51 protein-coding genes (1 of these 51 running past the window's edge) are annotated in these 57,671 nt (G+C 52.3%); 33 read left to right on the top strand and 18 right to left on the bottom strand.

Going from position 1 to position 57,671, the window contains the following annotated elements; genetic code table 11:
* Both glyQ and glyS read left to right on the top strand, forming a co-directional pair.
* Positions 1 to 302, top strand: partial view of a glycine--tRNA ligase subunit alpha gene (glyQ, locus tag EA58_RS08145; RefSeq protein ID WP_036751243.1) — the final stretch only. 610 nt of this gene lie to the left of the window's left edge; 302 of the gene's 912 nt are visible here — the last part of the coding sequence; its start codon lies off the left edge, out of view; its stop codon occupies positions 300 to 302.
* Between the two features lie 9 nt (positions 303 to 311).
* Positions 312 to 2,384 carry a glycine--tRNA ligase subunit beta gene (gene glyS / locus EA58_RS08140; RefSeq protein WP_036751241.1) on the top strand — a complete coding sequence of 691 codons (2,073 nt, stop codon included), beginning with the start codon at positions 312 to 314 and terminating at the stop codon, positions 2,382 to 2,384.
* 297 nt (positions 2,385 to 2,681) lie between these two features.
* Here glyS and EA58_RS08135 read toward each other — a convergent pair whose 3' ends face one another.
* Entirely contained in the window at positions 2,682 to 3,968 is a 1,287-nt protein-coding gene (locus tag EA58_RS08135) for a DUF1835 domain-containing protein (protein WP_036751271.1), read from the bottom strand.
* Positions 3,969 to 4,026: 58 nt separating this feature from the next.
* On the opposite strand from EA58_RS08135, the gene EA58_RS21540 reads away from it, so the two are divergent.
* Together EA58_RS21540 and EA58_RS08130 are read left to right on the top strand one after the other, a co-directional pair.
* Positions 4,027 to 4,353 carry a hypothetical protein gene (locus EA58_RS21540; RefSeq protein WP_152547965.1) on the top strand — a complete coding sequence of 109 codons (327 nt, stop codon included), beginning with the start codon at positions 4,027 to 4,029 and terminating at the stop codon, positions 4,351 to 4,353.
* 51 nt (positions 4,354 to 4,404) lie between these two features.
* Positions 4,405 to 5,655 (top strand): valine--pyruvate transaminase, encoded by a 1,251-nt coding sequence (locus tag EA58_RS08130; protein WP_036751239.1) that lies wholly within the window; start codon positions 4,405 to 4,407, stop codon positions 5,653 to 5,655.
* Between the two features lie 176 nt (positions 5,656 to 5,831).
* Here the strand turns inward: EA58_RS08130 and EA58_RS08125 are convergent, their stop codons facing one another.
* The 3 genes from EA58_RS08125 to EA58_RS08115 all read right to left on the bottom strand — a co-directional run bounded on the left by EA58_RS08125 (position 5,832) and on the right by EA58_RS08115 (position 8,336).
* Positions 5,832 to 6,395 (bottom strand): GNAT family N-acetyltransferase, encoded by a 564-nt coding sequence (locus EA58_RS08125; RefSeq protein ID WP_081819587.1) that lies wholly within the window; start codon positions 6,393 to 6,395, stop codon positions 5,832 to 5,834.
* 226 nt (positions 6,396 to 6,621) lie between these two features.
* Positions 6,622 to 7,089: a small heat shock chaperone IbpA gene (gene ibpA / locus EA58_RS08120; RefSeq protein WP_051641953.1), complete on the bottom strand. Its 468-nt coding sequence runs from the start codon at positions 7,087 to 7,089 to the stop codon at positions 6,622 to 6,624.
* 206 nt (positions 7,090 to 7,295) lie between these two features.
* Positions 7,296 to 8,336 (bottom strand): AraC family transcriptional regulator, encoded by a 1,041-nt coding sequence (locus EA58_RS08115; protein WP_036751237.1) that lies wholly within the window; start codon positions 8,334 to 8,336, stop codon positions 7,296 to 7,298.
* A gap of 196 nt (positions 8,337 to 8,532) precedes the next feature.
* Between EA58_RS08115 and EA58_RS08110 the strand changes: the two genes are divergently transcribed.
* Positions 8,533 to 10,197: an acyl-CoA dehydrogenase family protein gene (locus EA58_RS08110; RefSeq protein WP_036751235.1), complete on the top strand. Its 1,665-nt coding sequence runs from the start codon at positions 8,533 to 8,535 to the stop codon at positions 10,195 to 10,197.
* Between the two features lie 98 nt (positions 10,198 to 10,295).
* Here the strand turns inward: EA58_RS08110 and gyrB are convergent, their stop codons facing one another.
* The 4 genes from gyrB to dnaA are packed head-to-tail and all read right to left on the bottom strand — an operon-like array spanning position 10,296 to position 16,305.
* Complete coding sequence (gyrB, locus tag EA58_RS08105; protein ID WP_036751233.1) at positions 10,296 to 12,707, bottom strand: DNA topoisomerase (ATP-hydrolyzing) subunit B; 2,412 nt, start codon at positions 12,705 to 12,707, stop codon at positions 10,296 to 10,298.
* A gap of 19 nt (positions 12,708 to 12,726) precedes the next feature.
* On the bottom strand, positions 12,727 to 13,806 hold the full coding sequence (gene recF, locus EA58_RS08100; protein WP_036751231.1) for a DNA replication/repair protein RecF: 1,080 nt from the start codon (positions 13,804 to 13,806) through the stop codon (positions 12,727 to 12,729).
* 2 nt (positions 13,807 to 13,808) lie between these two features.
* Positions 13,809 to 14,909: a DNA polymerase III subunit beta gene (dnaN, locus tag EA58_RS08095; RefSeq protein ID WP_036751228.1), complete on the bottom strand. Its 1,101-nt coding sequence runs from the start codon at positions 14,907 to 14,909 to the stop codon at positions 13,809 to 13,811.
* Position 14,910: 1 nt separating this feature from the next.
* Entirely contained in the window at positions 14,911 to 16,305 is a 1,395-nt protein-coding gene (gene dnaA / locus EA58_RS08090) for a chromosomal replication initiator protein DnaA (protein WP_036751225.1), read from the bottom strand.
* A 348-nt stretch (positions 16,306 to 16,653) separates the two neighbouring features.
* Here dnaA and EA58_RS08085 point away from each other — a divergent pair, with 348 nt between their 5' ends.
* The 8 genes from EA58_RS08085 (at position 16,654) to mnmE (ending at position 23,038) form a co-directional block, all read left to right on the top strand.
* Positions 16,654 to 17,409: an amino acid ABC transporter substrate-binding protein gene (locus tag EA58_RS08085; RefSeq protein ID WP_036751223.1), complete on the top strand. Its 756-nt coding sequence runs from the start codon at positions 16,654 to 16,656 to the stop codon at positions 17,407 to 17,409.
* Between the two features lie 122 nt (positions 17,410 to 17,531).
* Positions 17,532 to 18,203, top strand: a complete 672-nt coding sequence (locus EA58_RS08080) for an amino acid ABC transporter permease (protein ID WP_036751221.1) — start codon at positions 17,532 to 17,534, stop codon at positions 18,201 to 18,203.
* Positions 18,200 to 18,937 (top strand): amino acid ABC transporter ATP-binding protein, encoded by a 738-nt coding sequence (locus EA58_RS08075; protein WP_036751219.1) that lies wholly within the window; start codon positions 18,200 to 18,202, stop codon positions 18,935 to 18,937. Before EA58_RS08080 ends, EA58_RS08075 begins: the two co-directional genes overlap by 4 nt.
* A 224-nt stretch (positions 18,938 to 19,161) precedes the next feature.
* The gene (gene rpmH / locus EA58_RS21320; protein WP_081669218.1) at positions 19,162 to 19,296 is read left to right on the top strand and encodes a 50S ribosomal protein L34; all 135 of its coding nucleotides are present in this window, start codon (positions 19,162 to 19,164) and stop codon (positions 19,294 to 19,296) included.
* Between the two features lie 14 nt (positions 19,297 to 19,310).
* Positions 19,311 to 19,667 carry a ribonuclease P protein component gene (rnpA, locus tag EA58_RS08070; protein WP_036751217.1) on the top strand — a complete coding sequence of 119 codons (357 nt, stop codon included), beginning with the start codon at positions 19,311 to 19,313 and terminating at the stop codon, positions 19,665 to 19,667.
* Complete coding sequence (yidD, locus tag EA58_RS21315; protein WP_081819586.1) at positions 19,634 to 19,891, top strand: membrane protein insertion efficiency factor YidD; 258 nt, start codon at positions 19,634 to 19,636, stop codon at positions 19,889 to 19,891. The genes rnpA and yidD overlap by 34 nt, the downstream gene beginning before the upstream one ends.
* 2 nt (positions 19,892 to 19,893) lie before the next feature.
* The gene (gene yidC / locus EA58_RS08065; RefSeq protein WP_036751215.1) at positions 19,894 to 21,531 is read left to right on the top strand and encodes a membrane protein insertase YidC; all 1,638 of its coding nucleotides are present in this window, start codon (positions 19,894 to 19,896) and stop codon (positions 21,529 to 21,531) included.
* A gap of 139 nt (positions 21,532 to 21,670) precedes the next feature.
* On the top strand, positions 21,671 to 23,038 hold the full coding sequence (gene mnmE, locus EA58_RS08060; protein WP_036751265.1) for a tRNA uridine-5-carboxymethylaminomethyl(34) synthesis GTPase MnmE: 1,368 nt from the start codon (positions 21,671 to 21,673) through the stop codon (positions 23,036 to 23,038).
* Between the two features lie 67 nt (positions 23,039 to 23,105).
* Here mnmE and ileS read toward each other — a convergent pair whose 3' ends face one another.
* From ileS to EA58_RS08035, 5 genes are all read right to left on the bottom strand, one after another.
* Entirely contained in the window at positions 23,106 to 26,282 is a 3,177-nt protein-coding gene (gene ileS, locus EA58_RS08055; RefSeq protein WP_051641951.1) for an isoleucine--tRNA ligase, read from the bottom strand.
* Positions 26,283 to 26,694: 412 nt separating this feature from the next.
* Positions 26,695 to 27,885: an MFS transporter gene (locus EA58_RS08050; protein WP_036751213.1), complete on the bottom strand. Its 1,191-nt coding sequence runs from the start codon at positions 27,883 to 27,885 to the stop codon at positions 26,695 to 26,697.
* Positions 27,886 to 27,922: 37 nt separating this feature from the next.
* A complete protein-coding gene (locus EA58_RS08045; protein WP_051641949.1) occupies positions 27,923 to 28,990 on the bottom strand; it encodes a YqcI/YcgG family protein in 1,068 nt (355 codons plus the stop codon).
* A gap of 20 nt (positions 28,991 to 29,010) precedes the next feature.
* A complete protein-coding gene (locus EA58_RS08040) occupies positions 29,011 to 29,658 on the bottom strand; it encodes an HAD family hydrolase (RefSeq protein WP_036751211.1) in 648 nt (215 codons plus the stop codon).
* Entirely contained in the window at positions 29,633 to 30,613 is a 981-nt protein-coding gene (locus EA58_RS08035; RefSeq protein ID WP_036751209.1) for an HD domain-containing protein, read from the bottom strand. Before EA58_RS08035 ends, EA58_RS08040 begins: the two co-directional genes overlap by 26 nt.
* A 556-nt stretch (positions 30,614 to 31,169) precedes the next feature.
* On the opposite strand from EA58_RS08035, the gene mioC reads away from it, so the two are divergent.
* The 19 genes from mioC to EA58_RS07940 all read left to right on the top strand — a co-directional run bounded on the left by mioC (position 31,170) and on the right by EA58_RS07940 (position 49,921).
* Complete coding sequence (gene mioC, locus EA58_RS08030) at positions 31,170 to 31,610, top strand: FMN-binding protein MioC (protein WP_036751208.1); 441 nt, start codon at positions 31,170 to 31,172, stop codon at positions 31,608 to 31,610.
* A gap of 431 nt (positions 31,611 to 32,041) precedes the next feature.
* A complete protein-coding gene (gene mnmG, locus EA58_RS08025) occupies positions 32,042 to 33,946 on the top strand; it encodes a tRNA uridine-5-carboxymethylaminomethyl(34) synthesis enzyme MnmG (RefSeq protein WP_036751206.1) in 1,905 nt (634 codons plus the stop codon).
* A complete protein-coding gene (gene rsmG / locus EA58_RS08020; protein WP_036751204.1) occupies positions 33,943 to 34,566 on the top strand; it encodes a 16S rRNA (guanine(527)-N(7))-methyltransferase RsmG in 624 nt (207 codons plus the stop codon). The genes mnmG and rsmG overlap by 4 nt, the downstream gene beginning before the upstream one ends.
* A 17-nt stretch (positions 34,567 to 34,583) precedes the next feature.
* Positions 34,584 to 35,378: a ParA family protein gene (locus EA58_RS08015; RefSeq protein ID WP_036751202.1), complete on the top strand. Its 795-nt coding sequence runs from the start codon at positions 34,584 to 34,586 to the stop codon at positions 35,376 to 35,378.
* A 12-nt stretch (positions 35,379 to 35,390) separates the two neighbouring features.
* The gene (locus EA58_RS08010) at positions 35,391 to 36,287 is read left to right on the top strand and encodes a ParB/RepB/Spo0J family partition protein (RefSeq protein WP_036751200.1); all 897 of its coding nucleotides are present in this window, start codon (positions 35,391 to 35,393) and stop codon (positions 36,285 to 36,287) included.
* Between the two features lie 177 nt (positions 36,288 to 36,464).
* The gene (locus EA58_RS08005; RefSeq protein ID WP_036751198.1) at positions 36,465 to 36,854 is read left to right on the top strand and encodes a F0F1 ATP synthase subunit I; all 390 of its coding nucleotides are present in this window, start codon (positions 36,465 to 36,467) and stop codon (positions 36,852 to 36,854) included.
* A gap of 8 nt (positions 36,855 to 36,862) precedes the next feature.
* On the top strand, positions 36,863 to 37,669 hold the full coding sequence (gene atpB, locus EA58_RS08000) for a F0F1 ATP synthase subunit A (protein WP_036751196.1): 807 nt from the start codon (positions 36,863 to 36,865) through the stop codon (positions 37,667 to 37,669).
* Positions 37,670 to 37,737: 68 nt separating this feature from the next.
* Positions 37,738 to 37,995: a F0F1 ATP synthase subunit C gene (atpE, locus tag EA58_RS07995; protein ID WP_005302247.1), complete on the top strand. Its 258-nt coding sequence runs from the start codon at positions 37,738 to 37,740 to the stop codon at positions 37,993 to 37,995.
* A gap of 48 nt (positions 37,996 to 38,043) precedes the next feature.
* Complete coding sequence (atpF, locus tag EA58_RS07990; protein ID WP_036751192.1) at positions 38,044 to 38,514, top strand: F0F1 ATP synthase subunit B; 471 nt, start codon at positions 38,044 to 38,046, stop codon at positions 38,512 to 38,514.
* A 17-nt stretch (positions 38,515 to 38,531) separates the two neighbouring features.
* A complete protein-coding gene (gene atpH, locus EA58_RS07985) occupies positions 38,532 to 39,065 on the top strand; it encodes a F0F1 ATP synthase subunit delta (protein WP_036751190.1) in 534 nt (177 codons plus the stop codon).
* Positions 39,066 to 39,081: 16 nt separating this feature from the next.
* A complete protein-coding gene (gene atpA, locus EA58_RS07980) occupies positions 39,082 to 40,623 on the top strand; it encodes a F0F1 ATP synthase subunit alpha (protein WP_036751189.1) in 1,542 nt (513 codons plus the stop codon).
* Positions 40,624 to 40,667: 44 nt separating this feature from the next.
* A complete protein-coding gene (atpG, locus tag EA58_RS07975; RefSeq protein ID WP_036751187.1) occupies positions 40,668 to 41,534 on the top strand; it encodes a F0F1 ATP synthase subunit gamma in 867 nt (288 codons plus the stop codon).
* A gap of 32 nt (positions 41,535 to 41,566) precedes the next feature.
* Positions 41,567 to 42,973, top strand: coding sequence for a F0F1 ATP synthase subunit beta (gene atpD / locus EA58_RS07970; RefSeq protein ID WP_036751185.1), 1,407 nt, complete (start codon positions 41,567 to 41,569; stop codon positions 42,971 to 42,973).
* 17 nt (positions 42,974 to 42,990) lie between these two features.
* Positions 42,991 to 43,413: a F0F1 ATP synthase subunit epsilon gene (locus EA58_RS07965; RefSeq protein ID WP_036751183.1), complete on the top strand. Its 423-nt coding sequence runs from the start codon at positions 42,991 to 42,993 to the stop codon at positions 43,411 to 43,413.
* Positions 43,414 to 43,624: 211 nt separating this feature from the next.
* Entirely contained in the window at positions 43,625 to 44,986 is a 1,362-nt protein-coding gene (glmU, locus tag EA58_RS07960) for a bifunctional UDP-N-acetylglucosamine diphosphorylase/glucosamine-1-phosphate N-acetyltransferase GlmU (protein WP_036751181.1), read from the top strand.
* 169 nt (positions 44,987 to 45,155) lie between these two features.
* Positions 45,156 to 45,929, top strand: a complete 774-nt coding sequence (locus EA58_RS07955; protein ID WP_036751179.1) for a DeoR/GlpR family DNA-binding transcription regulator — start codon at positions 45,156 to 45,158, stop codon at positions 45,927 to 45,929.
* 27 nt (positions 45,930 to 45,956) lie between these two features.
* The gene (gene glmS, locus EA58_RS07950; RefSeq protein WP_036751178.1) at positions 45,957 to 47,792 is read left to right on the top strand and encodes a glutamine--fructose-6-phosphate transaminase (isomerizing); all 1,836 of its coding nucleotides are present in this window, start codon (positions 45,957 to 45,959) and stop codon (positions 47,790 to 47,792) included.
* A 229-nt stretch (positions 47,793 to 48,021) separates the two neighbouring features.
* A complete protein-coding gene (locus EA58_RS07945; protein ID WP_200872170.1) occupies positions 48,022 to 49,245 on the top strand; it encodes an MFS transporter in 1,224 nt (407 codons plus the stop codon).
* A gap of 295 nt (positions 49,246 to 49,540) precedes the next feature.
* Complete coding sequence (locus EA58_RS07940) at positions 49,541 to 49,921, top strand: helix-turn-helix transcriptional regulator (protein WP_036751176.1); 381 nt, start codon at positions 49,541 to 49,543, stop codon at positions 49,919 to 49,921.
* Positions 49,922 to 49,996: 75 nt separating this feature from the next.
* On the opposite strand, the gene ilvA is transcribed toward EA58_RS07940, so the two are convergent.
* The 5 genes from ilvA to ilvG all read right to left on the bottom strand — a co-directional run bounded on the left by ilvA (position 49,997) and on the right by ilvG (position 56,332).
* Positions 49,997 to 51,550 (bottom strand): threonine ammonia-lyase, biosynthetic, encoded by a 1,554-nt coding sequence (gene ilvA / locus EA58_RS07935; RefSeq protein WP_036751174.1) that lies wholly within the window; start codon positions 51,548 to 51,550, stop codon positions 49,997 to 49,999.
* A gap of 5 nt (positions 51,551 to 51,555) precedes the next feature.
* Entirely contained in the window at positions 51,556 to 53,397 is a 1,842-nt protein-coding gene (ilvD, locus tag EA58_RS07930) for a dihydroxy-acid dehydratase (RefSeq protein ID WP_036751172.1), read from the bottom strand.
* Positions 53,398 to 53,474: 77 nt separating this feature from the next.
* A complete protein-coding gene (locus EA58_RS07925; protein ID WP_200872171.1) occupies positions 53,475 to 54,413 on the bottom strand; it encodes a branched-chain amino acid transaminase in 939 nt (312 codons plus the stop codon).
* Between the two features lie 12 nt (positions 54,414 to 54,425).
* The gene (gene ilvM / locus EA58_RS07920) at positions 54,426 to 54,686 is read right to left on the bottom strand and encodes an acetolactate synthase 2 small subunit (protein ID WP_036751168.1); all 261 of its coding nucleotides are present in this window, start codon (positions 54,684 to 54,686) and stop codon (positions 54,426 to 54,428) included.
* Positions 54,683 to 56,332 (bottom strand): acetolactate synthase 2 catalytic subunit, encoded by a 1,650-nt coding sequence (gene ilvG, locus EA58_RS07915; protein ID WP_036751166.1) that lies wholly within the window; start codon positions 56,330 to 56,332, stop codon positions 54,683 to 54,685. The genes ilvM and ilvG overlap by 4 nt, the downstream gene beginning before the upstream one ends.
* A gap of 417 nt (positions 56,333 to 56,749) precedes the next feature.
* On the opposite strand from ilvG, the gene EA58_RS07910 reads away from it, so the two are divergent.
* On the top strand, positions 56,750 to 57,671 hold a 922-nt coding region (locus tag EA58_RS07910; protein ID WP_036751257.1), incomplete at its 3' end, for a YifB family Mg chelatase-like AAA ATPase.

The following is a 57,671-nucleotide window of genomic DNA, read 5'->3' as shown; positions in this document are numbered from 1 at the left end:
TGGAACAGTCCACCTACAACTTCGAATACGCTGATGTCGACTTCCTGTTTACTTTCTTTGATCAGTGCGAGAAAGAATGTCAATCACTGCTGGAACTGGAACAGCCCCTGCCGCTGCCAGCCTACGAGCGTATTCTGAAAGCCGGTCATGCATTTAACCTGCTGGATGCCCGCAAAGCGATCTCCGTCACCGAGCGTCAACGCTATATCCTGCGTATTCGTAACCTGACCAAACAAGTCGCTGAAGCCTACTATGCCTCTCGTGAAGCGCTGGGCTTCCCGATGTGTAAAAAAGACAAGTAAGGATCCCGCATGGCTGACAAGAATTTTCTGATTGAACTGGGTACTGAAGAGCTACCACCAAAAGCCCTGCGTACGCTGGCGGAAGCTTTCGCCGATAACTTTGCGGCTGAACTGAATGCAGCAGAACTGGCCTTCGGGAACATTGAATGGTTTGCTGCACCCCGCCGTCTGGCCCTGAAAGTCACTGCGCTGGCTGAAGGTCAGGCTGACAAAGTGGTTGAGAAACGTGGTCCTGCCGTCAGCGTAGCATTTGACGCTGATGGAAACCCGACCAAAGCAGCCGAAGGCTGGGCGCGTGGGAATGGAATTACCGTTGATCAGGCCGAACGTCTGAAAACCGACAAAGGTGAATGGCTGCTGTTCAAAGAAGCCGTCAAAGGTAAGCAAGCAACCGAACTTTTGTGTGAACTGGCTGCAGCCGCGCTGGCAAAATTACCGATTCCGAAACCAATGCGCTGGGGTGACAAAGAGACGCAGTTCATCCGCCCAGTCAAAACTCTGGTCATGCTGCTGAACGACGCGCTGATCCCGGGCACCATTCTGGGTGTGGAATCTGCACGTACCATTCGCGGTCACCGCTTCATGGGTGAATCGGAATTCAGCATCGAACATGCCGATCAGTACCCAGCAATTCTGGAAGAGCGCGGTAAAGTCATCGCTGATTACGAAACCCGGAAAGCACAGATCATTGCCGGTGCCAAAGAAGCGGCCATTGCCGTTGGCGGTATTGCCGATCTGGAAGACGAGCTGGTTGAAGAAGTGACCTCTCTGGTTGAATGGCCAGTCGTGCTGACTGCATCCTTCGAAGAAGAGTTCCTGAACGTTCCGGCTGAAGCGCTGGTTTACACCATGAAAGGTGACCAGAAATACTTCCCGGTTTATGACGCAAACGGCAAACTGCTGCCGAAGTTCATCTTCGTTTCCAACATCGAATCGAAAGAACCGCGTCATATTATCGAAGGGAACGAGAAGGTTGTCCGCCCTCGCCTGGCCGACGCCGAGTTCTTCTTCAATACCGACCGCAAGCGTCCGCTGGTTGACCGTCTGCACGAACTGGACAGCGTCCTGTTCCAGAAACAGCTGGGCACACTGCGTGACAAAACCGATCGCATCACTTCAATGTCTGGCTACATTGCCCAGCTCATCGGTGCCAATGTGGAACACGCTGAGCGCGCAGGTTTGCTGTCGAAGTGTGACCTGATGACCTCCATGGTGTTCGAGTTCACTGATACTCAGGGTGTCATGGGCATGCACTACGCGCGTCTGGATGGCGAACATGAAGATGTTGCCGTTGCCCTGAACGAGCAATACATGCCACGCTTTGCCGGTGATGAACTGCCAGGTTCTGACGTTGCTGCGGCAGTCGCACTGGCAGATAAAATGGATACGCTGGTCGGTATCTTCGGCATTGGTCAGCATCCGAAAGGTGCCAACGACCCGTTCGCCCTTCGCCGTGCAGCTCTGGGTGCCCTGCGCATCATGGTCGAGAAAGGCTATCAGCTGGATCTGGTTGACCTGATCCGCAAAGCCAAAGAACTGTTTGGTCACAAGCTGACAAACCACAATGTTGAAGCCGATGTGATTGATTTCATGCTGGGCCGTTTCCGCGCCTGGTATCAGGACGAAGGCCACACGGTCGATGTGATTCAGGCTGTGCTGGCACGCCGCCCGACTTCACCTTCCGACTTCGACAAGCGTGTCAAAGCGGTCAGCCATTTCCGTTCGCTGGATGCTGCTGAATCTCTGGCCGCAGCCAACAAGCGTGTCGGAAACATTCTGGCAAAATTTGACGGTCAGCTGTCTGCATCCATTGACAGCAACCTGCTGGTAGAAGACGCAGAGAAAGCACTGGCAAATAATGTTGAATCAGTCACGGCGAAACTGACACCAATCTTTGCCGCCGGTGATTACCAGCAAGCCCTGTCTGAGCTGGCAACCCTGCGGGAATCAGTCGATGCCTTCTTCGACAACGTGATGGTCATGGCCGATGACGAAGCATTGAAAGTGAACCGTCTGACCATGCTGAACCAGCTGCGCAATGAATTCCTGAAAGTTGCAGATATTTCCCTGCTGCAAAACTAACAGTCAGCTCGTTGACAGCAAAACATGCAAGAACGCAAAAGCCCGCACAAGCGGGCTTTTTTCAATCTGAACATCCGTCATACCCAGCAGAGCCACCGATGTTTCACGTGAAACTTTTTTGCCCTGCCTGTCTTCCCTTGAGCGAGCAACAAGCGACTCGCCTGAATCCATTCATCAAACCCAACTCAGCCGTATTCACTCACTCGATTCAAGCACTCAGAAGCAATCTATCTGTCAACCGATATCCTGTCAGCCGATATTGTTCCACGTGAAACACGACCCACCTCAAATCGCTTACTATCGGGCATCCATAAAATGGAGTGTGCTCAGTGACAGGTGATCCCAGGTCCAGTATTGTTCAGGCCGACTCACAATCCCGCCAACCCAATAGACAGGACATTCAGCCCTCACCTGCTGTGCCAAACAGCGACGGCCATGAGCTGTGATGACCAACTCTTGATTGAACCAGCCCTTGGGTTCACCGCGTGACGTAACAGTCATCAAGGGTGCTGTTCCCAAAGTCAGCGATTTGATTAACGCCCAGAACATCAAGTCGCCCAAAAATGGCAACGGCTCAACTGATTGATAAGCTGAAAACAGATCCGAAAAAGCCAATGGCTGATCAGCCTGCTGCAAGACCTTGAGTGCCAGTGTTTGGGTGAGACTCAAACCCGAGTTACAGTGCGGTAGCTCCTGCAAATGTCTGATGATGACGTTCCTGAGATTCGGAAATCCGGCAAGCTCAGTTGCATGCAATAAAGCCACAAGTGGCTGCGGCGTCGGCGCACAAAACGCCTGCCAGATCAGACGGGCCTGACATAACTTAGACTGGCTGATATTTTGGCGTTGCTGCCAGAGGGATCGAAGCCCTTCTGCGGGGAGCTGACCCAAACCAATAAAGCGATCATGCCCGGGAAAACAATCAACCTCAATCAGTTCAATCCGTCGTTGTGTGGATGTCGGTACATCAGCCAAAAATGCCAACAGTCGGATCAGCATCAATTGATCATAGTTGTCATGTTCAACCCAAAAGACCAAACGCTGATAACGCTCACTTCGGATCTGACTCAGCTTGGATTGTGTCTCCTTCACAAGTTGCTCAGCCGCCGGGCACTCACCTGTCTCACTCAATAAAGTATGGCGAATGAAGTCAGCACGGCGCATCTCAAAATCAGTGCTTGAAGTTAAAGGGCCGATACAATACGGAGCGATGAATGGCAGAAAATCCCCTGCGAAACCCGCTTCCCTGAGCCTGTGCTGTATGTCATGACCACATCGTAGATGGAGCGTGGGCATGTCATTATCCAGTGGATTGCTCCCCTGTTCCATCAATCGTCTGTGCTCACTGAGTGAATCAACATGCTGCTTGAGTTGGCTCCAACTGGGAAGCCCTAACTCACGCGCAATCACAAACTGAACATCAGCCAGACGGATCGTTTCTGCACTGAGTTGATGAGGTTTGGGATGATGGCTCTGAACGGTTTGCAACGCCTCAGTACTCCCCTGACGGATAGCTTTGAGTCGTTGCTTCGCCTGAGATTTGAGAGCGCTCAGGTTGAGCGAAAAGGCATTGTGTGGATGCATAACTTCACCATTCTCATGATTTCTGTACTCGCCAAACAGAAGAGAAGGTAAACATAACATGTGGGCTGCCGAAGGCAGCAATACCATTCACCCTGGATCCTATCCTTTCCGCGAGCAGGCAGCGTGGGCGACGCTCGTCAAGCTTACAACAGAAACTGGAGAAAACAAGGGAATATCAGAGCCCGAAGCATCCCACCAAAAACTTTGCGATACAACCGAGAAACATGCAACGCAACCGCATTCATGGCAGTGTGCTTCATCTAAACTTATTCATAACAAGCATGCTTTCTTCGGTGTTTCACGTGAAACCTACCCGAAACACATCGTGAGTTTTGGGTGGCTAAAGTCACTTTCACTGTTCGTATCATTGATGTATGTTGTTTGACTCACCCACAATAAAAATCACAAACAAGACACACGCTGAGGTCGAAGCAAGATGGAGTTTTCTACATTCGGTAACAAGTTTGCCCGCTACTCAGGCATTACCCAATTAATGGATGATTTGAATGATGGCCTGCGCAACCCAGACGCCATTATGTTAGGCGGTGGTAACCCGGCGCAAATTCCGGCCATGGTCGACTATTTTACCCAGCTCAGCCAGCACCTGAATGAAAGTGGCGAACTGGCGGCGGCCATGACCAACTATGACGGCCCGCAAGGTAAGAACACCTTTATCAATGCCCTTGCCGACCTGCTGCGTGAACGATACGGCTGGGAGATCAGCAGCCGTAATATCAGTCTGACCAACGGCAGCCAGAGTGCTTTCTTCAGTCTGTTCAATCTGCTCGCCGGTGATTTCCCAGATGGCAGCCACAAAAAAATCCTGCTCCCCCTCGCCCCCGAGTACATTGGCTATGCTGATGCTGGCGTTAGTCCGGATATGTTTATTTCCTACAGGCCAGAAATCACCCTGCTCGACAACGGCCTGTTCAAATACAACGTCGATTTTAAAGCGCTGAAAGTCGATGACAACGTCGGCGCAATTTGTGCCTCACGGCCAACCAACCCGACCGGCAATGTGCTGACCGATGAAGAAATCCGCCACCTCGATGAGCTGGCTCAGCAACACGGCATTCCACTGATCATCGACAATGCTTATGGCATGCCCTTCCCGGATATCATTTTTGAAGACGTAACGCCATTCTGGAATCACAATACGATTCTGTGTATGAGTCTGTCGAAACTTGGCTTACCCGGTGTGCGCTGTGGCATTGTCATCGCCAGTGAAGAAATCACGACGGCACTGGCCAACATGAATGGCGTTCTCAGCCTGGCACCCGGCAGTGTCGGCCCAGCGATTGCCAATAAAATGATTGAGCAAGGAGATCTACTGCGCCTGAGTGAGGAGGTCATCAAACCGTTTTATCAAGCTAAATCCCAGCAAGCGGTGAAATGGCTACAGGAAGCCATTCCTGATGCACGCTTCCGGGTCCATAAGCCAGAAGGCGCGATGTTCTTATGGCTATGGCTCAAAGATTTGCCTATTACCACCATGGAACTCTACCGACGGCTGAAAGCTCGTGGCGTATTGATCGTTCCTGGCGAATACTTCTTTATCGGACTGGAAGAAGACTGGAGTCATGGCCACGAATGTTTGCGCATGAACTATGTCCAGGAAGATGAAAAGATGCAGCGCGGCATTGCGATCATTGCTGAAGAAGTCGCAAAGGCATATCAGGAAGTTTAACCGCCTCAAGACCACAACACGATTCCGTCACAAACAGGGCAAATCACTGCCCTGTTTTTTTATCGTTTTTCCACCGTGCTGCTCGCTTTCCGATGATGCCAGATTTCAGCCCAGAATTTTCACTGTACTTCAGTGTGACACTGCATAGGAAACACGTCTGAACAAACAACAGCTATCTAGGCAACAGAGAGCGGTTGTCGAATCATGGTGACAAACTGGCTGTCCCGAGATGCTTCCTCAAAACCAAACCGACAGTATAATGCCGCGACAGGATTCCCAACCAAATACTGAAGCTGGCAAGGTAAACCTTCAGCATCGGCCAAAGTCATCACACCAGCCAAAACGGCGCTGCCAATTCCCCGCCCCTGCCATTCAGGCATCAAAAAGAAGCGACTGAAATGCAAAGAACGTTCGACAGCTTCACTCTCCTCAGCAATTACTTCAACACTTTCCAGTAACACACTGCCGATTGCTTTACCCTCGAAAAGAATCAATGAAGGTTTGCAAGCTTGCCACTCCCGAAGATGTAATTGGTACTGCAAGGGTTCGTCCCAGCCAAATATCCGTGTCACCGCTTCCCGTTCCGCCGCCTTTTTCAGCGCAAAGGCGAATGCTTCATGCTGTTCATCTGCTTCTATCAAGACGATCCCTCGCCTGTCACAGCACCTGAAATATGGGTCTTGCTCAGATAAGCAGACACGTGCCCTGTTGATGCTTTGACCCGTCCATTGTTGTTCCATGTTCTCTTCCTTACCACACACAACAAAAACGCAATCCTACCTTGCCACCTTTAGTTATCACAATCACACCTGCGACTATCCCATGGTGTTCCACGTGAAACATTCGAACACAAGCTCCCCTAAAAATAGGGTTTCACGTGAAACATATCCACGCCACTTGTCAGCCGCGAATAAAAAAGGCCAGCCCTCAGGCTGACCTTCCATACATCTTGAAACAAACTCAGATTCAGATATTGTCGTTGACCACGGTCTCTTCACGACCAATCAAACGCTGACCATTAATGGCGATCTTGCGTGGTTTCTCTTCTTCCGGCACTTCACGTTCCAGTTCGATATGAAGCAGACCATTTTCCATCGAGGCACCAATCACTTTGACATGATCGGCCAGTTGGAACTTCCGTTCGAAATCTCGCTCTGCGATACCCTGATACAGATAATGACGCTTATCTTCTGCATCAGCTTCCGCACGTTTACCGGTCACAATCAGTCGATTCTGATGCTGACTGATCTCAATTTGCTCTTCACCAAAACCGGCAACCGCCATTGTAATGCGATAATGGTTTTCGTCTTGCTGTTCAATATTGTATGGAGGATATCCACCATTGCTGTTATTCAGGTTCTGCTCCATCTGATTAAACAGACGGTCAAAACCAATGGCAGAACGATACAGGGGAGAAAAATCTAAGGTACGCATAATCACTATCCTTCTATGAAGCAATACTATTTACGGTGAAAAAACTGAAGCGGGTTTTCCTCTTGGACAAACCATTGAAGGCCCAAACCGATGGCACCTCCTGCTTCACAGATAGATATAAGGTCGTAAAAAAAGCATTCAAGGGGACAATGAAAAAAATTTTAGCGCACCTGTCACGTTCAAATATCGCTTGTAGTCTCCCGGCCTCAAGATGCACGCGGCGACAAGTGCAGGTTCCGGCGATATTGCCCTGGTGACTGACCTGTCCAACGTTTGAAGGCGCGATGGAAATTCGATTCACTGGCAAAGCCAACCAGATAGCTGATCTCACCCAATGCCAAATCCTGACGCTGCACATAATGCAAAGCGAGATGTTTCCGGCTGTTTTCCAAAATGCTTTTATAGCTGGTCTCCAGCTCGCTGAGTTTTCGCTGCAAATTTCGAAGGCTCATCCCCAGCGACGCTGCAACATCTCGCTGTGCCGGAGCGCCCAACGATAAACGTTCCAGAATTTTACACTTCACCTGATGAATCAAGTCATGGCGATCAATACGCGCCAAAAACTCATGGAGGATTTTTTCGTGCTCCTGTCGAATGGTGGCATTTCCTGTCAACAGTTGACGCCGGGCACTCAGTTTGTCGAAAGCAAGCGTGTTGCGCGGCTGCTCAAATTGAACCGGACAACGGAAAAAATCAGTCAGGTAGCCTGCCCCCTGCGGTAGTGCCGTATTCTGAAACGCAACCGCAGCAGGACTATATTCGGCAGCGATGACATCCCGAGCAAAACTGACCACCATCGCGAAAAAAACTTCCAGCTCCTGAGGCCGTAACAACAACTGTGGGTCTTCCCCCGGGGTCCGTAAGCTGACGTCCAGCACCAGTAAATCATCAGTTTCAATTAAACGCAGGTCACTGATATCACACACCACACGATGGTATTCCACCAGCTGTCGCAGTGCATCTTCCAGGGTATCTGCCGACATCATGGCGTAGCCCAGAATATGAAAGACGCCAGGATGGAAATAACGGGCGATCTGAACCGTAAAATCCTGAGCAGGAAAGTGGTGATTACAATAATCAATCAGCGCAGACAACTTCCGGATCGGCACCCGGATGTCCTGATTATGTAACTGATGAAGATCGAGATCGCACGCCGACAGTGCCTTTTCAATATCCAGACCCTGCTGCTGCATGGCTCGGGTCATCGGGATTATCCAGCTGCTAAGCGTTGAGTAATAGCCTTCCATGATGCTGACTCCACCTGACTGTTCGGGCTCACACCCATTTCCGTTCTCTGGCAACTGCTTTGCACGATTCAACAATAAATTGGCATGGGCAGCGATAGAAAAATATCTTAAGCCAGTTAAAGTGCATTGTTAATGCACGGTAACTGCCCGGTCTCACAATTCACGGCAGCAATCATGACGCCAGAGGGAATCAACCATGACTGACCAGCCCACTTCGATACATCATCCAGACACCCATCTCGTTTTCAATCAGCCTGCGCCACTGGAAAACTACAACGCCTACGATACTGATCCTGTGCTGAACTACTGGGTGACACAGTTCTCCGGCAACTGGGCAAATGATCGACTGTCTGAATTTGGTCATCACATCGGCCATGAACTGCTTGAAGCCGGTTTCCTCGCCAATCGGCACCTGCCAGAATTTCAACCGCACAACCGCTTTGGCTACCGGATCGATCAGGTCGATTATCATCCGGCTTATCATCAGCTGATGGCCCATGCGATCGAAGCCGGACATATCAGTCTGCCATGGACCCAGCCGCGGCCCGGCGCTCATGTTGCCCGCGCAGCGATGGCATTTCTGCACAATCAGGCCGATCCCGGCTCAGGTTGTCCGCTCACCATGACATTTGCCTGCGTACCTGCCCTCAGACACCAACCCAACATTGCTGAACAGTGGCTCCCGAAAATCCTCTCGACCCAATACGACGGCAGCAACAAACCTTACTTCGAAAAAGCAGGTGTCACCATTGGCATGGCGATGACAGAAAAACAAGGCGGCTCTGATGTCCGGGCCAACACGACTATCGCCACACCGGTGCAAGAATCCGGACCTGGACAGGTATACAGCTTGGTGGGACACAAATGGTTTTGCTCGGCCCCCATGTGTGATGCTTTTCTGGTGCTGGCAAAAACCGGTGAACAACTCTCCTGTTTTCTGGTGCCCCGCTGGCGGGAAGATGGCAGTAAAAATCCAATTCATATCCAGCGCCTGAAAAACAAACTGGGTAACCGCTCCAACGCCAGTGCTGAGATTGAATTTCGCGGTGCGCACGGCTGGTTACTGGGGGAAGAAGGCCGGGGGATCCGTACGATTATCGACATGGTCGCCCTCACCCGTTACGACTGCATGATCGGCTCCAGCGCCCTGATGGCCCAGGCTGCAAAAGAAGCCATCTGGCATACATCGGGCCGAAGCGTGTTCGGCAAGAACCTGCACGACCAGCCATTGATGATCAATGTGCTGGCTGATCTGGCACTGGAGGCCGAAGCCGCCCTGGCGATTACCCTGCGGATTGCCCATGCCTTGGATCACATTGAAAACCCTCAGCAGGCGGCGCTCATCCGCAGTGCGACGGCCATTGGAAAATACTGGATCTGTAAACGTGCAATTCAACAAACAGCCGAGGCAATGGAATGCATTGGCGGTGTGGGCTATGTCGAAGAAAATATGACCAGCCGCCTGTACCGGGAAGCACCGGTAAACTCAATTTGGGAAGGTTCAGGTAATGTGCAGTGTCTCGACTTACTACGCGTGCTGCATCACGAGCCTGACACCTTCAAGGCATTATTTAGAGAATTCGAAAAAGCTCAAGGAAGACACCCACTCTTTGATCAAAAGCTGGCTGCACTCAAAGCAGACTTTGCCGATCAGCAGGATATTGAAGTGCGGGCAAGAGGGCTGATGGAACAGCTCGCCCTAATCTGGCAGGCTGCCACCCTCTTCACCTATGGCGAACCGCAGATTGCCGAAGCCTTTGCACTGGCACGTCTTTCTAATCATCCGTCCCACCAGTTCGGGACTTTGCCACGAACTATCGATACAAAATTCATTGTCGAACGTGCATTGGTCAGGCTCTGACACCCGAAAAATATTACGGCGTCAGCCTCCCGAGCAACAGCACACATAAAAAAACGCCGCTCATTGAGCGGCGTTTTGTGTTCCGTCATCGGAAAAATTTATACGTCCAGATTCGCGTTCAGGGCGTTCTCTTCAATGAACTGACGACGCGGTTCTACGTGATCACCCATCAGTGTAGTAAACAGCTCATCCGCTGCCACTGCATCATTAATGGTCACCTGCATCATCCGGCGTGATTCCGGATCCATGGTGGTTTCCCACAGCTGATCCGGGTTCATCTCACCCAGACCTTTATAGCGCTGACGGCTCAGACCCCGAGTCGATTCTTTGATCAGCCAATCCAGTGCTTCCTTGAAGCTGGATACCGGCTGCTTACGCTCACCACGCTGGATATACGCAGATTCTTCCAGCAAATCACATAAGGCTTCCGACAGATCCGCCAGTTTCGCGTACTCTTTCGAGTGCAGCAGATCGTAGCTCAGCGGGTACTGGTAATCGACACCATGCGTACGCACAACAATCTTCGGCAACCAGGCGTCATGCTCGCTGTCCTGGAACAGCTCGTAACCGTAGTGACTTTCACCCGACTGTTTGGCATTCAGCGCATCGACGACGCCTTTCACCCAAGCTTCGACCTGTGCCTGATCTGCCAGTTTCTCTTCACCCAGTCGCGGCTGGTATGTCAGTTCATTCAGCAGCAGCGTCGGATAACGACGGCTCATCCGCTCAATCAGTTTCACCACACCGTTATACTGCTTCACCAGATTTTCCAGTGCCAGGCCAGTAATCGCCGGTGTGCTGTCACTGGTAAACAGTGAGGCATTTTCCAGCGCCAGTGCAATCTGGAACTGGTTCATGTCTTCATCATCTTTGATGTACTGCTCTTGCTTGCCTTTTTTCACTTTGTACAAAGGCGGCTGAGCAATATAGATATGACCCCGCTCAATCAGCTCCGGCATTTGACGATAGAAGAAGGTCAGCAGCAGCGTACGGATGTGCGAACCATCAACGTCGGCATCGGTCATGATGATGATGCTGTGATAACGCAGTTTATCCGGGTTGTATTCATCGCGGCCAATCCCGCAACCCATCGCAGTAATCAGCGTCGCGACTTCCTGAGACGACAGCATTTTGTCGAAACGGGCTTTCTCAACGTTCAGGATCTTACCTTTCAGCGGCAGGATTGCCTGGTTCTTCCGGTTTCGGCCTTGCTTGGCAGAACCACCGGCCGAGTCACCCTCCACAATGTAAAGTTCAGACAGCGCTGGATCTTTTTCCTGACAGTCTGCCAGTTTGCCCGGCAGGCCAGCCAGATCCAGTGCGCCTTTACGGCGGGTCATTTCACGGGCACGACGCGCAGCTTCACGGGCACGGGAGGCATCAATGATTTTGGTGCAGACAATCTTGGCGTCACTCGGGTTTTCCAGCAGGAATTCACTCAGCTTCTCACCCATCGCCGATTCAACGGCAGGTTTCACTTCACTGGAAACCAGCTTGTCTTTGGTCTGGCTGGAGAATTTCGGATCCGGCACTTTCACGGAAACCACAGCCGTCAGACCTTCACGGGCATCATCACCCGAAGTCGCGACTTTGGCTTTCTTGGCGTAGCCTTCCGCATCCATGAAGTTATTCAGGGTACGGGTCAGCGCGGCACGGAAACCGGCCAGGTGTGTCCCGCCATCACGCTGCGGAATGTTATTGGTAAAACAATAAATGTTTTCCTGGAAACTATCGTTCCACTGCATTGCGACTTCAACGGAAATCCCGTCTTCACGCTCAAACTCAAAGTGGAATGCTTTCGGATGGATCGGGGTTTTGTTTCGGTTCAGGTGCTCAACGAACGCACGGATACCGCCTTCATACATGAAGTGATCCTGCTTGTTATCGCGCTCATCAATCAGTTTAATCGACACGCCGGAGTTCAGGAACGACAGCTCACGCAGTCTCTTGGCCAGAATCTCGTAATGAAATAACGTGTCGGTGAAAATGGTATCGCTCGGCCAGAAACGGATCCGGGTACCGGTACGTTCTGAATCACCAATGACACCCAGCGGTGTCTGAGGTTCACCCAGATGGTACACCTGCTGGTGAATATGGCCGTGACGATGAATGGTCAGTTCCAGTTTGTCAGACAGGGCGTTCACCACGGAAACACCCACCCCGTGCAGACCGCCGGAGACTTTGTAAGAGTTATCGTCAAACTTACCGCCTGCGTGCAGCACGGTCATGATCACTTCGGCCGCAGACACCCCTTCTTCCGGGTGCATGTCTGTCGGGATCCCCCGACCGTCATCGCTGACTGAAACCGAGCCATCTTCGTGAATCGTCACCACGATATCTTCACAGTGACCAGCAAGAGCTTCATCGATAGAGTTATCGACGACCTCAAAAACCATGTGGTGCAAACCTGTACCGTCATCCGTATCGCCGATGTACATCCCCGGACGCTTACGTACCGCATCAAGACCCTTTAATACCTTGATACTTGATGAATCGTAATTGTTGGACATTGAGTTACTCTCGCTTTATTTATCCTGCGGTTATTTTACCCTGTTCGACATGAAACATCTTGCCCTTTTCGTCCTTCATGTCGCCCAGCTGTTCCTCGCTGATGGCACTGATGACCACCTGTGCCTGCGTATCGCGTAATCCTTTGGCCAGCAAAGCCCGCTTACCACTGTCGAGTTCGGAAGCAAAGTCATCAATCAGGTAGAGACACTGCTTACCTGTGGCCTGTCGTAACTGCTGGCCCTGTGCCAATCTGAGGGCACACATCAACAACTTCAGTTGCCCCCGGGACAGTACATCGTCCACCGGCATCGCCGCCACCTTCAGCCTGAGATCCGCTTTGTGCGGGCCGCTGACGGTATAACCCAGTTGCACATCCCGTTCAAAGCTGGCTGCCAGCAGTTCGCCGTAAGGGGTCGATTTCTCCCAGCCGCGGTAGTATCCGAGCTGAATCTCATATTCCGGCAGAAAGTCGGCACAAAAAGCCGTCGCCTGCGCTCGCAGCGCCGCCACATACTCATGACGCCAACCGTCAATGGTTTCGGCCAATTGGGCCAGTTCCTGATCCCAGTAACTGAGTTCACGGTAGCTACGGGCGGTTTTCAGCAGCGCGTTCCGCTGCTTGGTCAGCCGCTTCACCCGGCTCCAGGCCTGATAAAAACGGGGTTCCACATGGAACACGCCCCAGTCGATGAAGGCACGGCGGAATTTCGGCCCCCCCACCATCAACTCGAACCCTTCCGGAGTGATCAATTGCAGTGGCAGAATTTGTGCCAGCTGTGCGACTTTCTGGCCTGTCTGGCCGGCTATTTTAACCTGTGTCGTCCCGTCGCGCTGCTTCTGGATGCCCAGCGGCCGCTCCAGATCACTTTCCGTCTGTACCCGGCCGTGCAATACCAGCTCAGGCTGACCATGACGGATAATCCGGCTGGTCAGGTGGCTGCGAAAGGAACGGCCGTGGCCAAGGAAATAAATGGCTTCCAGCAGACTGGTTTTGCCGCTGCCATTGGCACCGACCAGAAAATTAAAGCCATCAGACAAGGTGAGATCACAAGCTTCCAGATTTCGGAAGTCTTTGACAATAAATCGCGTCAGCGCCATGGTTACAGCCGGATTGGCATCACCACGTACAGGGCATCACTGTCCGCCACATCTTCAATCAGCGTACTGGCGGTAGCATCAGACATCGAAATCCGGACCTGATCGCACTTCAGGGTATTGAGTACATCCAGGATATAACTGACGTTGAAGCCAATCTCCAGTTCGCCGCCCTGATAATTCACGTCCAGTACTTCTTCCGCTTCTTCCTGTTCCGGATTATTCGCGGTAATGCGCATTTCGTTGTCAGCCAGATTCACCCGCACACCACGGAACTTTTCGTTCGACAAAATGGCTGCCCTGGAAAATGCCTGACGCAGTTCATCACAGCCCGCCTGCAGGATCTTGTTACTGTTTTGTGGTAACACCCGGCGATAATCCGGGAAACGGCCATCCACCAGCTTGGAGGTGAAAATAAAATTGTTCACCACGGCACGCAGGTTCGACTCACCGATCTGAAGGACCACTTCAGCATCCGGGCTGTCAAGCAGGCGCACCAGCTCCATCACCCCTTTGCGTGGCAGGATGATCTGCTTACTTGGCAGCTCGCCTTCCGTATCAACGGTACACACCGCCATCCGGTGACCGTCGGTCGCCACAGAGCGCAGCTGTTTACCATCGGTTTCCAGCAGCATGCCATTCAGATAATACCGGACATCCTGATGGGCCATGGAAAACTGGGTGCTATCGATCAGCTGACGAACCTGCCCCTGAGCCAGATGCAGTTCAACTTCACTCTGCCAGTCTTCAATATTCGGGAAATCACTGGCCGGTAAGGTAGTCAGTGAGTAACGACTCCGGCCGGAGCGCAGCAACAAACGGTCGCCCTGCAGCTCAATCTTCAGTTGAGCACTGTCAGGCAAGCCGCGGCAGATATCCAGAAACTTCCGGGCTGGCACGGTGACTGCGCCGGGTTCCCATTCGCCATCCAACGCCAGTTGCGCTACCAGCTCCACTTCCAGATCGGTGGCTGTCAGGGACAGGCTACCCGCATCAACCTTCAGCAACAGGTTCCCAAGAATAGGCAACGACGGACGGCCACCCAGTGCCCCGTTGACCTGTTGCAGCGGTTTAATGAGATGTTCACGTTCAACGGTAAATTTCATATTACGACGACAGTGTCCTGATCAAGTTGGAGTAATCTTCTTTAATATCGTGGCTTTCTTCACGCAGCTGCTCAATTTTCCGGCAGGCATGCAGCACTGTGGTATGGTCGCGCCCCCCAAAAGCATCACCGATTTCCGGCAGGCTATGGTTGGTCAGCTCTTTCGCCAGTGCCATCGCCATTTGGCGCGGACGGGCGACGGAACGTGAACGACGTTTAGACAGCATATCCGCCATCTTGATTTTGTAGTACTCAGCCACGGTCTTCTGAATATTATCAATGGTGACCAGCTTTTCCTGCAGCGCCAGCAAGTCGCGCAGCGCTTCGCGGACAAAGTCGATGGTGATCGCCCGGCCGGTAAAGTTGGCATTGGCAATCACCCGATTCAACGCCCCTTCCAGCTCACGAACATTCGAGCGCAGGCGCTTGGCAATAAAGAAGGCCACTTCGTCAGCCAGACGAATATGGTGGTCTTCTGCTTTTTTCATCAGAATCGCCACCCGGGTTTCGAGTTCAGGCGGTTCAATCGCAACCGTCAGACCCCAGCCAAAACGGGATTTAAGACGGTCTTCCACCCCGCTGATTTCTCGCGGATAACGGTCAGAAGTCAGAATAATTTGCTGGTTGCCTTCCAGCAACGCATTGAAGGTATGGAAAAACTCTTCCTGCGATCGCTCTTTATTGGCAAAAAACTGAATATCATCGATCAACAATGCATCGACACTGCGGTAGTAACGTTTGAACTCTTCAATCGCGTTATTCTGCAGGGCTTTGACCATGTCCTGCACAAACCGCTCGGAGTGCATGTACACCACTTTGGCATTCGGCTTCCGATCTGCAATCGCATTGCCCACCGCATGCAGCAAGTGCGTTTTACCCAAACCGGTGCCGCCGTATAAAAACAGCGGGTTGTACGCAGCACCCGGATTGTCCGCCACCTGACGGCAAGCCGCCAGCCCCAGCTGGTTCGACTTACCTTCAACGAAATTATTGAAATTATGTTTCGGGTTGACGTTCGAACGGTACCCTTTGGCAGACTCCGGCTGCACCGGCGAGGGGGCAGGTTCCCAGGTGGGTGACGGCGGATCGATTTTATCGTGGGCCGTACCAACCGCAACGGCGGCGGCTGGCTGAGGCGGTGGTGCCGTCACCGGTTTGCTGCCGACTTCAAATCGCAGCATCGGGGCATCTGCCCCGCAAAATTCATTCAGCAGACGATTGATACTATTGAGGTACTTGTCCCGCACCCAGTCCAGCACAAAACGGTTGGGGGCGAACAAGGTCAAGGTGTTGTCGTTTAACTCGGCCTGTAGCGGACGAACCCACATGCTGAATTCCGTGGCAGGGAGTTCTTCCTGAAGGCGTTGAAGGCACTGCAGCCAAAGCGAAGATGACAAGTTCGACTCCACACTGAATAACTAAAAATCGAAAAGGGACGCAATTTTATACCTGCTGGCCGCGGATCTCCAGCAAAGAGATCCCAGATCCGGTGAATAAGATCGAAGTTATTCACACGGATCCCACAATGCCAGCTCAGATCACCACAGTTTAGTCTACCCTTACCCACAGTTGTTTACACATTGTGCAGGATCCTGAGCATCAGCAGCACAATCTTTCACCACCACGCCAAAAACAGCTTCTATAGTTATTAGAAATAACTTTTGGTTATTTAAGCATTGTTCTTATTGACAAGTAGGATGATGAAAACCGCCCGACAAAAACAACATCATCTTAGGAGTAGACAGATGAAAAACTGGGTCAAAGCTTCCTTTACCGCACTGGCACTGAGCCTGACCGTCAGCCAGACTGCATTTGCCGCAACTGATGTGAAAGTTGGTATGTCTGGCCGCTACTTCCCGTTCACGTTCGTGAAGCAGGACCAGCTGCAGGGATTCGAGGTCGATGTCTGGAATGAAATCGGTAAGCGAAACGATTATAAAGTGGAATTCGTGACGGCGAACTTTTCCGGCCTGTTCGGCCTGCTGGAAACCGGCCGCATTGATACCATTTCTAACCAGATCACCATTACCGACGAGCGTAAAGCCAAATACCTGTTCAGCGATCCTTATGTGATTGACGGCGCGCAGCTGGTCGTCCGTAAAGGAAACGACAGCATCAAAGGAACAGATGATCTGAGCGGCAAGACTGTGGGTGTTAACCTGGGTTCCAACTACGAGCAACTGCTGCGTGGTCTGGACAATGCTGACCAGATCAATATCAAGACCTACGAAACCGGCATTGAACACGACGTGGCACTGGGTCGGACCGATGCCTTCGTGATGGATCGCCTGTCTTCTGTTGAGCTGATCAAAAAAGCGGGCCTGCCGCTGCAACTGGCCGGTTCAACGTTCGAACGCATTGAAAACGCCTGGCCGTTTCTGAACAACGACAAAGGCCAGAAGCTGCGTGATGACGTCAACAAAGCCCTGAACGCAATGCGCGAGGATGGCACGCTGACCCAAATTTCACAAAAATGGTTCGATGCTGACATTACCCGCTAATGGGCCGGAATGAATCCTGTCATTTCAGGCCACCATCCTTATACTAATCAGTAATATCAAGACTCACCCAGTGGTGAGTCTTGTCACTTTTACTCTTTCAACTCCACGGAACACGCATCCATATGGGCTTCGATTTTGATTACATGCTGTCGCTCATGCCGATTCTGCTCAAATACCTGGGCACAACCATGGGCATGGCGGTCTGGGGACTGGTCTTCGCACTGGTGATCGCAGTAACACTGGCTTTAATACGGGTTTACCGTCTGCCGGTACTGGATCAGATCAGTCAGGTTTACATCAGCTTCTTTCGCGGCACACCACTCCTGGTTCAGCTTTTCCTGCTGTACTACGGACTGCCGCAGGTCTTCCCAGCTCTGGTCGGGCTGGACGCCTTCAGTGCCGCCGTCATTGGTCTGAGTCTGCACTTCGCAGCCTACATGGCTGAAAGTATCCGGGCTGCCATTATCGGTGTCGACCACAGCCAGCGTGAGGCCAGTCTGTCGATCGGGATGACGGAAATGCAGGCCATGCGTCGCATCATCCTGCCCCAGGCAACTCGTGTCGCACTGCCATCGCTGATGAACTACTTTATCGACATGATCAAATCGACCTCGCTGGCCTTTACCCTAGGCGTGGCAGAAATTATGGCCAAAGCCCAGATGGAAGCTTCCTCCAGCTTCAAGTTCTTCGAAGCCTTCCTGGCCGTGGCCCTGATCTACTGGGGCATTGTCGTGATACTGACCCGGATTCAGATCTGGGCGGAAGTGAAACTTAACAGGGCGTATGTACGATGATTCAGCTGCATAACTTCAGCAAACGCTTCGGTGATCACACCATTTTCTCCGGCATTGATCTGGAAATCGATCAGGGCGAGATTGTGGTGATCATCGGCCCGTCCGGCACTGGTAAATCCACCCTGCTACGCTGCATTAATTTTTTGGAGACAGCCAACACCGGGCATCTGACCATTGACAAGATCCACGTCGAAACACCGGTTGCTACCCAAAAAGAAATCCTGGCCATTCGGCGAAAAACTGGCTTCGTCTTTCAGAACTACGCTTTATTTGCCCATATGACGGCCCGTCAGAACATTGCCGAGGGCCTGATCACGGTGAAAGGCTGGAACAAGCAGGCCGCCTATGACAAAGCCCAGCAAATTCTCGACGATATCGGGCTGGGCGATAAAGGCGACAGTTACCCGGCAGCCCTGTCCGGTGGCCAGCAACAACGGGTGGGTATTGGCCGCGCCATGGCGTTGGAAGCCGAACTGCTGCTCTTTGATGAACCCACTTCAGCCCTGGATCCGGAATGGGTTGGCGAAGTGCTGAACCTGATGAAAATGCTGGCGACCCGCAACCAGACCATGCTGGTGGTCACCCATGAAATGCAGTTTGCCCGCGAAGTGGCCGATCGGGTGATCTTCATGGCCGACGGCGAGTTCGTCGAACAGGGATCCCCGCAGGAGATCTTCTCGAATGCCAAGGATCCGCGGTTGCAGAAATTCCTGCGCCAGGTCGGGATCCGCTAAGGATCCTTGCACTCAGCCAAACAAAACGTATAATTCAGCGCCCGGGTTTCTCAGACGAAAAACGGCGCAAAAACCATCTCCGGAAAGCGGGGAAAGATTGACTCGAAGCGGGTCAGTGATTACAATTCCGCCTCTTTGTGGATGTAATGGGTCTCTTTTGGAGCCTGTCCGGGTAACCGGGAACACAAAAACTTAAAACTGATCAGTAATTTTAAGGTAAAACCATGAAACGCACTTTTCAACCTTCAGTTCTAAAGCGCAAGCGTACTCACGGCTTCCGTGCTCGCATGGCAACTAAGAACGGTCGCGCTGTAATCAATGCACGTCGCGCCAAAGGCCGTAAGCGTCTGTCTAAGTAATCATTGCGATTATTTTGAATAAGTTCGCTTTTTCTCGGGAGTTACGTCTGTTAACTCCCGAAGATTATAAACATGTCTTCCAGCAAGCTCATAGTGCTGGCTCCCCTCACTTCACCATTCTGGCTCGCAACAACGACCTGGAACATCCACGGCTCGGTTTGGCAGTCCCTAAAAAACAAATCAAAACCGCAGTTGGTCGAAATCGCTTTAAACGCCTGGTTCGGGAACGCTTCCGTCTCAAGCAACACGATCTGCCTGCGAAAGACTTTGTCGTGATCGCCAAAAAAAGTGCCAGTGAAATGAGCAATGCCGACCTATGCAAATTACTGGATAAGCTATGGCATCGCCTGTCTCGCCCTTCGCGTGGCTAGTCGTCGGACTAGTCCGCTTTTACCAACTGGCAATCAGCCCGCTGCTCGGGCCGCGTTGTCGCTTCACCCCCACCTGCTCTCATTACGCGATCGAAGCGGTAAAAACCCATGGAGCAATAAAAGGTTGTTGGTTCACGGCGAAACGTCTATTAAGATGTCACCCTTTGAATCACGGTGGCTATGACCCCGTTCCGCCAACCCAGGATAACGACAGAGAACATTAACGATGGATTCCCAACGCAATATTCTGTTAATTGCCCTGCTGTTTGTGTCTTTCCTGCTGTTCCAGCAGTGGAATGCCGATAACAGCCCGCAAACTCAGAACCAGACAGCTGCGCAAAGCGCGATGACCCAGGGCGATGTGCCGTCACATAGCGGTGACAGCGCGACGATTCCGGGGCCAAGCAGTTCCGACAAGCTGATCCACATCCGCACCGATGTGCTGGATCTGACGGTTGATACTCTGGGTGGTGATATTGTTGAAGCCAAACTACTGGCCTATGACAATGAACTGGATTCCAGCGATCCGTTCGTGCTGCTGAAAAACGAACCAGCGCACCAGTTTGTTGCCCAGTCAGGCCTGATCGGTGCCAATGGCATCGATTCCACAGCTGGCCGTGCCCAGTTGAATGCAGAACAGAAAGAATATGTTCTGGCTGACGACCAGGACGAACTGCGTGTGCCACTGACCTACAGCAAAGACGGCATCGAATACACCAAGACCTTCACCCTGCACCGTGACAGCTACGCGCTGGAAGTGTCTTACACCATCAACAACCTGTCTGAAAAACCAGCCACTGTACAAATGTACGCACAGCTGAAGCAGACCCTGATGGATGATGGCGGCAGTCTGACCATGCCTACCTATCGTGGCGGCGCTTACTCTGCTGACGACGAAAAATACAATAAGTACAGCTTTGATGACATGGCAGACAAGAGCCTGAACCTGTCTATGAAAAAAGGCTGGGCTGCGATGATGCAGCACTACTTCGTCTCTGCCTGGATTCCGGAAGCGATTCCTGCAAATGCGAACGAAGAGACGCCAAGCAACAACCTGTTCTCTCGCACCAGTCAGGGACAAGGCTACATTGGTGTTCGTATGCCAAGCGAAACCGTACAGCCTGGCAGCGGTCTGACAACCACAGCAAAACTGTGGGTCGGTCCGAAACTGCAGGACAAGATGGAAGCCACGGCCGAAAACCTGAACCTGACTGCTGACTACGGCTGGTTGTGGTTCATCGCGAGTCCGCTGCACAAGCTGCTGTCTCTGATCCACGGCTTTGTTGGCAACTGGGGTATTGCGATCATCATCCTGACCTTCATGGTTCGTGGTGTGATGTTCCCGCTGACCAAAGCACAGTACACCTCGATGGCTAAAATGCGCATGCTGCAACCAAAACTGCAGGCAATGCGTGAGCGCTTCGGCGACGACCGTCAGCGCATGAGCCAGGAAATGATGGAGCTGTACAAGAAAGAGAAAGTGAACCCGCTGGGTGGCTGTCTGCCGCTGCTGCTGCAAATGCCAATCTTCATCGCCCTGTACTGGGCTCTGATGGAGTCTGTGGAACTGCGTCACGCACCTTTCTTCGGTTGGATCCACGATCTGTCAGCACAAGACCCGTATTACGTGCTGCCAATCCTGATGGGTGTGACCATGTTCCTGATCCAGAAGATGAGTCCGACCACAGTGACAGACCCAATGCAGCAGAAGATCATGACCTTCATGCCTGTGCTGTTCACCGGTTTCTTCCTGTTCTTCCCATCCGGTCTGGTGCTGTACTGGTTGGTGTCGAACATCGTGACGCTGATTCAGCAGTCCATCATCTTCAAACAACTGGAGAAGAAAGGCCTGCACAGCAAGTAAGCCTGATCTCGCAAGAAGATGACAAGGCGGCCGGAAAAGGCCGCCTTTTTGTTTCCTGCGCCATCGCCGACTTGCAGAGTTGGCTATCCTGTAAACACTGATTACAATGGCGCCCACGCCAATTGACGAAGCAATCATGATGACACAGACTACGGACACTATTGTTGCTCAGGCCACACCACCCGGTCGCGGTGGCGTCGGCATTATCCGCGTTTCCGGTCCGCTGGCCGGCCTGGTGGCCGAAGCCGTCACCGGACGCACGCTGAAACCCCGCTACGCAGAATACCTGCCCTTCCGAGCCGCAAACGGCACGGCGCTCGATCAGGGGATCGCCCTGTTCTTCCCGAATCCGAATTCCTTTACCGGCGAAGACGTTCTGGAGCTGCAAGGCCATGGTGGTCCGGTACTGATGGACATGCTGATCAAACGCATCCTGCAAATCGACGGCGTGCGCCCGGCCCGTCCGGGAGAATTTTCTGAGCGTGCCTTCATGAATGACAAGCTGGATCTGGCTCAGGCCGAGGCCATTGCCGATCTGATTGATGCCAGCAGCGAAGAAGCCGCGAAAAGCGCATTTCAGTCGCTGCAAGGTGCTTTTTCAAACCGGGTTAATGACCTGGTGGAAGCCCTGATTCACCTGCGAATCTACGTTGAAGCGGCGATTGATTTTCCGGAAGAGGAAATCGACTTTCTCAGTGACGGCAAGGTCAGTGCCGATCTGGATTCCGTGATGGCACAACTCGATGCCGTGCGCCGCGAGGCCAATCAGGGGGCCATCATGCGTGAAGGCATGAAAGTGGTCATTGCCGGTCGCCCCAATGCAGGAAAGTCCAGCCTGCTCAACGCCCTGTCCGGGAAAGACAGCGCGATTGTCACCGACATTGCCGGGACCACCCGTGACGTGTTGCGTGAGCACATCCACATCGATGGCATGCCGCTGCACATCATCGATACCGCCGGTCTGCGCGATGCCAGTGATGAAGTCGAACGAATCGGGATTGAGCGTGCCTGGGATGAAATTCAGCAAGCAGACCGCGTACTCTTTATGGTTGATGCCACCACGACAGACGCCACCGATCCGGCAGACATCTGGCCGGACTTTATCGAACGCCTGCCGGACAGCATGGGGCTGACTGTTATCCGCAACAAAGCAGAACTGACCGGCGAAACGACCGGGATCTGCCATATCAGCCAGCCAACCCTGATCCGACTCTCGGCACGCACCGGTGAGGGGGTAGATGCCCTGCGTGAGCACCTCAAAGCCTGTATGGGCTTTGCCGGCACCACTGAAGGGGGCTTTATGGCCCGCCGCCGCCATCTGGATGCGCTGGAGCGCGCAGCCACACACCTCGACACAGGCAAAGCACAGCTGGAAGGTTACATGGCGGGCGAAATTCTGGCGGAAGAGCTGCGTCTGGCTCAGCAGCACCTGAGCGAAATCACCGGGGAATTCACCTCCGATGATCTGCTGGGCCGCATCTTTACGTCCTTCTGTATCGGGAAATAAACCCGCACAGAATCGGGTTGCCAACAATATAGCCCCGCCATTCAGGCGGGGTTTTCGTTTAGCGGTGTTACAACACAGCAACCGAGAGCGCGATCTCGCCATGTTCGGTCAGGAACGACTGTTCCTGGCCGGCCATCCCGTCGGAAAGCGGATGAACCACCAGCTCCCGGGCCAGCGTTTCCTGCATCAGGTAATCCTGATGCTGTGTGACCCAGCCCGCCAGAATCTCCGGTGCCAGTAGGTCGATCCGGATCCGGTCGCTGACCGCAAATCCACTGTCCTTACGGAGCTTCTGGATCCGGCTGATCACCTCCCGGACAGCCCCTTCCCCGATCAGCGCATCCGTGAGTTCCGGATCCACATCCAGCGAGATAAACCGGTTCGACACGGCATGGGTACCTGTTTTCGCTTGACGGTAGAGCACAATATCTTCATCGCTGAACACTTCCCCATCGAGTGTCAGCTGGCCCTGCGTTTGCAAATCCATCAGCTGGGCTTCCGTCAGGGACTGGATCAGGGCTGAGTAATGCTTCATCTTCGGCCCCAGCCGCCGACCCAATCCGGCAAAATTCGGTTTGGCGTAAAAATCGATGTAGTCCGCTTCATGCTCGCTGAACAATACGGTCTTCACATTCAGCTCGGTGCGGATATAGTCCGACAACCGGGCCACATCCGCCAGCACAGCCGGATCGCGGTGCAGCACCGTCATTCGGTTCAGCGGGGTTTTGATTTTGATTTTCAGCTCGTTGCGCTTCTGCCGTCCCATGATGACCAGATGCTGAAACCGCTCGACGGACGCTTCCAGCATCGGTTGCTGCAAGGCCGTCTCGGCGACAGGATAGGTACACAGATGGACCGATTCCGGCACACTGCCGGGCTGACGAAATACCAGCATCGCCTGATAGAGATGTTCCGACAGAAACGGTGCAAACGGGGCCATCAGCGTGCCGAATGTCTCCAGGCAACGGAACAGCGTCTGATAGGCGTGCGCTTTATCCTCAGTCATCCCCGACTGCCAGAACCGGGCCCGGTTGAGACGGATATACCAGTTGGTCAGCTGCTCGAGAAACTCAAACAGTGCCGGCACCACCTGATACAGGCGATATTGCTGCATCTCGTCATTTACCCGCTGGGTCAGAGTCTGAAGCCTTGACAGGATCCACTGGTCGAGAACATTGTCACTGGGTGTCTGCGCCGGCGAATACTGCCACTGATCCAGTGCAGCATAAGTGGCAAAGAACTTATAACCGTTGTACCAGGGCAACAGGACCCGGCGCACCATGTCCTGCACCCCACTGTCGGCAAAGCACTGTTCTTCCGCTCTGACCAGCCCTGAGTTGATCAGATACAACCGCAGGGCATCAGCACCGTATTGCTCCATCAGCACATCCGGCGCGGTATAGTTTTTCAGACGTTTGGACATTTTCTTGCCGTCTTCGGCCATCACGATGCCGTTGACAATGACGTTCCGAAACGCTGGCTGACCAAACAGACACTCACTCAGAACCTGCAAGGTATAGAACCAGCCCCGGGTCTGATCGACCCCTTCAGCAATGAAGGCCGCCGGAAAATTCTTTTCAAACTGACCTTTGTTTTCAAACGGATAATGCACCTGTGCATAGGGCATGGCGCCCGACTCGAACCAGCAGTCGAACACTTCCTCAATGCGCCGGTAGACCCCGGCCTCGCCCGGCAGGGTAAACGTCAGACCATCCACATGGTCACGGTGCAGGTCATCAACCGTCACCCCGGTATAACGAGCCAGCTCCTCACGCGAGCCGAGGCACAGCTGGCTGCCGGTGGTGTCATTAATCCAGATCGGTAACGGCGTACCCCAGTAGCGGTTACGGGACACCGCCCAGTCTTTAGCACCGGCCAGCCATTTGCCCATCCGCCCTTCCTGCAAATGATCCGGCACCCAGTTCACCTGTCGGTTATTCGCTACCAGCGCATCACGCATCGACGCAACCCGGATATACCAGGAGGGTACGGTGCGATAAATGATCGGGGTATCTGAACGCGGGCAGAAGGGATAACTGTGCACAATGGTCTCCTGCCGATACACCAGCCCCTGTGCTTTCAGGGCCTGAATGATCGCCTTGTCGGCATCTTTCACGTACATTCCCTGATAGTCCGGCACTTCTGTGGTAAAACGCCCGCGGCCGTCCAGCGGACAGGGAGAAACCTGAATCTCATGGGCTCTGGCGACTCGCTGATCATCTTCCCCGAAGGCCGGTGCCATATGGACAATCCCGGTTCCGTTGTCCGTCGAAACAAAGTCATCGACCAGTACCCGGAAGGCACCATCAGCCGCATGTTCAGCAAAGCAGTCAAATAGCGGCTGGTAACGCATGCCCGCCAGCGCTGCCCCTGTTCGGGTTTCCAGCACCACAACGTCCTGTCCTTTACAGACGGCATCCAGCCGGGACTGAGCCAGCCACAGATCGCAGCCGAGGGTCTGATCATGCACTTTGACATAAGAGATATCCGGGCCGACACACAAGGCCATATTCGATGGCAACGTCCAGGGGGTCGTGGTCCAGGCGGCCAGATATCCGTCTTCATCGACTAATTTGAAAAGGACGGTGATGGCTGGATCCTGAACGTCTTTATAGTTGGAGGTCGCCTCAAAATTCGACAGCACAGTTTCCAGCTCGGTTGAGTAAGCAACCACTTTTTCGCCCTGATAAACCAACCCCTTATCCCATAACTGCTGGAATACCCACCAGACCGACTCCATGTACCAGGGCTCCATGGTGCGGTAATCGTTGTCAAAATCAACCCAGCGACCCAAGCGCGAAATGGTCTTTTCCCACTCCCGGGTATAACGCTGCACGATACCGCGGCATTCATCGTTGTAACGGGCAATCCCCAGACGCTCCACCGCCTCCTTGGCCGACATCCCCAGCGTTTTATCGATCTCATGCTCAATCGGCAGGCCGTGGCAGTCCCAACCGAAACGGCGCTGCACAAAATGCCCTTTCATCGTGAAATAGCGCGGAATGACATCCTTAATGGTCGACGCAACTAAATGGCCATGATGCGGCAGGCCAGTCGCAAAAGGAGGGCCATCGTAAAACACGTATTCCGGCTGGTGGGCCGACTGTGCCAGCGACTGACGGAAGATCTGCTGATCCTGCCAGAATCCGAGCACGGCATGTTCAGCCTCGACAAAGGAAAAAACGGGGGATGCAGACACGTCAGAGAGCTGATCGGTCTGGGACGGGGTTGCTTTTGAACTCATGGCTGCCTCTCTGCGACTTTGGCCCGGGAAGCAGTGATCCAAAAAAAAACCGCCTCCAGGGCGGGTTTGACATGATTGAAACACAAGCGAACCCACCACTCCTAAGGAATGATGATAATAATTCGCTGCGGGTTCAATAATGTCTTCATGACTTCAACATAAGCCGCTGGCTGGCCCCTGTCAACAACGTATGCAACTGAACCCTCAATATTTTTTGTGAATACTTGGTTACAGAAACATCCTCCCCGGTCTGTTCGGACAGCTTTCCTCACTGGTGAGTTGCCGCTCCCCCAGGGGAAAGGGCAAAAAGTCCCCGAAGGGACTTTCTCATACAATCGAGATGTTTTGGCGGTTCAAGCTATTCCTTATTTCAGAATGTCTGGAATGCCATGTCCACTTCACCCGTCCGCGTTTATGCGCTGTCTGAAGAACTCACCCATTCAGATTCGGCTCGCTTCCTGTCGGATAAAAGAAAAACGATCATCATGAAAGAGAGCACACCCAATATGATGGCCAGTATAAAAGAACTCATAAAACTGGGATCGAACGAATAAGCAAGCCCGCCCAGAAAAGCACCCATCCCAATACCGAGATTCAAAATGGAAATGTTATAGCTGAAGACCTGGCTGGGATCGCCTTTGATTAACCGAAGCAGCGCAAACTGAACTGTCGGATTGGTCCCCCAATGGAATAAATTCCACACGCCGATACAAATCAAGAAAACATACAAGCTGTCCAGATAAAGAGACATCACGACAATCGCAATTAAATAGACGCTACAAATCGTCATAAAGGACTTATAGTAGCCCAATGATTCAGATAAAACATTTCCCAACTTGGAACCAATAATGCCGCAAACACCAGCAATAAATAGCGCCAGACTGACACTTTCAATCGAAAATCCATGAGTTTTCATCATGGGTTCAATGTAAGTAAACAAAATACTATTGGAAGCCATCATGAATAAAAGTACCAATAAAACAGAAGTCAGTTTCCATCGTTCCACAACCTGGTACTCACCATTCGTCGTGCGCTCTTTTGTTGATCCCGTCGGTTGAAAAAACAACGCGATCAAGACCAGACAAACCGCTGAAAGCGCAAAAATGGCGTAAAAAGTCGATTTCCACCCCACAGCATCTGACAGTAAAGTGCCAATCGGTACTCCGAGAATATTTGATGCGCAAAACCCAACGTAAATATTCGCGACAATTTTGGCCTGATTCGATGCGGATGCAACTTTCGTCCCAATGGCCAGTAACTTCACGGTAATTAATGATGCCGCACTGGCTAAAACCACTCTGACAACACACAAAGCAAGATAAGTACTGACCATCGTGGTCAGCCAGGCACAAAGAATAAAAACCACCATACTGATGCAAAGCATCTGTTTATCATCATATTTTCGGGTGATTTTCGTCAGAACTGGCCCTAATACACCAAAAGAAACCGCATAAATTGTGACCAGTTGCCCTATCAATGATTCCTCGACACCAAATGACTGGGACATCGGTGAAATAATACCAATCACAATCAGATCGGAGACACCAACCATAAACATCGTAAGAAAGCCAATCAGAGATACGTTTCTTTCCGGACTTCTCATATCAATAGACCTTGTTCGAAATAAAATAAACCATTGCTCAAGAAAGCTTGATGGATGGTTTTATCAAAGCAAAAGTATCGAACAAATGATCAATCAACAAGACGCCGGGGATTTCCTCTGGGTGACTGTCTTTCCGGAGGCAACAGCAATATACATGCTCTTCCGGGCAGATGTGTGTATGCGCTGGGTTTGATGTAATCCACAACACGTCTTTTGTTGTATTCAGACGACGGACTTGCTCTGTCAGTGATGTATTCGGGTCATCGACAACGATCACTTCTTTGCCGAGTTGATTCATTCGTCTCACAGCATCACGAAAATTGGCCTCCCCGAGCCACGAGACAATTTCTTCATCAATCAAATAAAAATCTGCAGAAATCGTTTCGTATAACCATGGCTCAAAAGAGTCAATCTGATTCGTATCGCCGATAAAGTAAGATAATTTGAGGGGCGAGGGTTTTTCTTCACCAATAATTGGCCCCAAACCATGATGTACGGGGCATCCATCAAACTTTTCAGCCCGTGATCTGACGAGCTTCTGGGCATTGGCTTTTCGCTTATTATTATAATTAAAATATTCATCAGAGGCGCTGAATGCCTGCATCGCAAGGCTGATCTGACTGCCTAGATTTCTTGAATCTCTGTTGGCGTAGCCCGATGAACTGAAATTGATGAACCAGACTTCGCCTTGAAAACAGAACGCATAGTCCGGATCGGCCGGGTCACGGCTCACCCCCGCTGGCCAGGGCGTTTCATCATAACGTTCCAGTTGGCTCAACAGTTCCCAGGCTGTGAGCTGTAAGCTTTGCAAACTCATTGCGCCAATGGGCTCAAAATAGACCAGTAATCCAGATACGCCCCGCTCTTTGGCGGGCATGGCACGAATTTCAGACAGATATTGCGTAATGTCTTCCGCCAGCGCCTGGGCAGAATAGGGAAAATTCAGGGCCGAAATATAATGCACTTCTTTTTGGGCCCCTAAAATGCCAAATGTACATGGAAAATCCTTTTCCATGATCACCTGTGTCGAACGATGAAACTCCGCCTCTACCCAGCTATACGGGCTGTGACGTACCGTTTGTATCGCTTTTTGTTGGATTAACATGTCAAAATCCCTTCTGAAATCTAGGCAAGCGTTAATAAATCAGCAGTGTTCTCAATCAGATGATCCGGACTTTCATCCGCTAACTGATGTCGGGAATGCGCCCCCCAAAGTACCGCACACGATCGCACTTGAGCGGACTTCGCCATTTGGATGTCATAGCAGGCATCGCCAATCATCACGGTGGATTCCGGCTGAGCATTGAAATCTTGTATCAGTTTAAAAATACTGTCTGGTGCAGGTTTATAGTTTTCAACATGGTCTGAACCAATCACCCCATCAAAATATGTTTGAATGGCGAGAGAAGCTAAATTTTGATTCAGTACTTTGGAATTTTTACTGGATGCAATAAACAGTCTTTTTCCATCGCGCTTTAATGTTTGCAAGACTTCAGTTATCCCGGGAAACAACCGGATCAAATGGTTCTGATTCTTTTGATATTCTTCCCGGAACACCTGAATGAGCTGGTCAAATTTTTCTGCTGTTAATGCTGTAGCACCCATTTCCCGAAAAGACTTTTCAATAGGAATTCCCATCAAGCTTTCTATCATTTTCTCATCTGGTTTTGGCAATCCCATGAATTCAAATGCACTTTGGGTCGAAACAATGCCACATTGTGCCGTATCTGCAATCGTTCCATCAAAATCAAATATATAGTCTGTGTATGACATTTTGTTTTCCACTCTTTATCAGATGATATTTATTGACGATGTCTTTTTCATCCAGTGCCGCAATGTAATCCAGTGCTTTTCTGGGGTCATGTTGCTGTTCAAGCAAAGAATCATAAATAGATGACAGCACGTCATTTGCCAGAGACGCTTCTTTTTCCAGATATTTCATGTCATCCAGACAAGCAATCACCCTGCGGTTTACATCGCTGAAAAATTGGTGCATCGATGACTTACACAGCATAAACTCTCGGTGTGATGTCATCATTTCATTTACAATATCAATCGTTTTACACGTTTTATGGCAGAGAATCGTATCAATCACACTGCGATGTTCCATTGAACAACATAAATCGCGAACAAATGCATCTCCCCGAATGGTTATCAAATCTTTGAGATCCGTAATACTGTATGACAACTTATCAGAGACCTGAATCACCTCTCTGATCGGTGCTAAAGAGAAAAATTTATCGAAACATAAAATAAAGGCATCCTCCCGATAAATACCTTTAATGATTCCTTGCCGAGCTTGTGTTTCAGGAATGACATTTTTATGTTTCAGACAAAGCAGTGCGATCATTAATGGAAACTGCATATTTTTTAATGTCATTCGGACGGATTGGGCATTACTCTCAAACCCGCCTACATCTCTGGCTATCTCATTCAATACTCGCTCGCCGACATGCCCAAATGGCGGATGACCAATATCATGGAGCAAGGCACCGATTTGACATAATAACTGCGCTTCCATTGTCATTTCTTCAGAGAAAACATTCACCACTTCATAAACATCCAGAGAATGTGCCCACCGGTTGCAATGGTGCTCTCGCCTGAATGGATAAGGAATTAATTGTGTTTTTCCATAGAGTGATAAAAAGTCAGAGCGACAGACGATACTTTTTTTGATTCGCTCAAGAGACGAGATACTCAGCGATATATTTTCCTGATTCGCAGACATGATTTTTCCAAAAATTAATTCCTGAAATGCGTCAAAGTTAGCAATGATTCAAGCGATCAGGATTTGGCCTCCCTAAAGCAAGCGCATCGATCATTAAGCCGGTGATTTTTTGAGCATGCTATACAGTCATATTCATATGTGTCAATGGGGGGCCAGAAGCACAAGATTTGTTGCGAGATACCTCAAATATTTAAAAAAGTGACAGCAAAACATCCAGCAAAAATATGACATCAATCCCATATCTTGCCTTGATTTTTCCTGACTCAATAATCAAGATGAAAAATCGGCTCTACCGAGCAAGAATACGAGCAAGAAGATGTGTCCTATCATGGTCATCTGTGGATGACGACGGTCTGCGATACAGCAATCCGCAATTGAGAACGACCTGTTGGACTACGTTCACAACAGACAAAAACTGTCATCGCATCGTCATCCGCAACGCCACGTCTTCGAGGAACCGAGTTTTCTCACACTCATCCATGCCAAGGCTTTTCCACTCCATCAAAAAGCCAGATACAATCGCCTTCTTTATATTCACCCATGAAGCGAGAACACGATGGCTGCAATTACCCTGATCACTGGCAGTACGCTGGGCGGAGCCGAATATGTCGCCGATCATTTATCAGAACTGCTCACTGATGCAGGTCACGACACCACGATTATGAATCAGGCCAATCTGGCAGAGCTGGATCCAGCCCAGATCTGGCTATTGATCTGCTCCACCCACGGCGCTGGCGAGTTTCCGGATAATATCCAGCCGTTTGTCAGCCAGCTCCAGGTCCAACAACCAGACTTGACCCCTTTGCGCTATGGGATTGTCGCCATCGGCGACAGCAGCTACGACACCTTCTGTCAGGCAGGGAAAGATCTTGACCATTTACTGGCTGGACTGGGAGCCAAACGACTGGGGGAGCGACTCGAAATCGACGTCTCGCTGGATCCCGTCCCTGAAGATCCAGCAGAAATCTGGCTGAACAGCTGGCAAAAACACCTGTAACACCCATCGAACTGGCGGATTTTATTCCCAATACCGCCAGTTTTTTAAGATCCGCCTGTGGATAACTATAGATCTAAACGGTGATCAACCCTTTGTTATCCAATGAACAAGATCAGCCTCCCCCAAGCCCTGTTGATAAGTAGCCATTTAGATCCCAGGGTTTCCCAACGAAGATCCCGTGTCCCTCACAAGTAATGATCCTCCCTAACTCCATGATCATCCGGATCAAAAAGCACTTATCCACACGATCCGGTGATCCTAATAGTAGATCCAATAAAAGATCTCTTTAAAAGATCTTATATATATTTAAGATCCAACAGCCTGATCATTTGATCGCCAAGGGTGATTCTTTCTTGCCATGAAACGAGGTAGAATATCCCCCCTTTGCTCCAAGCAAATTGACTGGCTAATTGATCACCTGAGGTAGTTTCATGTTTTACCAGGAAAATTTTGATGTCATCGTGGTAGGTGGCGGTCATGCCGGAACGGAAGCCGCACTGGCAGCAGCACGCATGGGTCAGAAAACCCTGCTGTTGACCCATAATATCGATACGTTGGGACAAATGTCTTGTAACCCAGCGATTGGCGGGATCGGAAAAGGTCACCTGGTAAAAGAAGTTGACGCCCTGGGTGGCATCATGGCCCGCGCCATTGATAAGGGTGGAATTCAGTTCCGAACCCTGAACTCATCGAAAGGTCCGGCAGTTCGGGCCACCCGTGCTCAGGCTGATCGCGCGTTGTACAAAGCAGCGGTGCGTGAAGCACTGGAAAATCAGCCAAATCTAATGTTGTTCCAGCAAGCGGTGAATGATCTGATTGTTGAAAACGATCGCGCCGTGGGTGTTGTAACCGAAATGGGTCTGAAATTCCGTGCCCGTGCTGTTGTTCTGACCGTTGGCACTTTCCTGGGCGGCAAAATCCATATCGGTCTGGAAAATTACAGCGGTGGTCGAGCTGGTGATCCACCGTCGATCGCATTGGCAGAACGACTGCGTGCACTCCCTTTCCGGGTCGATCGTCTGAAAACTGGGACACCACCGCGGATAGATGCCCGTACCGTAGACTTCAGCCAGCTACAGGCGCAGCACGGTGACAATCCGACCCCCGTTTTTTCCTTTATGGGGAAACAGACGGATCATCCTCGTCAGATCCCGTGTTTTATTACACATACCAATGAGCAAACCCATGAAGTGATCCGGAATAATCTGGATCGCAGTCCGATGTATTCTGGTGTGATCGAGGGGATCGGCCCACGTTACTGCCCGTCGATCGAAGACAAAGTCATGCGGTTTGCCGATAAGAACAGCCATCAGATCTTCATTGAGCCGGAAGGCCTGACGACCCATGAGCTGTACCCGAACGGCATTTCCACCAGCCTGCCGTTTGACGTGCAGATGCAGATTGTCCGTTCGATGAAAGGTTTTGAAAATGCCAGCATCATCCGTCCGGGTTATGCCATTGAATACGATTTCTTTGATCCTCGTGATCTGAAGCCGACGCTGGAAACGAAATTTATCGGTGGTCTGTTCTTTGCCGGTCAGATCAATGGCACAACCGGTTACGAAGAGGCGGCCGCGCAAGGTTTGCTGGCTGGGATGAATGCCGCCCTGCAGTCGCAGGACAAAGAAGGCTGGAGCCCACGTCGTGATCAGGCCTATCTGGGCGTGCTGATTGACGACTTGTCGACCATGGGGACGAAAGAACCGTACCGGATGTTTACTTCCCGTGCCGAGTACCGTCTGCTGCTGCGCGAAGATAACGCCGATATCCGTCTGACCGAAATGGGGCGTCAGTTGGGTCTGGTGGATGATGCGCGCTGGGCACGCTTCAATGAAAAAATGGAGCATATGACGCAGGAACGTCAGCGTTTGAAAGAGATCTGGATCCATCCTGCATCTGAGCAGGCAGAAGTGATCAATGCGTTTTTGAAAACGCCGCTGGTTCGTGAAGCCAATGGTGAAGATCTGCTGCGCCGCCCGGAAGTGACTTATGATCAACTGACCGCCCAGGCACCGTTTGGTCCGGCACATGCGGATATTCAGGCCAGTGAGCAGGTCGAAATTCAGGTTAAATACCAGGGCTATATCGACCGCCAGAAAGAAGAAGTCGAAAAATCTCTGCGCCACGAACAGAGCAAGCTGCCGGCCGATCTGGATTACAGCCTGGTGAAAGGATTGTCTAACGAGGTTGTTGTGAAGCTGAATGAAGCGAAGCCAGCGACCATCGGCATGGCATCTCGAATTTCCGGGGTGACACCGGCTGCGATTTCGCTGCTGCTGGTTTACCTGAAAAAACACGGCATGCTGAAAAAAGGTGACGCGGAGGTGGCAGCGTGAGAGAACGTCTGACACAACTGATTGCAAAAACTGAACTCAAGGTCACAGAACCACAACTTGAGCAGTTGATGGGTTATGTTAGCCTGCTGCACAAGTGGAACAAAGCGTATAATCTGACGTCAGTCAGAGATCCGAATGAGATGCTGGTCAAACACATCATGGACAGTATCGTGGTCAGCCCTTACCTGGCACAGGGGGAGCGGTTTATCGATGTCGGTACTGGCCCTGGCCTGCCCGGTATTCCACTGGCCATCATGCACCCGGATAAGCAGTTTACCCTGCTTGACAGCCTGGGGAAGCGGATCCGCTTTATTCGTCAGGTTGTGCATGAACTGGGGCTTGGCAATGTGACACCAATCCAGAGCCGGGTTGAAGAATTTACCCCGGAACAGGGCTTTGATGCTGTCCTGAGCCGGGCTTTTGCGTCCATGTCTGACATGGTCAACTGGTGCCGTCATCTGCCTTCTGACGAAGGTCGCTTCATGGCGCTGAAAGGCCAGGTTACGGAAGAGGAGCTGGCAGAACTGCCATCATGGTGTTCTGTGAGTGAGGTCAAATCTTTGCATGTCCCCGACTTGGAGGGGGCGCGTCATTTAGTACTCTTGACGGCAAAGGAATGAATGAACGAGGGTGATTCGTGGGAAAAGTCATAGCTGTTGCCAACCAAAAGGGCGGCGTGGGTAAAACCACGACTTGTGTCAACCTGGCGGCGTCCCTGGCCGCAACCCAGCGCAAGGTGCTGGTGATTGATTTGGACCCGCAAGGCAATGCCACCATGGCGAGCGGTGTCGACAAGTATCAAGTTGATGCGACCGCTTATGAGCTTCTGGTCGAAGAAACCCCGTTCTCTGATGTGGTGATCACTGAAAATGCCGGGGGATATCACCTGGTGGCAGCCAACGGTGACGTGACCGCTGCCGAAATCAAACTCATGGAAGTGTTTGCCCGTGAAGTCCGGCTGCGCACGGCTCTGGCGTCTGTACGTGATCAGTACGATTTTATCTTCATTGATTGTCCGCCGTCGCTGAACCTGCTGACGATCAATGCGATGACGGCTGCAGATTCAGTGTTGGTGCCCATGCAGTGTGAATATTTTGCACTGGAGGGTCTGACGGCCCTGATGGACACCATCAGTAAGCTGGCGGCCGTGGTCAATGCCGATCTTAAGATAGAAGGCTTGCTTCGCACCATGTATGATCCGCGCAACCGGCTGGCGAACGAAGTGTCCCAGCAGTTGAAGAAGCATTTTGGTGATAAGGTGTACCGCACCGTGATCCCACGGAATGTACGTTTGGCCGAAGCCCCGAGTCATGGTTGCCCGGCCATGTACTACGATAAAACCTCCAGTGGTGCCAAGGCCTACCTGGCTTTGGCTGGAGAGATGATTCGTCGTGAGGAAATCGAGCGGGAACCGGCTCAGGTAGAGGCGTAAGCAAGTATGTCCATGAATAAACGAGGCCTGGGAAAGGGTCTTGACGCACTGCTGGCCACCAGTTCGGTGGCTCGTGAACGACAACAGGCCACAGAGGCCGTCAGCAAGGAAGAAACGGTACCGGCCGAAGGCGCACTGCGCGAATTGCCGGTCAGTCAGCTGCAACCGGGTCAGTACCAGCCGCGTCAGGATATGTCTGCCGAAGCGCTGGCGGAACTGACTGACTCCATCCGTGCACAGGGGGTGATCCAACCGATCGTGGTTCGCCAGCTTGCCCCCCAACAGTATGAAATCATTGCCGGCGAACGCCGCTGGCGGGCATCGCGTCAGGCGGGACTGACTCAGGTTCCGTGTCTGGTCAAAAATGTGGACGACCGGGCAACCGTCGCCATTGCCCTGATTGAAAACATCCAGCGTGAAGATCTCAACGCGATTGAGGAAGCTCAGGCGCTGGAACGATTGCAGAATGAATTCTCCCTTACCCATCAGCAAATTGCCGAAGCACTCGGCAAGTCCCGTGCTGCGGTCTCCAACCTGCTGCGTCTGAATCAGCTGGAGCCTCAGGTGAAGCGGTTGCTGGCCCAGCGTCAGCTGGAAATGGGTCATGCCCGTGCATTGCTGTCTTTGGTTGCTGAACAGCAACTGGAAGCGGCTCACACCGTTGTAGCGAAGTCTCTGACTGTCCGGGATACCGAGCGTTTGGTAAAGAAACTGCTTACCCCGGCCCCAGAGGTCGCTCCTGCCCCTGTTGATCCCCAAGTCGAAGCCATCGAAAACCGTCTGAGTGAACAATTCGGCACTCAAGTTGCGATTAATCAAAGCAAAAGCGGGAAAGGTAAAATTATAATAAATTTTGATGAACCTCAGAAGTTAGAGCAACTACTGGCAATGTTGAGTTCGGAAGTGTGACGAGATTCGTACTATTTTTGCCGTAAAAGTAACCACCGCGTGATCGGGATAATGTGTTATAAAATCTAACTGTTTTTTTGCTGTGATTAGATTGCATTCAATTTAATGAACCGTATAATTTTCGCAGTTTTCCCAGCACGACGTATGTGTAGTGGAACGGACTCGAGGAATGAATACATGGTTTCGGCGCTAGTCAGACCGGGACGCCAATTGGCGAAGCGGTTGTTGTTGTTACAATCTGGCGTCGTTTTGACAACGGCAATCATGGCAGTGTTTGCTGTCAATGTTGACTGGGGAATCTCTGCACTGATCGGTGGCGGCATCTTTGTGATAGCTAACGCCGTTTTTTCTGTGTGCGCTTTTCTCTTTGGCGGTGCCAGTAAGGCCCGTCTGGTGATGGCGACGTTCTACAGCGGAGAAGTGCTGAAAATCCTCACTACAGTCATCTTGTTTTCCCTTGTCTACCTGTATGTCGAGGTGGAACTTGTTCCCCTCAAACTGACCTATTTGCTGGCTCTGGGTATTAATATCTGTGCGCCGGTTTTATTCATTAACAACAACAAATAGGATGAGTTATGGCTGCGCCAGGTGAAGCGCTTACACCATCCAGTTACATCACTCACCACCTGACTAACTTATCAACCGATAAGCTGGGCCTGGTGTCTGAGGGTAGTTTCTGGGCGGTACACATCGACAGCCTCTTCTTCTCTGTGTTGACGGGTGCAATCTTTTTAGGATTGTTCCGTCTGGCAGCGAGAAAGGCGACCTCAGGGGTGCCGGGTAAGCTGCAGTGTTTTGTGGAAATCATGGTGGAATTCGTTGACAACAGTGTCAAAGAAACCTTTCATGGCCGCAACGCGCTGATAGCTCCGCTAGCTCTGACGATCTTCTGTTGGATTTTCCTGATGAACGTCATGGACTTGGTTCCAATCGACTTTCTTCCTTATCCGGCAGAGCATTGGTTGGGTATTCCTTATCTGAAGGTAGTACCGTCGGCCGATGTTAACATCACCATGGCAATGGCGCTGGGTGTCTTTGCATTGATGATTTATTACAGCATCAAGATCAAAGGCCTGGGCGGTTTTGCCAAAGAACTGGCATTACACCCGTTCAATCACCCGGTTATGATTCCGTTCAACCTACTACTGGAAGTAGTCTCGCTGCTGGCGAAGCCTATTTCTCTGGGTATGCGTCTGTTCGGTAACATGTTCGCCGGTGAGGTGGTGTTTATTCTTATCGCGGCGCTGATGCCGTGGTGGGCACAATGGCTGGGCTCAGTTCCGTGGGCAATATTCCACATCCTGGTCATTACAATTCAATCTTTCGTGTTTATGATGCTGACTATCGTGTACCTGTCACAGGCTCACGAAGACAATCATTAATACGTAAATAAATTTTTAAGTTTTTCTTTACAGGCATTTAGGCCGACAACAATAAACTGGAGATAGTGATGGAAACTTTACTAAGCTTTTCTGCAATTGCCGTGGGCATCATTGTAGGTCTTGCTGCCCTGGGTACTGCGATCGGTTTCGCCCTGCTGGGTGGTAAGTTCCTGGAAGGCGCTGCTCGTCAACCAGAAATGGCTCCAATGCTGCAAGTTAAGATGTTCATCATCGCAGGTCTGCTGGATGCGGTTCCAATGATCGGTATCGTAATCGCTCTGCTATTCACATTCGCAAACCCATTCGTTGGACAGCTGGCTGGTTAATCCACGAACGAAACGGACCCATAGCAACCCTTTTTAGGAGATGCCGTTGTGAATATGAATGCAACCTTGCTGGGTCAGGCTATCGCGTTTTTCCTGTTTGTGGTCTTTTGCATGAAATATGTATGGCCACCGATTATGGGAGCGATTGAGGAACGTCAGAAGAAAATTGCTGACGGTTTGGCAGCTGCGGATCGCGCTGCCAAAGATCTCAACCTGGCGCAGGCAAATGCTTCTGAGCAACTGAAAGAAGCAAAACGCACTGCAACTGAACTGATTGAGCAAGCGAACAAGCGCAAAGCTCAAATCATCGAAGAGGCCAAAGCGGAAGCGACGGCTGAGCGTGAAAAAATTCTGACTCAAGGTCGTGCTGAAATTGATGCAGAACGAAATCGCGCGCGCGATGAACTACGCAAACAAGTTGCAACTCTGGCTGTGATTGGTGCTGAGAAAATCATTGAGCGTTCTATTGATAAAGACGCTCATGCTGATCTTCTTAACAAAGTCACTGCAGAACTGTAATAGAAGGGGCAAGCAACATGTCGGAAATGACTACAATCGCACGCCCCTACGCTAAAGCAGCCTTTGATTATGCGGTTGAGAAAGGTGAGCTGACCCAATGGTCTGAAATGCTCATTTTTGCTGCGGAAGTCGCGAAAAACGAAACGATTCAGGATGTCCTGGATGGTGGTTTTGCGGCGGATAAGCTGGTGGAAATTTTCATTTCCGTCTGCGGCGAGCAACTCAACGAAGCCGGCCAGAACCTGATTAAGGTGATGGCTGAAAACGGACGCATGAAAGCACTCCCTGATGTCTGTGCTCAGTTCCTGTTTCTGAAAGATGAACTGGAAAAAACCATCGACGCTACTGTGACCTCTGCGGTTGCATTGGACGAAGGTCAACTGAGTGCGATCAGCAAAAAGCTTGAAAAGCGTCTGGCGCGTAAGGTTAAGCTGAACTGCAGTGTAGACGAGACCCTGATTGCCGGGGTTGTAATTAGAGCCGGAGACTTAGTCATCGATCAATCAGTACGCGGCAAGCTAGCCCGTCTGAACGATACGTTGCAGTCTTGATTTGGGGAATTGGAGCATGCAACTTAATTCCACGGAAATTAGCGAACTGATCAAGCAGCGAATTGAAAAATTCAACGTTGCGAGTGAAGCGCGTAACGAAGGTACGATCGTTTCTGTAAGCGATGGTATTATTCGTATCCACGGCCTTGCAGACGTCATGCAAGGTGAAATGATTGAACTACCAGGTGGCCGTTATGCACTGGCACTGAACCTTGAGCGTGACTCGGTTGGTGCGGTTGTCATGGGTCCTTATGCTGACCTGCAGGAAGGCATGAAAGTGACCGCGACCGGTCGTATCCTGGAAGTGCCAGTCGGCCCTGCCCTGCTGGGTCGTGTTGTGAACACCCTGGGTGAGCCAATTGATGGTAAAGGTCCAATCGAGAGCGATTTCACCTCACCTGTCGAAGTGATCGCACCGGGTGTTATCGACCGTAAATCTGTTGACCAGCCTGTCCAGACTGGCTACAAAGCGGTTGACTCAATGATTCCAATCGGCCGTGGCCAGCGTGAGCTGATCATCGGTGACCGTCAGATCGGTAAAACCGCACTGGCGATCGATGCCATCATCAACCAGAAGAACTCTGGTATCTACTCTATCTATGTCGCGATTGGCCAGAAAGCTTCAACCATTGCAAACGTGGTTCGTAAGCTGGAAGAGCACGGCGCACTGAAAAACACCATCGTTGTTGTTGCCTCTGCTTCTGAAGCAGCTGCACTGCAATACCTGGCACCATATGCTGGTTGTGCCATGGGTGAATACTTCCGTGACCGCGGTGAAGATGCACTGATCGTATACGATGACCTGTCTAAGCAGGCTGTTGCTTACCGTCAGATCTCTCTGCTGCTGCGTCGTCCACCAGGCCGTGAAGCATTCCCTGGTGACGTTTTCTACCTCCACTCCCGTCTGCTGGAGCGTGCTGCTCGCGTGAGCGAAGAGTACGTAGAAAAGTTCACCAACGGTGAAGTGAAAGGTAAAACCGGTTCTCTGACTGCACTGCCAATCATCGAAACTCAGGCGGGCGACGTTTCTGCGTTCGTACCGACCAACGTGATTTCGATCACCGATGGACAGATCTTCCTGCAAACTGAACTGTTCAACGCCGGTATCCGTCCTGCGGTTGACCCAGGTATCTCTGTATCCCGTGTTGGTGGTGCTGCGCAGACCAAGATCATCAAGAAGCTGTCTGGTGGTATCCGTACCGCACTGGCTCAGTACCGTGAACTGGCGGCATTCGCACAGTTCTCTTCTGATCTGGATGACGCGACCAAGCGTCAGCTGGACCACGGACAGAAAGTAACCGAGCTGATGAAGCAGAAGCAGTACGCACCAATGTCTGTCTTTGAGCAGGCTGTGGTGATTTTTGCTGCGGAGAAAGGTTACCTGAAAGATGTTGAGCTGACGAAGCTGGCAGATTTCGAAGCTGCGTTACTGTCTTACGCCAAGAGTCAATTTGCTGAGCTGGTAGCTCAGATTGATGAAACGGGTGCGTGGAACAACGAAATTGAAGCCCAGTTCGTGAAACTGGTCGAAGATTTCAAAGCGACCCAGACTTGGTAATTGGTTGGTGATCGCAAGCGATCACCAGCTCAAGGAGAGTAACGATGGCCGGCGCAAAAGAGATACGTAACAAGATCGGTAGTGTGAAAAACACTCAAAAGATCACCAAAGCGATGGAGATGGTTGCTGCGTCTAAAATGCGTAAATCGCAAGACGCGATGGAATCATCACGCCCATACGCACAAACAATGCGCAAAGTGATCGGTCATATCGCCCTTGGTAGCCTCGAGTATAAGCATCCTTATCTTGAGGAGCGTGAGGCCAAGCGCGTAGGTTACATCATTGTTTCGACTGACCGTGGTCTGTGTGGTGGCTTGAACGTGAACATGTTCAAACAAGCCATGACCGGCATGAAGTCCTGGTCAGATAAAGGCGCTGAGGTTGAGCTTGCCCTGATTGGTGCGAAAGCTACAGCTTTCTTTAACAGCTATGGTGGCCGTGTTGCGGCTCAGGTAACAGGTTTGGGTGATAAGCCTTCTGTTGATGAGTTGATCGGTACCGTAGGTGTCATGCTGAAGAAATATGATGAAGGCCAACTGGATCGTCTGTACCTGGTGTACAACAAGTTCGTGAACACCATGGTGCAATCGCCAGTGATCGATCAATTGCTGCCTTTGCCTAAGTCAGAAGACGAAGAAATGAAACGCAACCACGCTTGGGACTACATTTATGAGCCTGAGCCGAAACCTCTGCTGGATACCCTGCTGGTTCGCTATGTCGAATCTCAGGTCTATCAGGGTGTGGTCGAAAACCTTGCCTGTGAGCAAGCGGCCCGAATGGTTGCGATGAAAGCAGCAACTGATAATGCAGGTAACTTGATTGACGAACTGCAACTTGTGTACAACAAAGCCCGTCAGGCTGCGATCACACAAGAGCTGTCGGAAATCGTTTCTGGTGCCTCCGCTGTTTAAGGCAAAGAATTAATAAGTTTAGAGGATTAACGATGGCTACAGGTAAGATCGTACAGATCATCGGTGCGGTAGTCGACGTAGAGTTTCCACAGGATTCTGTACCACAGGTATATGATGCCCTGCACGTTGATGCCAAAGAAAAAGGTACCTTGGTACTGGAAGTTCAGCAGCAGCTGGGCGGTGGCGTAGTTCGTGGCATCGCCATGGGTAGTTCTGATGGCCTGCGTCGTGGTCTGACTGTTGAAAACACAGGTCGACCAATTGAAGTACCAGTCGGTACAGCGACTCTGGGACGTATCATGAACGTTCTGGGTCAGCCAATTGACGAGTGTGGTGAGATCGGTGAACAAGAGCGTTACTCAATTCACCGTGCAGCACCAAGCTACGAAGAGCAGTCGAACGCAGTTGAACTGCTGGAAACCGGCGTAAAAGTGATTGACTTGGTTTGCCCATTCGCGAAGGGTGGTAAAATCGGTCTGTTCGGTGGTGCAGGTGTTGGTAAGACCGTCAACATGATGGAATTGATCAACAACATCGCCCTGAAACACTCAGGTCTGTCTGTATTCGCTGGTGTTGGTGAGCGGACGCGTGAAGGTAACGACTTCTACTACGAGATGCAGGAAGCCGGGGTTGTTAACCTGGAAAAACCTGAAGAATCTAAAGTAGCAATGGTTTACGGTCAGATGAACGAGCCACCAGGTAACCGTCTGCGTGTTGCTCTGACTGGCCTGACCATGGCTGAGAGATTCCGTGATGAAGGCCGTGACGTACTGCTGTTCATCGATAACATCTATCGTTACACCCTGGCCGGTACAGAAGTATCTGCACTGCTGGGTCGTATGCCTTCTGCCGTAGGTTATCAGCCGACACTGGCAGAAGAGATGGGTGTGCTTCAGGAGCGTATCACCTCGACCAAGACTGGTTCTATCACATCTGTACAGGCCGTTTACGTTCCTGCGGATGACTTGACTGACCCGTCTCCAGCAACCACGTTCGCCCACTTGGATGCGACCGTTGTACTGTCTCGTCAGATCGCTTCTCTGGGTCTGTACCCAGCGATCGACCCACTGGATTCTACATCTCGTATGCTGGATCCACTGGTGGTTGGTCAGGAGCACTATGAAATTGCGCGTGGTGTTCAAAGCACCCTGCAGCGTTACAAAGAGCTGAAAGACATCATTGCCATCCTGGGTATGGACGAGCTGTCTGAAGAAGACAAGCAAGCTGTTGCCCGTGCACGTAAGATTGAGCGTTTCCTGACTCAGCCTTACCACGTTGCACAGGTCTTCACTGGCGACCCTGGTATCTATGTTCCACTGAAAGATACCCTGCGCAGCTTCAAAGGCTTGCTGGCCGGCGAATACGACGACATTCCAGAGCAGGCATTCATGTACTGCGGCGCGATCGAAGACGCACTGGAAAACGCGAAGAAGCTGTAAGCTGAACAGGAGGCGACATGGCAGCGATAACTTTCCATCTGGATGTAGTAAGTGCAGAGAAGAGTCTCTTTTCTGGTCGTGCTGAAAATATCCAGGTGACCGGTAGCGAAGGTGAACTGGGTATTCACGCAGGCCACACTCCGCTGCTGACCGCTATCACGCCCGGAATGGTTCGGATCGTTAAACAGAGCGGCGGTGAGGAAGTGATTTACCTCTCCGGTGGTATGCTGGAAGTTCAGCCTGGGACAGTCACTGTCCTGGCGGATACAGCAATCCGTGGTGTTGATCTGGACGCAGCGAAGGCTGAAGAAGCGAAACGTCAGGCTGAGGAGCGTATCCACAATCAGCACGGCGATATCGACTTCGCGCAAGCGGCCAGTGACCTGGCGAAAGCAATCGCTCAGCTTCGAGTTATCGAGCTGACCAAGCGGAAGCGTTAATCAGGCACCTGAGCAAAAAAGCGACCCATCGGGTCGCTTTTTTTATATCTTTTGATTTGTTTCCGGTAGAAACTGCAGGAACACTTCACAAAGCAGGCGCCTGCCTGTATGCATTGTGTCAATAATATGCGGCAAAGGCTTATATCAGGCGCAATGTGCCGATACAATGCATGAAGATAATTTACACCATCATTAGAAGGGACACTGATTCATGAGCTTCAGCGCTGTGATCCTGGCCGCGGGTAAAGGCACCCGCATGTACTCTGCTCTGCCGAAAGTACTGCATACCCTGGCGGGCAAACCTATGGTTAAACACGTGATCGATACCTGTAATGACGCGGGGGCGGCCCGTCTGCATCTGGTCTATGGTCATGGCGGCGATTTAATGAAGAAACGCCTGGCGGAAGAGTCGGTGAACTGGGTACTGCAGGCCGATCAACTGGGAACGGGTCATGCGGTGAATCAGGCCGCAGAGCATTTTGCAGATGATGAGCAGGTGTTGGTGCTCTATGGTGATGTCCCGCTGATCAGCAGCGAAACGCTGGAAAACTTGCTGGACGCTCAGCCGGACGGTGGTATCGGCTTGTTAACCGTGGTGCTGGATGATCCGACTGGCTATGGCCGGATTGTGCGTGAGAATGATGCCGTGGTCGCGATAGTCGAACAGAAAGATGCGACCGAGGCACAAAAATCCATCTGTGAAATCAACACCGGCGTGCTGGTGGCGAATGGTGGTGATCTGAAACGCTGGCTGGGTCAGCTGAAGAATGACAACGCTCAGGCTGAGTACTACCTGACCGATATCATCGCAATGGCGCATGCAGAAGGCCGTCTGATTCAGGCGGTTCATCCGGCGATGGCTGTGGAAGTTGAAGGCGTGAACAATCGTGTTCAGCTGGCGCGTCTGGAGCGAGCTTATCAGGCGATGCAGGCTGAACGCCTGCTGGAACAGGGCGTGATGCTGCGTGATCCGGCCCGTTTTGATCTACGCGGAACGCTACAATGTGGTCAGGATGTGGAAATCGACGTCAATGTTGTGATCGAAGGTAACGTCACACTGGGTAGCAATGTCGTGATTGGGGCCGGTTCTGTCCTGATTGACTGTGAAATTGACGACAATACCCTGGTTCGCCCTTACAGTATTATTGAGGGGGCGACGGTCGGTGAAGACTGTACGGTGGGGCCGTTTACTCGTCTGCGTCCGGGCGCAGAACTGGTGGGTGATTCTCATGTCGGTAACTTTGTTGAGATGAAAAAAGCCCGTCTGGGGAAAGGGTCGAAAGCCAATCACCTGACCTATCTGGGGGATGCTGAGATCGGTGAACGCGTCAACATTGGTGCCGGAACCATTACCTGCAATTACGATGGTGCCAATAAGTTCCGAACTGAAATCGAAGACGATGTGTTTATTGGTTCCGATACACAGCTGATTGCGCCGGTGAAAATCGGCAAAGGTGCCACCATTGGTGCCGGGGCGACCATTAATCGCGATGTGGGTGAAGGAGAGCTTGTGATCACCCGTGCCCCAGCCCGCACCATTAAAGGCTGGAAGCGACCGGAAAAGAAAAAATAATCTGAATGTTGAACTCAACAAAGCAGCGTTTTGACGCTGCTTTTTTTGTGTCTGATGTCACGTCTTTTTGTCTTCTCGTTTTATCCCTCTTGGTAATTTCTTGATCTCTGTTGTTTTGATTTGCTATATTTTGTTTCAGTTCGAAACTTAAATCATAAGAAAAACTTCCATGTCGAAACGAAATACGCAGCAACGGCGTCATGCCATTGTCGCCCTAGTGAATGAGCAGGGTGAAGTCAGTGTCGATGCGCTGGCCCAGCAGTTTTCTACTTCTGAAGTCACCATCCGTAAAGATCTCGCGGCTTTAGAAACGACGGGTCTGCTGTTGCGCCGTTATGGCGGCGCGATTGCCATGCCCTCTGAAATCGTCGCTGCCGGACAAGAACCTGAAGTTTCGATTCGAAAGCAAGCCATTGCACAGGCCGCCGCTGCACGCATTCGCGACCATAACCGCATGATCATCGACAGTGGCAGCACGACGGCCGCGCTGATTGGTCTGCTGGGCGATAAGCAGGGACTGATCGTGATGACCAACTCGCTCAATGTTGCCAATGCCCTCAATGAACTGGAAAACGAACCCACGCTGCTGATGACCGGTGGCACCTGGGACCCGCATTCGGAAGCCTTTCAGGGGCAAGTCGCAGAGTCTGTGCTGCGTTCCTACGATTTTGACCAGTTGTTTATCGGCGCTGATGGAATCGACATCAGTCGCGGCACCACCACGTTCAATGAGCTGATTGGTTTGAGCCGGGTGATGGCTGAGGTCTCTCGGGAAGTGGTGGTCATGGTGGAGTCCAGCAAAGTCGGCCGTCGTATCCCGAATCTGGAACTGCCGTGGTGCAGTATCAATACCCTGATCACGGATGATGGACTGGATCCGGCCGCCAAGGCAGAAATTGAACAACAGGGGGTGCAGGTGATCTGTGCCGCCATTCATCAATAAAACAAGATATTTTTGCAGGAGAATTCTATGTGTGGAATCGTTGGGGCGGTTGCTCAGCGTGATGTGGCGGGCATTCTGATTGAAGGTCTGCGCCGTCTGGAATACCGGGGCTACGACTCAGCGGGTGTCGCGGTCGTTGATGGCAGCAACACTTTGAATCGTGTTCGCCGCCTGGGCAAAGTTCAGGCGCTGGCCGATGCGGTTGCCACGAGTCCGATTGCCGGTGGCACCGGCATTGCCCATACCCGCTGGGCGACTCATGGCGAGCCATCGGAAACCAATGCTCATCCGCACATGTCCGGTGATGAAATTGCCATTGTGCACAACGGCATTATTGAAAACCATGAATCTCTGCGCGCTGTGCTCACGGAGCGGGGCTACACTTTTGTCTCTCAGACAGATACCGAAGTGATCGCTCACTTGGTGGATTGGGAACTGCGCACAGCTGCTACTCTGCTGGAAGCCGTGCAGAAGACCGTGACGCAGCTGGAAGGTGCTTACGGCACTGTGGTGATGGACCGTCGCGATCCGAGCCGAATTGTGGTGGCCCGTTCAGGCAGCCCACTGGTAATCGGCTACGGTATGGACGAGCATTTTGTGGCATCTGATCAACTGGCGCTGCTGCCGGTGACCCGCCGTTTTGCCTTCCTTGAAGAAGGTGATGTGGCTGAGGTGACCCGTTTTGAAGTGAACATTTACGATAAGTTCGGCCAGCCGGTTGCACGTGAAATCAAAGAGTCTGAAGTTTCTCACGATGCCGGCGACAAGGGCCAGTACCGCCATTACATGCTGAAGGAAATCTACGAACAGCCGGTTGCTTTGCAACGGACGATGGAAGGCCGTCTGGCGAATGGCAAAGTTCTGGCTTCTGCGTTTGGTGAGAACGCGGCTGAACTGTTGCAGAAAGTGAAGCATGTGCAGATCATCGCCTGCGGCACCAGCTATCATGCGGGTCTGGTTGCCCGTTACTGGCTGGAACAGTGGGCCGGTGTGTCCTGTAACGTGGAGATTGCCTCTGAGTTCCGTTACCGTAAATCACATGTATTTGAGAACAGCCTGCTGGTCACCCTGTCTCAGTCCGGTGAAACTGCCGATACCCTGGCAGCACTGCGTCTGGCAAAAGAAATGGGCTATATGGCGAGCCTGACAATTTGTAACGTGCCGGGCTCCTCTCTGGTGCGGGAGTCCGATCTGGCTTACATGATGAAAGCCGGGGCAGAAATCGGCGTGGCTTCAACCAAAGCCTTTACCGTACAACTGGCGGGTCTGCTGATGCTGGTGGCGGCCATTGGTCGCGGTAATCAGACCATGAATGAAGCGCAGGAAACTCAGCTGGTGTCAGCCCTGCAAAGCCTGCCGTCTAAAATTGAGCAGACGCTGGCGATGGCGGGCGACATTGAAGCGCTGGCTGAAGACTTCGCGGATAAGCATCATGCCCTGTTCCTGGGTCGGGGTGAGCAGTCGCCGATTGCGATGGAAGGTGCGCTGAAGCTGAAAGAAATCTCTTACATTCATGCGGAAGCCTATGCTGCCGGTGAGCTGAAACACGGCCCGCTGGCCCTGATCGATGCCGACATGCCGGTGATTGTGGTGGCACCGAACAATGAATTGCTGGAGAAGCTGAAGTCGAACGTAGAAGAAGTCCGTGCCCGCGGCGGCCTGATGTATGTCTTTGCGGATGTGAATGCCCACTTCGCCAGTGACGATACGATGACTGTGCTGAACGTCCCGCACTGTGATGAATTTATCGCCCCGATCCTTTACACCCTGCCGCTGCAGTTGCTGTCTTACTATGTGGCGCTGATCAAGGGAACGGATGTCGATCAGCCTCGAAATCTGGCCAAGTCAGTGACGGTTGAGTAAGTCGAGCGGGTTTTCATTCCGGTGAGATTGCCATTCAGGATGCACTGTTGATTCAGAATTCAGTCCTGCTCATGGCGTGCGGTTTTTATTTCAAGCCTCCTGTCGGGGAATACCCTGCAGGAGGTTTTTTTATTGTGTGGTTCCTCTTGTTCAGGAATAGTGAACTTGTATCATATGCCACCATGAAGTTGTGGAAGAAAGAGCGAATGACGTGAAAGGAGTCTCGTTGATGCGCAGGATATCTTGGCCAATCTGTGGGTTACTCACCCTGAATGGGATCACGATTTTAGGAAATGCCATCACCGAGGTGGCCATCCCCTGGCTTATTTTGGACATCTCCAATAGCCCGGCACTGGTTGCTGCCGTGATGTCAGCAAAAATCATCCCTATCATTTTATCGACCTTTTTCAGTGCGCAATTTGTTGACCGATGCGGGACGTTCCGAGTGTCAGTGCTGTCTGATCTGGTGAATTTTGCCAGTGTCTTGTTGATCCCTGTTTTTTATCATGCGGATCTGCTGACCTTCAGTCTTTTAGCGGCCTTGTTGATGCTCAGCACGGTCTTGGATACCCCAAGCCGCTTGGCCAAAGATGTGATTTTAAGACATGAAATTGAAGCGAACCAATCGGATAACCATTTGATCAATGGGGTGAATACCACTCTTGAAAATATCTGTGATCTCTTAGGCCCGGTGGTTGCAGCCTTGATTGTGGCGGCCTTTGGCACGATCAGTGCGCTGTACTTTGATGCGGCGACATTCCTGGTGGTTGCTTTCGGCATGATTTTTCTGAAGAAATATTTCAGACCTGAGGTTGAACCGACTGAACCGAGTGATGCCCGTCCGCTGGCTTACTTCTCCGACGGGGTGAAATATCTGAAACAGCAGCGCCCCCTGTTGTCTGTGCTTTTCGTCAGTGCCATGGTGAATCTTGTCATAACGCCGTTTCTTGTTGTGTATCTGCCTTATCTCAACAAGTTTGTCTTTGACTCCGTGATGAGCCTGGGGCTGTCGATGACCTGTTTCGGAGCCGGCACGAGTCTTTCATCTCTGCTCTTTGGCTTTTATGGCAAGCGTTTCTCAAGTCGGCAGATCATTGTCTCTGGCTATCTCTTGCTGGTGGTTGTGCTCTTCTCTATGTCTTTTTTCACGAGTCAGGTGTTGTTTTTCATTCAGCTTTTTGTGATTGGGCTGTGTCTCGGATTTGCAGGTCCTATCGAAGTTACCCTGATTCAAAAAGCAGTGCCTGAAGCCTTATTCGGACGAGTTATGACGCTGTTCTCTTCAGCCCGTTTTCTATCGGTTCCCGTCGGCTATCTTGCTTTTGGCTGGATGTTAGAATCCACATTCGCGCTGTGGACACCGGCTGTGATGGCCTGTGCCGTCTTGATGGGGATATTTGTTTACTGGCGAATGAACACGCCCCCATCCGCATACCTGGCCTCGTCTTTGTGACAACAGAATCAGACAGCCCTGTCTTAGCGTTGAGATAAAGGCGTCAATTGTGGTGCCGCCGTTCGTTTTCTGCCCAGCGCAGATCCCCAGCGTCTATGATTGAGTACAGAAGTGACGTTTTTATTTGCGAAATCAGATGCTTTGCCTGAATCCTTCCGGTTTTGCATTGCACTTTGCAATCTGAGGATGCTGCTTCTTATAACGTGCTGATAATAAATAAAAAAATAATAGCTCCTGAGTTGGCTGATTTTATGCTGGCCTTTGGTCAGAACATATTGCAGTGGTGGAGGTATTGATGACAGATCCTAAAGCGATGATCGCCTCGCGAATCAAGGAGGCGCGAGAGTGGAAAGGCCTGACTCAGGTACATATGGCCCAGCAGTTGGGCGTGGCGCGGCAAACTTATCTGGACCTGGAAACCGGAAAGACGGAACCCAAGGTGCGTTTGCTGTCAGCGATTTCGGAAATCACCGAACGACCGCTGACCTGGTTTGTTTACGGTGACGAAGGGCTGGAGATTCTGGAAAGCGAATATAAAGAAGAAATCGATCGTCTATTGCAGTATTTCAGTCGACTGCCCCATTCGGCGCGCAATGTGATTCTGCAGCAGAGTATTAATCTGGCCAGTTTCATGGCGGAATATACCCGGGCGCTGACACAAAAAGATAAATCCTGAAATCGCCCTGTCATTATCAGGGAGTGACGGATTGGAATGAGAAACAGCCCCGACGTGCGGGGCTGATTTTGTTGCTTATTGTGCCAGGAAAAAGCGGTAGGCCGGGTTGTCGGTCTCGTCTTTCCACTGGTAACCCAGTTCGCGCAGGTGGCTGGTGAACGACAACAGGTCATGATCTGCCAGTTCAAAACCGCACAGCACCCGGCCGTAGTCAGCGCCGTGGTTTCGGTAATTGAACAGGCTGATATTCCAGTGTGTACCCAGTGTGGTCAGGAACCTGAGCAGCGCGCCCGGATATTCCGGAAACTCAAAGCTGTACAGTCGTTCCTGTAATGGTTTGGATGGACGGCCACCAATCATGTAGCGGACGTGGACTTTAGCCATCTCATCGTCGGATAAATCCACCACAGGGTATCCGCCTTTACGCAGATCGGTAATGATGCTGTCCAGTTCTTCCTGCCCCTGAATCAGGCGAATACCGACAAACACATTCGCCAGGGTGTCATCGTTGTAACGGTAGTTGAACTCAGTCACAGCCCGGCCACCCAGCAGGCGGCAGAAATCGAGAAAAGCACCTGGCCGTTCCGGTACCGTAACAGCCAGCAGTCCTTCACGTTTCTCTCCCAGCTCGCAGCGTTCCGATACATAGCGCAGACCGTGGAAATTCAGGTTGGCCCCGGACAGAATCGAGGCTAGTTGCTTGCCTTTCACCTGATGCTGCTCGCTGTATTTCTTCAGACCCGCCAGCGACAGCGCGCCGGAGGGTTCGGCGATGGCTCGTGTATCTTCAAAGATATCTTTCACCGCCGCACAGATCTCGTCACTGCTGACGGTGATCACATCATCCAGATATTGCTGACACAGACGGAAGGTTTCGTCGCCGATGCGCTTGACCGCAACCCCATCGGCAAATTGCCCGACCTGGTCCAGGGTGACCGGTTCACCGGCATCCAGTGCGGCTCGCAGGCAGGCGGAATCTTCGGCTTCCACGCCAATCACTTTGATTTCCGGCATCAGTTGTTTCAGCAGCACCGACACGCCCGCTGCCAGACCACCACCTCCGACCGGCACAAAAACATAATCGAGGTGGCCGTTCTGCTGGACCAGTTCTATGCCAATCGTGCCCTGCCCGGCGATCACTGCCGGGTGATCAAATGGTGGAATGAAGGTATAGCCGTGCTGCTCAGCCAGGGCGATGGCGTGGCTTTTGGCTTCATCGAAGTTACTGCCGTGAAGCACCACTTCACCGCCAAAGCTTTTGACCGCATCGACCTTGATGTCCGGTGTGGTTCGCGGCATCACGATAATGGCCTGAACGTCCAGTTGCCGGCCGGACAGGGCCAGACCCTGCGCATGGTTGCCCGCCGATGCGGCAATCACGCCTGCCTGACGTTGTGCCGGGGTCAGCTGGGACATCATATTGTAGGCACCGCGCAGTTTGAATGAGTGCACGGGCTGGCGGTCTTCACGCTTGATCTGAATCCGGTTACCTAATCGGCTGGATAACCGTTCCATGTCCTGTAACGGGGTGACTTGCGCCACCTCGTAGACCGGCGCACGCAGCGTCTCCCTTAAGTAGTCAGCCCCGCTGAGAAACTCAGCGGCACTGGCCTGTGTCAGCTCACGCATCAGATTTACCCTTCCAGCTTGGATTTGTCGCGAACCGCACCTTTGTCGGCACTGGTCGCCAGGTTGGCATAGGCACGCAGCGCAAAAGACACGGTGCGCTGGCGATCCACGGGTTTCCAGCCGCGGGCATCGGCGGCTGCACGGCGTTTGGCCAGCGTCGCGTCATCCACTTTGAGTTCGATGCTGCGGTTCGGAATGTCGATCGCGACCCGGTCGCCGTCTTCGATCAGACCGATGGTGCCGCCGTTCGCCGCTTCCGGAGAGACGTGACCGATAGACAGACCACTGGTGCCGCCGGAGAAGCGACCATCGGTGATCAGGGCGCAGTCTTTGCCCAGCCCCATCGACTTGAGATAGGTGGTCGGATACAGCATTTCCTGCATTCCCGGACCACCTTTCGGGCCTTCATAGCGGATGATGACGACATCACCGGCTTTGACTTTGCCGCCCAGAATGCCTTCTACCGCGGTTTCCTGACTTTCAAACACAATAGCCGGGCCTTCAAAGGTCAGGCAGCTTTCATCTACACCGGCTGTTTTGACGATACATCCGTCCTGCGCCATGTTGCCTGACAGCACTGCCAGACCCCCGTCCTGACTGAAGGCGTGTTCTTTGTTGCGGATACAGCCGTTTTCCCGGTCATCATCCAGGCTGTCCCAGCGGCAGTCCTGAGAAAACGCCTGTGTCGTGCGGATCCCGGCAGGGCCTGCTCGGAAGAAGGATTGCACAGCTTCGGAGTTGGTTTGTTTGATATCGTACTGGGTCAGCGCTTCGGCCAGTGTCATGCCCAGTACGTTCGGAACATCATTGTGCAGCAGTCCGGCCCGATCCAGTTCACCCAGAATGCCGTAAACCCCGCCTGCACGATGGACATCTTCCATGTGATATTTCTGGGTTGAGGGCGCAACTTTGCACAGATGCGGCACTTTGCGTGACATGCGGTCGATGTCGTCCATAGTGAAATCAACTTCACCTTCCTGTGCGGCGGCCAGCAGGTGCAACACCGTATTGGTCGAACCGCCCATGGCGATATCCAGCGCCATCGCATTTTCAAAAGCTTGCTTGTTGGCGATATTACGTGGCAGGACGCTGGCATCGTCCTGTTCGTAGTAACGCTTGGTCAATTCAACAATGCGCTGACCGGCGGTCAGGAAGAGTGCTTTACGATCGGCATGAGTCGCCAGACAGGAACCGTTCCCCGGCTGACTCAGGCCCAGTGCTTCGGTCAGGCAGTTCATGGAGTTTGCCGTGAACATCCCCGAGCAGGATCCGCAGGTCGGACAGGCGGATCGTTCGATCTGCTCGCTTTGTTCATCGGAGACTTTCGGATCGGCACCCTGGATCATGGCATCGACCAGATCCAGCTTGAGGATCTGATCTGACAGCTTCGTTTTGCCGGCTTCCATCGGGCCACCGGAAACGAAGATCACCGGAATGTTCAGGCGCATGGAAGCCATCAGCATCCCCGGGGTGATTTTGTCACAGTTGGAAATACAGACCATGGCGTCAGCACAGTGGGCGTTGACCATGTATTCGACCGAATCGGCAATCAGTTCGCGTGACGGCAGGGAATACAGCATGCCGCCGTGGCCCATGGCGATACCGTCGTCGACGGCAATGGTGTTGAATTCTTTGGCAATCCCACCCGATTTTTCAATTTCAGCGGCAACCAGCTGACCCAGATCTTTCAGGTGAACGTGGCCCGGAACAAACTGGGTGAAGGAGTTAACAACGGCGATGATGGGTTTGCCAAAATCTTCATCTTTGACTCCGGTGGCACGCCACAGAGCGCGGGCACCGGCCATATTACGGCCGTGGGTGGTGGTGGCAGAACGGTACTTAGGCATAACGTGAAATCCTTTTTGAGCCGCCGGTATGCTGGATACCGGCGGGACATTGCTGTGCTTGCTTTTTATAGTGTGGCTTATTTTTCGGCTGGGTAGACGGGATCCAGCCAGCCCCATTTGTCTTCGGTCTGACCATTAAACAGGCCGAAGAAGGCTGACTGGACTTTCTCGGTGATCGGACCGCGTTTGCCCTCACCGACGGTGATTTGATCGACGCTGCGAACCGGAACAATTTCAGCTGCGGTGCCGGTCATGAAGATCTCGTCAGCCAGATACAGCGCCTCGCGGGCGATATTCTCTTCGCGGACTTCATAGCCCATTTCGGTTGCCAGCGTGACAATGGCATCCCGGGTGATGCCCGGCAGAATGGCGCTGGTGGCTGGCGGGGTGGAAATGATGCCGTTACGGATGACGAAGATGTTCTCGCCGGCACCTTCTGAGAGGTAACCGCGCACGTCGAGGGCAATACCTTCTGCGTAGCCGTGGCGACGGGCTTCACCGCCAACCAGCAGAGAGGATAAATAGTTGCCGCCGGCTTTGGCGCCGGTCGGAACGGTATTCGGTGCGGCGCGGTTCCAGCTTGAGACCATGGCATCAACGCCGCTGGCCAGTGCTTCTTCGCCCAGATAGGCACCCCAGGAGAATGCCGCAATAATCAGGTCCATTTCGGTGCCGTTTGGCGGGCAAACCCCCAGACCAACATTCGGGACATAGCCCAGCGGGCGGATGTAAGCAGAAGTCAGCTTGTTGGCACGCAGGGTCTCGCGGCAGGCTTCCATCAGTTCATCCACGGTGTAAGGGATCGGGAAGCGGTAGATCTTGGCGGAATCTTTCAGCCGGGCCATGTGCTCGCGATGACGGAAAACCACAGGGCCGTTCGGGGTGTCATAGCAGCGGATGCCTTCGAAAACTGAAGTGCCATAATGCAGAGCGTGGGTTAGCACATGAACTTTCGCGTCCTGCCAAGGAACCATGTCGCCGTTGAACCAGATGTAGTCTGCTGTATTTGCCATTATGTAATCCTTTCTTTATGCGCTGATTTGTTGTTTTTGTTGCTGCTCTAAAATGGTGACGCCAGAGACATCCCACAGTTTGTCCAATTGATTGTAGAGGGCAAGGATGGGACGTTCACTGTCGACCGTGACTTCAATGTCAACGGACTTATCATCTTCACTATGCGCCATAGAAAACTGTTTTACCATGAATCCGCGGTGGCGTGTGATCCGGAGAACACGTTCCAGAAGTTCGGGACGGCTGGCGGCATGGATCGTTAACGTATGCTGAGTCATTTGGGTTCCTCCATCATGTCGTGGTTGGCACCACCGGGGGGAACCAGTGGCCAGACGTTATCAGCTTCAGAAATGGCAACGTGCAGCAGATAGGCGGTGTCACTTGCCAGCAGGGTCTCAAGCGCCGGACCAACTTCTTCCTTGCGCGTAATGGTCTGGCCCGGGATGCCGAAGGCACTGGCCAGGGTAACGAAATCCGGGTTATCGGACAGGATGGTCTCGCTGTAGCGGCCGTCAAAGAACAGTTCCTGCCACTGGCGAACCATACCCAGACGCTGGTTATCCAGCAGGATGATTTTCACCGGCAGGCCCAGACGACGGATGGTGCCCAGTTCCTGCACATTCATCATGAATGAGCCGTCGCCGGAGACCAGCACCACCTGAGCGTCCGGACGGGACAGCTTGGCACCGATGGCCGCCGGCAGGCCGAAGCCCATCGTGCCGAGACCGGCCGAGGTCAGCAAGTTGTGCGGCTGACGGTGTTGCATGTGCTGCGCCACCCACATCTGGTGCTGGCCGACATCGGTACTGATGACGGTCTGATCGTCCATCTGTTCAGACAGTTGTTTCAGCAGCAGTGGGGCATAGATTCGCTCGCCCGGGTGGTCATAGCGCCAGCCATTTTCTGCCATCAGGGATTCGACGTGCTGTTGCCACGGGGCCAGCGATATCGGGCGGGCCAGCTGCGGCAGCACGGTATTGATATCGCATTGCAGCGCGGCATGGGCACGGCGCAATTTGCCCAGCTCAGCCGGATCGATATCTAAATGAATGACTTTGGCGTGCGGCGCAAAGGTGTCCAGTTTACCCGTCACCCGGTCATCAAAGCGGGCGCCGACCGCGATCAGCAGATCGGACTCCTGTACCGCCAGATTGGCCGCTTTGGTGCCATGCATCCCCAGCATGCCCAGATGATAGGGATAATCTTTGTCGACAGCGCCCAGTCCTTTCAGGGTTGAGACGGCCGGCATCTGGGTTGTGGCGAGAAACGCGCGGACCGCATCGACCGCACCGGCCAGTTGAACGCCGCCACCGACATAAAGGATTGGGCGCTGGCTTTCCGCCAGTAACTGCTGGGCCAGCGCAAAGTGTTCAGGATCGGTATCGGGTAAGACTGGCGCTTCGTGCAGTGGCACCAGTGGATGCGCAATGGCCGCCAGCTGGACGTCTTTGGCGATATCCACCAGCACCGGGCCGGGGCGACCGCTCAGGGCGATTTCAAAGGCTTCGTTCAGTACGGCAGGCAGCTCGTTTGGGTCGGTCACCAGATAGCTGTGTTTGGTACATGACAGCGACATGCCCAGCACATCGACTTCCTGGAATGCATCTGTGCCGATCATCGGGCTGGCAACCTGACCGGTGATCGCCACCAGCGGGATGGAATCGAGCATGGCATCGGCCAGTCCGGTGATCAGGTTGGTGGCCCCCGGCCCTGAAGTGGCCAGGCAGACGCCAACGCTGTTGCTGGCTCTGGCAAACCCGATGGCGGCCATCGCAGCTCCCTGTTCGTGGCGGCACAGTACATGCCGGAGTCCGCCATCGTACAAGGCATCATAGATGGGCATGATTGCGCCACCCGGATACCCGAATACGGTGCTCACCCCTTGTTGCTTCAAGGCTTCTACTACTAACTCTGCGCCTGTCATCATGGCTCCCTGTTTTCTGATGACCTTGGCCGGTTGCTGCGATTGATGGGTTTGATGCAGTCTTTTCCCGGCTCTGGTATGAAAAAAGCCCCCGGACCTTTCGGTGCGGGGGCTTTTTCTGCGTGTGTTTGCTTATGTGCTATTTTCCGCCTGCCAGCCCCCGTCGCGGTGAAATAATCACCACGATGACGTTGATAATGAGGACCAGTAGGTTGAGGTTAAATAGCATTGACTTGTCTGTCCGAAATTATTGTATATGTGTTGTGCGCCTTTAGTCTTATCACAGACTTTCGTCGCATGACAAGAAATTTGTTGTGGTTATTTTCAATACGCTTTGGATATCTTGCAGACATTGTGCTGCCTTGTCTCGGATATTTAGTGAGAAGGTGGTTAATTTCGATATTCAAGGGGATGAAAATGACGCTGGCAATCGTACACAGCAGGGCTTGTGTCGGAGTTGATGCTCCGGCGGTGACGGTGGAAGTTCACCTCAGCAACGGCCTGCCTGCAGTGAATCTGGTCGGACTCCCGGAGACCACGGTCAAGGAAGCAAGGGACAGGGTCAGAAGTGCCATCGTGAATGCTAATTTCGAGTTTCCGGCCCGACGGATCACCGTGAATCTGGCACCGGCCGATTTGCCGAAGGAAGGCGGTCGGTTTGACTTACCGATTGCTTTGGGGATTCTCGCAGCTTCCGGGCAAATCCCGGACAGTAAGCTGCATGATCATGAGTTTTTAGGTGAATTAGCGCTTTCTGGTGAATTGCGGACGGTGAAGGGGGCTCTGCCCGCCGCACTGGCCGCGAAACAGGTGGATCGCTGTCTGGTGTTGCCCGACGCCAACGGTGATCAGGCGGCCTTGGTCGGGCGTGAGAAACACAAATCGGCCGCCAGTTTGCTGGCGGTGTGTGCTTACCTCTGTGGACAGGAAGCCTTGTCGCTGCACTGCCGGGAGCCGGGACAGCGCGAGCAGGTCAACCACGGACGGGACATGCAGGACATCATCGGGCAGCAACAGGGAAAAAGAGCGCTGGAGATAGCCGCCGCTGGCGGCCATAACCTGCTGTTCGTCGGGCCGCCCGGCACCGGTAAAACCATGCTGGCCTCGCGGCTGTGTGATTTGTTGCCCGAGATGGCCGTCGAGGAAGCGCTGGAAACAGCGGCCATCACCTCCCTGACGGCTCAGTCGCTTCATGCCGGCAACTGGCGTAATCGCCCGTTTCGTGCTCCGCATCATTCCAGTTCGATGGCGGCGCTGGTCGGCGGCGGTTCCATCCCCCGCCCCGGTGAAATCTCACTGGCCCACAACGGGATTCTGTTTTTAGACGAAATGCCGGAAT

Source organism: Photobacterium galatheae (assembly GCF_000695255.1).
GTDB classification, from domain to species: Bacteria; Pseudomonadota; Gammaproteobacteria; order Enterobacterales; family Vibrionaceae; genus Photobacterium; species Photobacterium galatheae.
Note: the sequence above shows the minus strand (reverse complement) of the source record. Positions and strands in the feature narration are given on the sequence as shown.

What these genes read in the sequence shown, in the direction of transcription:
- glyS (WP_036751241.1), top strand. Translation starts at nt 312, where the DNA reads ATGGCTGACAAGAATTTTCTGATTGAACTGGGTACTGAAGAGCTACCA.
- EA58_RS08135 (WP_036751271.1), bottom strand. Translation starts at nt 3,968, where the DNA reads ATGCATCCACACAATGCCTTTTCGCTCAACCTGAGCGCTCTCAAATCT.
- EA58_RS21540 (WP_152547965.1), top strand. Translation starts at nt 4,027, where the DNA reads ATGTGGGCTGCCGAAGGCAGCAATACCATTCACCCTGGATCCTATCCT.
- EA58_RS08130 (WP_036751239.1), top strand. Translation starts at nt 4,405, where the DNA reads ATGGAGTTTTCTACATTCGGTAACAAGTTTGCCCGCTACTCAGGCATT.
- EA58_RS08125 (WP_081819587.1), bottom strand. Translation starts at nt 6,395, where the DNA reads ATGGAACAACAATGGACGGGTCAAAGCATCAACAGGGCACGTGTCTGC.
- ibpA (WP_051641953.1), bottom strand. Translation starts at nt 7,089, where the DNA reads ATGCGTACCTTAGATTTTTCTCCCCTGTATCGTTCTGCCATTGGTTTT.
- EA58_RS08115 (WP_036751237.1), bottom strand. Translation starts at nt 8,336, where the DNA reads ATGGAAGGCTATTACTCAACGCTTAGCAGCTGGATAATCCCGATGACC.
- EA58_RS08110 (WP_036751235.1), top strand. Translation starts at nt 8,533, where the DNA reads ATGACTGACCAGCCCACTTCGATACATCATCCAGACACCCATCTCGTT.
- gyrB (WP_036751233.1), bottom strand. Translation starts at nt 12,707, where the DNA reads ATGTCCAACAATTACGATTCATCAAGTATCAAGGTATTAAAGGGTCTT.
- recF (WP_036751231.1), bottom strand. Translation starts at nt 13,806, where the DNA reads ATGGCGCTGACGCGATTTATTGTCAAAGACTTCCGAAATCTGGAAGCT.
- dnaN (WP_036751228.1), bottom strand. Translation starts at nt 14,909, where the DNA reads ATGAAATTTACCGTTGAACGTGAACATCTCATTAAACCGCTGCAACAG.
- EA58_RS08085 (WP_036751223.1), top strand. Translation starts at nt 16,654, where the DNA reads ATGAAAAACTGGGTCAAAGCTTCCTTTACCGCACTGGCACTGAGCCTG.
- EA58_RS08080 (WP_036751221.1), top strand. Translation starts at nt 17,532, where the DNA reads ATGGGCTTCGATTTTGATTACATGCTGTCGCTCATGCCGATTCTGCTC.
- EA58_RS08075 (WP_036751219.1), top strand. Translation starts at nt 18,200, where the DNA reads ATGATTCAGCTGCATAACTTCAGCAAACGCTTCGGTGATCACACCATT.
- rpmH (WP_081669218.1), top strand. Translation starts at nt 19,162, where the DNA reads ATGAAACGCACTTTTCAACCTTCAGTTCTAAAGCGCAAGCGTACTCAC.
- yidD (WP_081819586.1), top strand. Translation starts at nt 19,634, where the DNA reads ATGGCATCGCCTGTCTCGCCCTTCGCGTGGCTAGTCGTCGGACTAGTC.
- yidC (WP_036751215.1), top strand. Translation starts at nt 19,894, where the DNA reads ATGGATTCCCAACGCAATATTCTGTTAATTGCCCTGCTGTTTGTGTCT.
- mnmE (WP_036751265.1), top strand. Translation starts at nt 21,671, where the DNA reads ATGACACAGACTACGGACACTATTGTTGCTCAGGCCACACCACCCGGT.
- ileS (WP_051641951.1), bottom strand. Translation starts at nt 26,282, where the DNA reads ATGAGTTCAAAAGCAACCCCGTCCCAGACCGATCAGCTCTCTGACGTG.
- EA58_RS08050 (WP_036751213.1), bottom strand. Translation starts at nt 27,885, where the DNA reads ATGAGAAGTCCGGAAAGAAACGTATCTCTGATTGGCTTTCTTACGATG.
- EA58_RS08045 (WP_051641949.1), bottom strand. Translation starts at nt 28,990, where the DNA reads ATGTTAATCCAACAAAAAGCGATACAAACGGTACGTCACAGCCCGTAT.
- EA58_RS08040 (WP_036751211.1), bottom strand. Translation starts at nt 29,658, where the DNA reads ATGTCATACACAGACTATATATTTGATTTTGATGGAACGATTGCAGAT.
- EA58_RS08035 (WP_036751209.1), bottom strand. Translation starts at nt 30,613, where the DNA reads ATGTCTGCGAATCAGGAAAATATATCGCTGAGTATCTCGTCTCTTGAG.
- mioC (WP_036751208.1), top strand. Translation starts at nt 31,170, where the DNA reads ATGGCTGCAATTACCCTGATCACTGGCAGTACGCTGGGCGGAGCCGAA.
- mnmG (WP_036751206.1), top strand. Translation starts at nt 32,042, where the DNA reads ATGTTTTACCAGGAAAATTTTGATGTCATCGTGGTAGGTGGCGGTCAT.
- EA58_RS08010 (WP_036751200.1), top strand. Translation starts at nt 35,391, where the DNA reads ATGAATAAACGAGGCCTGGGAAAGGGTCTTGACGCACTGCTGGCCACC.
- EA58_RS08005 (WP_036751198.1), top strand. Translation starts at nt 36,465, where the DNA reads ATGGTTTCGGCGCTAGTCAGACCGGGACGCCAATTGGCGAAGCGGTTG.
- atpB (WP_036751196.1), top strand. Translation starts at nt 36,863, where the DNA reads ATGGCTGCGCCAGGTGAAGCGCTTACACCATCCAGTTACATCACTCAC.
- atpE (WP_005302247.1), top strand. Translation starts at nt 37,738, where the DNA reads ATGGAAACTTTACTAAGCTTTTCTGCAATTGCCGTGGGCATCATTGTA.
- atpH (WP_036751190.1), top strand. Translation starts at nt 38,532, where the DNA reads ATGTCGGAAATGACTACAATCGCACGCCCCTACGCTAAAGCAGCCTTT.
- atpA (WP_036751189.1), top strand. Translation starts at nt 39,082, where the DNA reads ATGCAACTTAATTCCACGGAAATTAGCGAACTGATCAAGCAGCGAATT.
- atpG (WP_036751187.1), top strand. Translation starts at nt 40,668, where the DNA reads ATGGCCGGCGCAAAAGAGATACGTAACAAGATCGGTAGTGTGAAAAAC.
- atpD (WP_036751185.1), top strand. Translation starts at nt 41,567, where the DNA reads ATGGCTACAGGTAAGATCGTACAGATCATCGGTGCGGTAGTCGACGTA.
- EA58_RS07965 (WP_036751183.1), top strand. Translation starts at nt 42,991, where the DNA reads ATGGCAGCGATAACTTTCCATCTGGATGTAGTAAGTGCAGAGAAGAGT.
- glmU (WP_036751181.1), top strand. Translation starts at nt 43,625, where the DNA reads ATGAGCTTCAGCGCTGTGATCCTGGCCGCGGGTAAAGGCACCCGCATG.
- EA58_RS07955 (WP_036751179.1), top strand. Translation starts at nt 45,156, where the DNA reads ATGTCGAAACGAAATACGCAGCAACGGCGTCATGCCATTGTCGCCCTA.
- glmS (WP_036751178.1), top strand. Translation starts at nt 45,957, where the DNA reads ATGTGTGGAATCGTTGGGGCGGTTGCTCAGCGTGATGTGGCGGGCATT.
- EA58_RS07945 (WP_200872170.1), top strand. Translation starts at nt 48,022, where the DNA reads ATGCGCAGGATATCTTGGCCAATCTGTGGGTTACTCACCCTGAATGGG.
- EA58_RS07940 (WP_036751176.1), top strand. Translation starts at nt 49,541, where the DNA reads ATGACAGATCCTAAAGCGATGATCGCCTCGCGAATCAAGGAGGCGCGA.
- ilvA (WP_036751174.1), bottom strand. Translation starts at nt 51,550, where the DNA reads ATGCGTGAGCTGACACAGGCCAGTGCCGCTGAGTTTCTCAGCGGGGCT.
- ilvD (WP_036751172.1), bottom strand. Translation starts at nt 53,397, where the DNA reads ATGCCTAAGTACCGTTCTGCCACCACCACCCACGGCCGTAATATGGCC.
- ilvM (WP_036751168.1), bottom strand. Translation starts at nt 54,686, where the DNA reads ATGACTCAGCATACGTTAACGATCCATGCCGCCAGCCGTCCCGAACTT.
- ilvG (WP_036751166.1), bottom strand. Translation starts at nt 56,332, where the DNA reads ATGACAGGCGCAGAGTTAGTAGTAGAAGCCTTGAAGCAACAAGGGGTG.